General features: G+C 42.6%; 49 protein-coding genes and 1 riboswitch. Of the genes, 43 read left to right on the forward strand and 6 right to left on the reverse strand.

What is annotated here, in order from left to right:
- Positions 1–1107: alpha/beta hydrolase family protein (locus tag AC4J95_RS15190; RefSeq protein WP_494550593.1), on the reverse strand; the 1107-nt coding region annotated here is incomplete at its 3' end.
- Between the two features lie 145 nt (positions 1108–1252).
- Between AC4J95_RS15190 and AC4J95_RS15195 the strand changes: the two genes are divergently transcribed.
- Complete coding sequence (locus AC4J95_RS15195) at positions 1253–1825, forward strand: TetR/AcrR family transcriptional regulator (protein ID WP_494550594.1); 573 nt, start codon at positions 1253–1255, stop codon at positions 1823–1825.
- Positions 1826–1881: 56 nt separating this feature from the next.
- On the opposite strand, the gene AC4J95_RS15200 is transcribed toward AC4J95_RS15195, so the two are convergent.
- Positions 1882–2838 carry a DUF975 family protein gene (locus AC4J95_RS15200; protein ID WP_494550595.1) on the reverse strand — a complete coding sequence of 319 codons (957 nt, stop codon included), beginning with the start codon at positions 2836–2838 and terminating at the stop codon, positions 1882–1884.
- Positions 2839–3031: 193 nt separating this feature from the next.
- On the opposite strand from AC4J95_RS15200, the gene AC4J95_RS15205 reads away from it, so the two are divergent.
- The 3 genes from AC4J95_RS15205 (at position 3032) to AC4J95_RS15215 (ending at position 4220) form a co-directional block, all read left to right on the forward strand.
- On the forward strand, positions 3032–3238 hold the full coding sequence (locus AC4J95_RS15205) for a helix-turn-helix transcriptional regulator (protein ID WP_316402375.1): 207 nt from the start codon (positions 3032–3034) through the stop codon (positions 3236–3238).
- A gap of 3 nt (positions 3239–3241) precedes the next feature.
- Positions 3242–3598: a hypothetical protein gene (locus tag AC4J95_RS15210; RefSeq protein ID WP_494550596.1), complete on the forward strand. Its 357-nt coding sequence runs from the start codon at positions 3242–3244 to the stop codon at positions 3596–3598.
- An 88-nt stretch (positions 3599–3686) separates the two neighbouring features.
- Positions 3687–4220 (forward strand): helix-turn-helix domain-containing protein, encoded by a 534-nt coding sequence (locus AC4J95_RS15215; RefSeq protein ID WP_494550597.1) that lies wholly within the window; start codon positions 3687–3689, stop codon positions 4218–4220.
- Between the two features lie 64 nt (positions 4221–4284).
- On the opposite strand, the gene AC4J95_RS15220 is transcribed toward AC4J95_RS15215, so the two are convergent.
- On the reverse strand, positions 4285–4530 hold the full coding sequence (locus tag AC4J95_RS15220; RefSeq protein WP_494550598.1) for a hypothetical protein: 246 nt from the start codon (positions 4528–4530) through the stop codon (positions 4285–4287).
- 127 nt (positions 4531–4657) lie between these two features.
- The gene (gene rpsD, locus AC4J95_RS15225; RefSeq protein ID WP_316402372.1) at positions 4658–5269 is read right to left on the reverse strand and encodes a 30S ribosomal protein S4; all 612 of its coding nucleotides are present in this window, start codon (positions 5267–5269) and stop codon (positions 4658–4660) included.
- A gap of 362 nt (positions 5270–5631) precedes the next feature.
- Here rpsD and AC4J95_RS15230 point away from each other — a divergent pair, with 362 nt between their 5' ends.
- The 16 genes from AC4J95_RS15230 to AC4J95_RS15305 all read left to right on the forward strand — a co-directional run bounded on the left by AC4J95_RS15230 (position 5632) and on the right by AC4J95_RS15305 (position 22122).
- Positions 5632–6282: a DNA alkylation repair protein gene (locus AC4J95_RS15230; protein WP_494550599.1), complete on the forward strand. Its 651-nt coding sequence runs from the start codon at positions 5632–5634 to the stop codon at positions 6280–6282.
- A gap of 3 nt (positions 6283–6285) precedes the next feature.
- Entirely contained in the window at positions 6286–7065 is a 780-nt protein-coding gene (locus AC4J95_RS15235) for a Cof-type HAD-IIB family hydrolase (protein ID WP_494550600.1), read from the forward strand.
- Positions 7066–7462: 397 nt separating this feature from the next.
- Positions 7463–8581, forward strand: a complete 1119-nt coding sequence (locus AC4J95_RS15240; protein WP_494550601.1) for a DUF4352 domain-containing protein — start codon at positions 7463–7465, stop codon at positions 8579–8581.
- Complete coding sequence (locus AC4J95_RS15245) at positions 8574–9650, forward strand: zinc ribbon domain-containing protein (RefSeq protein WP_494550602.1); 1077 nt, start codon at positions 8574–8576, stop codon at positions 9648–9650. The genes AC4J95_RS15240 and AC4J95_RS15245 overlap by 8 nt, the downstream gene beginning before the upstream one ends.
- A 248-nt stretch (positions 9651–9898) precedes the next feature.
- Positions 9899–10693: a TIGR00282 family metallophosphoesterase gene (locus AC4J95_RS15250; RefSeq protein ID WP_316402364.1), complete on the forward strand. Its 795-nt coding sequence runs from the start codon at positions 9899–9901 to the stop codon at positions 10691–10693.
- Positions 10694–10708: 15 nt separating this feature from the next.
- Complete coding sequence (locus AC4J95_RS15255) at positions 10709–11095, forward strand: YlbF family regulator (RefSeq protein WP_494550603.1); 387 nt, start codon at positions 10709–10711, stop codon at positions 11093–11095.
- Positions 11095–13650 carry a DNA mismatch repair protein MutS gene (mutS, locus tag AC4J95_RS15260; RefSeq protein WP_494550604.1) on the forward strand — a complete coding sequence of 852 codons (2556 nt, stop codon included), beginning with the start codon at positions 11095–11097 and terminating at the stop codon, positions 13648–13650. Before AC4J95_RS15255 ends, mutS begins: the two co-directional genes overlap by 1 nt.
- 21 nt (positions 13651–13671) lie before the next feature.
- Positions 13672–15672, forward strand: coding sequence for a DNA mismatch repair endonuclease MutL (gene mutL, locus AC4J95_RS15265; protein WP_494550605.1), 2001 nt, complete (start codon positions 13672–13674; stop codon positions 15670–15672).
- Between the two features lie 169 nt (positions 15673–15841).
- Positions 15842–16399 (forward strand): Maf family protein, encoded by a 558-nt coding sequence (locus AC4J95_RS15270; protein ID WP_494550606.1) that lies wholly within the window; start codon positions 15842–15844, stop codon positions 16397–16399.
- A gap of 150 nt (positions 16400–16549) precedes the next feature.
- Positions 16550–16978: a peptide-methionine (R)-S-oxide reductase MsrB gene (gene msrB / locus AC4J95_RS15275; RefSeq protein WP_316402359.1), complete on the forward strand. Its 429-nt coding sequence runs from the start codon at positions 16550–16552 to the stop codon at positions 16976–16978.
- A 193-nt stretch (positions 16979–17171) separates the two neighbouring features.
- Positions 17172–17600, forward strand: coding sequence for a CidA/LrgA family protein (locus AC4J95_RS15280; RefSeq protein WP_494550607.1), 429 nt, complete (start codon positions 17172–17174; stop codon positions 17598–17600).
- Positions 17581–18279, forward strand: coding sequence for an LrgB family protein (locus tag AC4J95_RS15285; protein ID WP_494550630.1), 699 nt, complete (start codon positions 17581–17583; stop codon positions 18277–18279). Before AC4J95_RS15280 ends, AC4J95_RS15285 begins: the two co-directional genes overlap by 20 nt.
- A 51-nt stretch (positions 18280–18330) precedes the next feature.
- On the forward strand, positions 18331–19791 hold the full coding sequence (locus AC4J95_RS15290) for a helix-turn-helix domain-containing protein (protein WP_494550608.1): 1461 nt from the start codon (positions 18331–18333) through the stop codon (positions 19789–19791).
- A 135-nt stretch (positions 19792–19926) separates the two neighbouring features.
- On the forward strand, positions 19927–20520 hold the full coding sequence (gene ruvA, locus AC4J95_RS15295) for a Holliday junction branch migration protein RuvA (RefSeq protein WP_316402355.1): 594 nt from the start codon (positions 19927–19929) through the stop codon (positions 20518–20520).
- Positions 20521–20533: 13 nt separating this feature from the next.
- Positions 20534–21535, forward strand: coding sequence for a Holliday junction branch migration DNA helicase RuvB (gene ruvB / locus AC4J95_RS15300; RefSeq protein ID WP_494550609.1), 1002 nt, complete (start codon positions 20534–20536; stop codon positions 21533–21535).
- A gap of 11 nt (positions 21536–21546) precedes the next feature.
- The gene (locus AC4J95_RS15305) at positions 21547–22122 is read left to right on the forward strand and encodes a TetR/AcrR family transcriptional regulator (protein ID WP_494550610.1); all 576 of its coding nucleotides are present in this window, start codon (positions 21547–21549) and stop codon (positions 22120–22122) included.
- A gap of 2 nt (positions 22123–22124) precedes the next feature.
- Here the strand turns inward: AC4J95_RS15305 and AC4J95_RS15310 are convergent, their stop codons facing one another.
- The gene (locus AC4J95_RS15310) at positions 22125–23093 is read right to left on the reverse strand and encodes a 2-hydroxyacid dehydrogenase family protein (RefSeq protein WP_494550611.1); all 969 of its coding nucleotides are present in this window, start codon (positions 23091–23093) and stop codon (positions 22125–22127) included.
- 53 nt (positions 23094–23146) lie between these two features.
- On the opposite strand from AC4J95_RS15310, the gene AC4J95_RS15315 reads away from it, so the two are divergent.
- The 3 genes from AC4J95_RS15315 to thiT all read left to right on the forward strand — a co-directional run bounded on the left by AC4J95_RS15315 (position 23147) and on the right by thiT (position 24845).
- On the forward strand, positions 23147–23605 hold the full coding sequence (locus AC4J95_RS15315; protein WP_494550612.1) for a low molecular weight protein-tyrosine-phosphatase: 459 nt from the start codon (positions 23147–23149) through the stop codon (positions 23603–23605).
- Between the two features lie 72 nt (positions 23606–23677).
- Positions 23678–24040 (forward strand): hypothetical protein, encoded by a 363-nt coding sequence (locus AC4J95_RS15320; protein ID WP_316402350.1) that lies wholly within the window; start codon positions 23678–23680, stop codon positions 24038–24040.
- Positions 24041–24109: 69 nt separating this feature from the next.
- Positions 24110–24208: riboswitch (TPP riboswitch) on the forward strand.
- A gap of 49 nt (positions 24209–24257) precedes the next feature.
- Positions 24258–24845, forward strand: a complete 588-nt coding sequence (gene thiT / locus AC4J95_RS15325) for an energy-coupled thiamine transporter ThiT (protein WP_316402349.1) — start codon at positions 24258–24260, stop codon at positions 24843–24845.
- 43 nt (positions 24846–24888) lie between these two features.
- Here the strand turns inward: thiT and AC4J95_RS15330 are convergent, their stop codons facing one another.
- On the reverse strand, positions 24889–25659 hold the full coding sequence (locus AC4J95_RS15330) for a hypothetical protein (RefSeq protein WP_494550613.1): 771 nt from the start codon (positions 25657–25659) through the stop codon (positions 24889–24891).
- Between the two features lie 277 nt (positions 25660–25936).
- On the opposite strand from AC4J95_RS15330, the gene AC4J95_RS15335 reads away from it, so the two are divergent.
- From AC4J95_RS15335 to AC4J95_RS15430, 20 genes are all read left to right on the forward strand, one after another.
- Entirely contained in the window at positions 25937–26641 is a 705-nt protein-coding gene (locus tag AC4J95_RS15335) for a class A sortase (RefSeq protein ID WP_316402347.1), read from the forward strand.
- Between the two features lie 272 nt (positions 26642–26913).
- The gene (locus AC4J95_RS15340) at positions 26914–28554 is read left to right on the forward strand and encodes a patatin-like phospholipase family protein (protein WP_494550614.1); all 1641 of its coding nucleotides are present in this window, start codon (positions 26914–26916) and stop codon (positions 28552–28554) included.
- 31 nt (positions 28555–28585) lie between these two features.
- Entirely contained in the window at positions 28586–28801 is a 216-nt protein-coding gene (locus tag AC4J95_RS15345) for a YdbC family protein (RefSeq protein WP_010745307.1), read from the forward strand.
- Between the two features lie 18 nt (positions 28802–28819).
- Entirely contained in the window at positions 28820–29704 is an 885-nt protein-coding gene (locus AC4J95_RS15350) for a YicC/YloC family endoribonuclease (RefSeq protein ID WP_494550615.1), read from the forward strand.
- Positions 29705–29815: 111 nt separating this feature from the next.
- Positions 29816–30430 (forward strand): guanylate kinase, encoded by a 615-nt coding sequence (gene gmk, locus AC4J95_RS15355; protein WP_316402344.1) that lies wholly within the window; start codon positions 29816–29818, stop codon positions 30428–30430.
- A 4-nt stretch (positions 30431–30434) separates the two neighbouring features.
- Positions 30435–30737, forward strand: coding sequence for a DNA-directed RNA polymerase subunit omega (rpoZ, locus tag AC4J95_RS15360; RefSeq protein ID WP_316402343.1), 303 nt, complete (start codon positions 30435–30437; stop codon positions 30735–30737).
- A gap of 159 nt (positions 30738–30896) precedes the next feature.
- Positions 30897–33299, forward strand: coding sequence for a primosomal protein N' (priA, locus tag AC4J95_RS15365; RefSeq protein ID WP_494550616.1), 2403 nt, complete (start codon positions 30897–30899; stop codon positions 33297–33299).
- Positions 33300–33313: 14 nt separating this feature from the next.
- Complete coding sequence (gene def / locus AC4J95_RS15370) at positions 33314–33805, forward strand: peptide deformylase (protein WP_494550617.1); 492 nt, start codon at positions 33314–33316, stop codon at positions 33803–33805.
- Entirely contained in the window at positions 33798–34739 is a 942-nt protein-coding gene (gene fmt / locus AC4J95_RS15375) for a methionyl-tRNA formyltransferase (protein ID WP_494550618.1), read from the forward strand. Before def ends, fmt begins: the two co-directional genes overlap by 8 nt.
- Positions 34740–36092, forward strand: a complete 1353-nt coding sequence (gene rsmB, locus AC4J95_RS15380) for a 16S rRNA (cytosine(967)-C(5))-methyltransferase RsmB (RefSeq protein ID WP_494550619.1) — start codon at positions 34740–34742, stop codon at positions 36090–36092.
- 21 nt (positions 36093–36113) lie between these two features.
- Complete coding sequence (locus AC4J95_RS15385; RefSeq protein WP_494550620.1) at positions 36114–36857, forward strand: Stp1/IreP family PP2C-type Ser/Thr phosphatase; 744 nt, start codon at positions 36114–36116, stop codon at positions 36855–36857.
- Complete coding sequence (gene pknB / locus AC4J95_RS15390) at positions 36854–39010, forward strand: Stk1 family PASTA domain-containing Ser/Thr kinase (RefSeq protein ID WP_494550621.1); 2157 nt, start codon at positions 36854–36856, stop codon at positions 39008–39010. The genes AC4J95_RS15385 and pknB overlap by 4 nt, the downstream gene beginning before the upstream one ends.
- A 185-nt stretch (positions 39011–39195) precedes the next feature.
- Positions 39196–40077: a ribosome small subunit-dependent GTPase A gene (gene rsgA, locus AC4J95_RS15395; protein ID WP_494550622.1), complete on the forward strand. Its 882-nt coding sequence runs from the start codon at positions 39196–39198 to the stop codon at positions 40075–40077.
- Between the two features lie 260 nt (positions 40078–40337).
- A complete protein-coding gene (rpe, locus tag AC4J95_RS15400; RefSeq protein WP_494550623.1) occupies positions 40338–40988 on the forward strand; it encodes a ribulose-phosphate 3-epimerase in 651 nt (216 codons plus the stop codon).
- Entirely contained in the window at positions 40988–41626 is a 639-nt protein-coding gene (locus AC4J95_RS15405) for a thiamine diphosphokinase (RefSeq protein ID WP_494550624.1), read from the forward strand. Before rpe ends, AC4J95_RS15405 begins: the two co-directional genes overlap by 1 nt.
- Before the next feature lie 158 nt (positions 41627–41784).
- Positions 41785–42645 (forward strand): rod shape-determining protein MreC, encoded by an 861-nt coding sequence (gene mreC, locus AC4J95_RS15410; protein WP_494550625.1) that lies wholly within the window; start codon positions 41785–41787, stop codon positions 42643–42645.
- Entirely contained in the window at positions 42642–43172 is a 531-nt protein-coding gene (mreD, locus tag AC4J95_RS15415) for a rod shape-determining protein MreD (protein WP_494550626.1), read from the forward strand. Before mreC ends, mreD begins: the two co-directional genes overlap by 4 nt.
- Before the next feature lie 216 nt (positions 43173–43388).
- A complete protein-coding gene (locus AC4J95_RS15420; protein ID WP_494550627.1) occupies positions 43389–44840 on the forward strand; it encodes a C40 family peptidase in 1452 nt (483 codons plus the stop codon).
- 63 nt (positions 44841–44903) lie between these two features.
- Entirely contained in the window at positions 44904–45407 is a 504-nt protein-coding gene (locus AC4J95_RS15425) for a VanZ family protein (RefSeq protein ID WP_494550628.1), read from the forward strand.
- Between the two features lie 75 nt (positions 45408–45482).
- Positions 45483–46205 carry a YebC/PmpR family DNA-binding transcriptional regulator gene (locus AC4J95_RS15430; protein WP_494550629.1) on the forward strand — a complete coding sequence of 241 codons (723 nt, stop codon included), beginning with the start codon at positions 45483–45485 and terminating at the stop codon, positions 46203–46205.
- Positions 46206–46239 lie beyond the last annotated feature (34 nt).

Consider the following 46239-nt stretch of genomic DNA (forward strand, 5'->3'; position numbering starts at 1 on the left):
ATCTAAAAGCCAATCAATCCCATACGTACACGTTTTTTGTGCTTCATTATTGCCGCAATGAACCGCACCGGGAATTTCATAGTATTCCTTATCCTTGCTGGAGCAGTTTTGATAGATTGTTTTGGCTCCCACTGTGCCGATCACCGGGTCCTCTGTAGTGTGCTGAACTAAAACGGGGCAGGTAATATTACTAAGAACGTCATCAAGGTTCAGCTTATGAGAAATCTCTTCTGCCTCCTCCAAGCTTTCCACATTGAATTTATTCAGGAAATTGTACAGATAAAATTTGTCGATGCCGGCAAAGCTGTGCATCGTCAACTGGTCAAGCTGTGAACAGCCGCCTCTGACAACTAAACCCGAAAATTCTTCTGGGTAACGACAAGCTGCGCTGGTTGCTAGATAACCGCCAAAACTTACCCCGGCAAGTCCGATTTTATCGCCTAAATCGGGATGATTTTTTATATAGTCGACGATTGCTAAAACGGCGTCATCATAATTACTTTCAGTCAAATATAAATCACGATTCAAATTGCATTCACCTTGTCCCGGTCCATCGAAAATGATCGCTGCCGCTCCACGGTTCAATACGGTCTCGGCGATAATGAAATTTTCTTCCTTAAAGCCAGTTGCTCCAACGACACAGATCACGACCGGAACATCCTTCGGCGCATTCTCAGGCAGCAATAGGTACGCAGGCATTTTTTTGTCTTCGAAGGGCACTTCGATATATTGAACTTCCTTCTTTTTCAGCAAATGCTTGCTGCGCTTGAAGCTGTCAACTAGCTTTCCATAGATACGATACTTTTCTTCATCGACTCCTTTGATCCCATAGTCCCCTAAACGATATAAGGCATTTGCATTGAAGTAGTATTCGCTGGCAGTTTCCAAGTGGCCGGCTTGTTCATTTTTTTCAGCATAGGCATAAGCTTCATCACCTAATCGCTCGCAAACGGTTACAAAATCTTCCGCCTCATTCTCAGCAATTTTTTCTAAGGTATCACAATTGAGTTCAGTCGCGTTCATCATCTTAATGAAATCCTCTGGCGCCATTTTACCGCCTAAAATCCGGCCGATATCTTGTGCGGGTGGTCTTCTTCTAATTGTCATTTCGTTCTCTCCTTTAGCAAACTATTTTTCCAGTACAATGTACTATACATTGATAGTACATTGTACTGGAGACGTTGTCAATTTCTTTTTTACTTTTTTCCAGGATTCGATTATGATAAATGAAATAGAACAATCGAGGGTGCTTATGACGGATAAGAAAACGGCTATTTATGAAAGTGCAAAGGAATTATTTATACAAGAGGGCTATAAAAACGTATCGTTGCGAGATATAGCGGAGGCTGCTGGGACAACGATCGGGAATTTGACCTACCATTTTCCCAAAAAAGAGGACCTGCTGTTAAGAATTCAAAAGGAGCTTTACGAAGAGTTCTTTTCTGTCTTCGATAGCGAGATCACGCAAGAAAATGCCATGAACGTATTGCTGAATTCTTTTCGTGAGGTTCAGGAAATTCGCGAAAAGAATCGCTTTTATTACGAATACATTATCAATATCCATGAAGAATTTCCCAGCATGAAGGAAGAATTGTTGAGTTTTAGGAAGCGGCTGACAAACTTTTATCAAACGATTTTTCGGGTATTGGTTGAGGCGGGGAGCATGAGGAGTGATCTGTCAGCTTTAGATTATCAGCATTTAGTGACGACGATATCTTATCTTACTTACACGTGGTACCAAGTAACGACGCCCTATTACGATGATCGGGAGAATTTGTCTTTATCAGAAACCTTAACCTCATTAATTCAACCCTATTTGACCTAACAACCACAAAAAAGCCTTGGAATCTCGTAAGCGAGTTTTCAAGGCTTTTCGACTATTTAGTTTGAGAATTGCAGGGATTCTTTATTTTGTTCAATGTAATGTTCATAAAGCATATCTAAGAATTGGATCTCGGTCACATTTTGATAGGGCATTACGTAAAAATTTGTAACCTGAAAGATCGCAGTGAGGTTCCAGAAAAAGAAGGAGCAGCGCAGGATCAAAAATTCCAGCTTGTAGCCGTGCATGATTTGGCGACTCAATAGGATCGCATCCGAAGCACTTAAGCTGTCATCCTTTTCCAATAGGTAATTTGTCATGGCATAAGAAGCCATCTTGACGATACCCGGAATGACGAAAAGCAGCGACCAAAAGAATGTATAGATCGCAATCAAGACGTTGGCCTTCAAGACACGATTTTTTTGTGCTTTGATGAAATAAGCAAAAATCTGCAGGCCGTCCGCGCGATTTCCTCTAAGCGTATGGATCGCACACCATTGCAAGACGGCAGTAGTTAATGCAGCAATCAAAAAGATCAGGATCAACGCAGCGATCATCACTAAGAACCATAAAAAGAGTGAAATGCCGGAATACGGTCTGCTGTAGCCATAGCCATAATCATAGTATCCTCCGTAATAACCATATGGGTTGATTAAACTGGACATCCCCAATATCCCATTAGTAAAAAAGCGAACATAAGCAATTTGAAAAATAAAGCTGGCGACAAAATTGGCAACAATCAATAAAATGATCGTTTTGCACCATTCGCCGTATCTGCCGGATAATTTTTCTTGTGCCTGTTTTTTGATTTCAGCACGGGTGATGTTCAAGCCTTCTGCTTTTTCCAATTCCAGCTTCAAAGGTTCTTCTGGTTTTGGTTGATAGATAGGTTCGTTGTTTTGCGAATCCGTTTGAGGACCAACCGCTGGACCTTCTTGCTCTAGATTATACCCGCAGGACGGACAAAACTTTGCTTCTGGGCGTATTTCTGCCCCGCAATTTGGACAATAGTTCATTCTTACACCTTTTTCCTATTAGTTTGAAATGATCAATTCATTTTCATTTAACAATTATCATCGATAAAATATGGTTCGTCAACAATTCCTCGGAAAAAGAGCTCACCGGAGATTGAACCAGCAAATACTTCTTTACACTGCCTGAGCAATGGCTTATCATCTAGTAAAGATATCTTTACTGGGAGCGAACAAATTGAGCGTTGTTAATCATATTCGAAAAATAAGAGAAGAAAAAAAGATTCCGCAAAAGGAAATGGCACAGGCATTAGATGTCTCGCGCCAGACGATGACTGCGATCGAAAAGGGAAAGTATAATCCTAGTTTGGAGCTTTCGTTAAAAATAGCGGCCTATTTTGATATGCCCTTTGATGAAATATTTTATTTAGAAGGGAAGAAATAATTTATGGCATTTTTCCGTGTAACAGGGGTGAGTAGTTTTGTGTCTGGGGCTTTGTTGGTATTCGCCCTGTTGCCTATGTATGCTTTTTTCTCATCTATCTTCTTTTTAGGAAAAGAGCTTTTAAAAAAGAATGATGAGTTAGTCAGGAAAATCGCTTTTGATGCTATGGCGATGAGCTGTGTGCTGATCGTGCTTTTGCATCTTATTCAAATGATCGTCCGCGTCGTGTATTTCGAGAAGACCGGAGAGGACATCAATTTAGTAGTCATGCCAGGTTTACTCATTTACAAGCTGGAGGAGCTTCATCTGCATTTGGAATCCTTTGGTGTGGATCTGGGAATTTTGCGATCTGTCTTTTGATCAATCGATTACGCTATCGGCTTTAATAGAAATGTGAACCAATAAATGGATGCTGTTGGATTTTTTTGAACAAGAAGGAGCGGATGTTGTGAAAAATGTGTTGGATATTTACTTGCAAGAGAAGGGCAGCACCAGAGAAGATCTTTTGAAAAATGAAGCATTCTCCGAACACAAGTTAGCCAAAGTCAGCAAAAGCGATCCAGAAAACTATTCTGAGGAAACATTGAATAGCTTGAGCGAAGAGCTAAATGTTGCTAGTGATGTGCTTTTGACGGATTTAAAAAGAATCCGAGACAGCGATGAACTGTTTGAAGTCACAACTGCGGATGAATTGAAGCAAAAGGTCAAAGAGCAGGAAGATGAGTTTCTGGTCAAAGGAGATTTCCGTGAATTAATGAAGGAGATCAAGCGAAGTCAAGTCTCTGAAACAGCGGAGCTAGGTTTTGAATTGGGATCAGGCGGATCAGGTACGATCGTAGCACGAGGAATCTTACGTGTGTTGAACTTATTTGAAAACGATCGGAAACTGGAAAATCTAAAGCAGAATATCGGACATCTGTACACGATCGACTTCATCAATGAAGACGAAGCCAAGTTAAGATTGAAGCAGTTGGATTATTAAACAGATACAAAAGAGCGCACCCGCATTCTTGAGGACAAGAATACGGGCGCGTTTTTTTAATCAATTATACGAAGCGTGGTGAAATTCGCTTGAACTTCGTGGGATCATTTTTCTCATATCTGATTTTTACGGTATCGCCAACTTGAAAAAATATAGGCGCAGTAATGCTTTTCTTGGCGATGTATTTGTACCCATCAACGACATATGAGACAATGGCAAATTTTGCGTTGCGGATCATCATTTGTTCTGGTCCAACAGTATTCACATCTTCAATAGTGGCGATCGTCTCAACAGTTTCAGATTTTGTCATTTTAATCCCCCGTAAATAATTATATTCCTAACTAATATTCTTTTATGCGTTGATTCCAATTTATCTGCATAAACAAAAAAAACACCCAAATCCTCGTTTCCAAGGATTTGAGTGTCTGTAAGAAGTCTTACATTAATTTGTTGTAGTATTCAACGACTAGTGATTCGTCGATTTCTGGGTTGATTTCATCACGTTCTGGTAAACGAGTGAATGAACCTTCTAATTTTTCATCGTCGAAGCTTACGAAAGCAGGACGACCAACAGCTGATTCAACTGCTTCTTTCACAGTAACCATGTTTTTAGATTTTTCACGGATACCGATTACTTGGCCAACTTCCACTTCGTATGAAGGGATGTCAACACGTTTGCCATCGACAGTTACGTGACCGTGGTTTACTAATTGACGAGCTTGGCGACGAGTTGAAGCCAAACCTAAACGGTAAACGACGTTATCTAAACGGCGTTCTAGTAAGATCATGAAGTTAACACCGTGTTTACCTTCTTTGATTTTGCTAGCGCTCAAGAATAAGTTACGGAATTGACGTTCGTTTAATCCGTAGATGAAACGTAATTTTTGTTTTTCTGCTAATTGCAAGCCGTATTCAGATTTCTTTCCACGGCTGTTTGGTCCGTGTTGACCTGGTGCGTATGGACGACGTGCTAATTCTTTGCCTGTTCCTGATAATGAGATACCAAGACGACGAGATTGTTTCCATGATGGTCCTGTATAACGTGACATTAAAAATTCCTCCAATAAATTGTTTTGGAGTAAAATAATCCGTTGAAAAATTCATATCCGTGTAGTTCGTTCTTCAATCTTCACCTTCGCAGCCGCGGTTACACAATTGAACCAATACTGGCAACGAACTGGGGACGGGCTATTATTCCTCTGCTGCATTATTTTACACAAATGTCAGTATAACTGAAAAGAGCAAGCCGAGTCAAGTTCAGGTGTTGCTTTTTTGAAAAAAATGTGTTAATTGTTGAGTGCTGTCGAAAAACGATTACTTTTTTTCAAAGACAGCAAAAATATTGAGTGGAAATTACGGAAGAAGTTTTTGCAAATTCTCTGAAATTTCTCTACAATGAAGGTGGTTAAGGATGGATTCTCTAATTTTTCCGAATCAGCCGGAACTTGCGGAACCAATGGCGCGCTATATGAAGGATCATTTTCCTTTTTGCGGAGTCAAAAAGCCGCAGCGAGCGTTGTTGGAACGTCCTTTTTTAAAGGAAAGTTTATCCTTGCCAATGCCGGAATTGATTCAGGAGATTTTCCGCAACTATCGCAAAGAAGAGCGGGAATATCAGTATTACGCGATCGATTTGGCGCAAAAAAATATCAAGCGTTTTTCATTAGAGGATCTGGCAGCATTGCTTTCTTTATTAGGTGAGAAGACTTGGTGGGACAGTATTGATGCGTGGCGCAAAGTTTTTTCTACTTGGGTCTTAGTGCATCCGACAAAGATCGAACAGGTTTATGGTTTTTTCTATCAGCATGAGAATTTTTGGTATCGGCGTGTGGCGATCAACCTACAGTTGATGTTCAAGGAACAGACCGATACAGCGTTATTGGCGCAGGCGATCTTAGCAGATCTGACGACGGATGAATTCTTTATCCAGAAGGCGATCGGCTGGTCATTGCGTGATTATAGTAAAGTGAATCCTGATTGGGTAATAGCGTTTATGCAGCAGTATTACTTAAGTAAGTTAGCCCTACGTGAGGGCAGCAAATACATAAAAATGGAGAGATAAATTTTGGAAAGAAAATTAATCGCACTAGACATTGATGGAACCTTGTTGAGCAGCCAAAGACAACCTTTGGAGAGCACGATGAAGGCGTTGAAGGCATTGCGTGAGGCTGGACACTTAGTGACTATTGCGACGGGACGTTCCCGCTTGTTGGCTGGTGATGTGATTCATCAACTAGGCTGTAGCAATTACATCATTTGTAATGGTTCGGCTGGTTTCCTAGATCATGAGCAGGTGTATAAACGCACCCTTGATCGTGAAGCCTTGACTCGAATGATTGATTTTGCCAGTGAACGAAAGATCGACATTACGCTTTTTGGGTTAGATTCAATTGCTCGTGTTACCGATTTTGATGGTGCAAAAGTAAGTGATGCGATGGCTTCTTTCGGACAACAGGCACCAGAGTATGAAGCAGATTATTTATCTCAACATGAAGTTTACCAGGGCTGTGCCTTTTATGATCAGTCGATGGATGCAGAATTTGAAGCGGCCTTTCCAGAATTTCGTTTGGTTCGTTGGCATGAAAACAGTGTCGACATCATTCCGAATCATGGTTCGAAAGCCCAAACGATTTTAGCGTTAGCGAAAAAAGTCGGGATTAAACCGGAGAATATTATTTCCTTTGGTGACGGCAACAACGATATTGAAATGCTGAACTTGGCGGGTACAGGTGTAGCGATGGGCAATGCGGCGAGCCATGTTAAAGAAGCAGCAAATATTGTGACGGATACGAATGATCAAGATGGCATTTACAAGGCATTGCGCCAGTTAGAATTGGTTCATTAATTAAATAGTAAGAATCAGTGAAATTCTTTATAACTCTCAGACTGTAGACAACGTTCATTTTTTGAATCGCGTCTATAGTCTTTTTTTATTAAAAAACACTATTTTTGAAAGGGGTCTCGTTTTGTTTGTCCAATCAATGAATAAATAAGAAGATGAAGCATGATTGTTTATTTGTGGCTCAAAATTAAAAAAAGAAAATGACAAATTATATAGATATAAAGATTATAAAATCTTTATTTAACATTTCGTTTTATTAATTTTATTTGTTTTTTTAAAATGTATGGATTGGTTGTTAATTTCGTCAACCGTGTTGACGAGAGTGATTGCTAACGTATATCATATAGATAATAAGTGTTTTTTTATTAAGTTACAAATAGGATATAAAGGAGGAAAAAACATGAAAAAATTTAGGGTGTTTAGCGGGTTAGTTTTACTGAGCAGTTTGTTATTGACAATGACTGCCTGCTCAGGCGGCAGTGAGACGAAAAAGGCGGAGAAAAAAGAAAGTACGGCCCAAACCTCAAAGGTTGAGTTGAGTGTTGAAGGGGGGAGCTACATCATCCCTGATGGGGAAAAGGTTGATGATGAGACGGGCTTTTTGGCGTTGGATATCAAGGTCAAAAACAAATCGAAGGACAAGCTGGATGTCTCATCCAATGATTTTGCGTTGTATGATGAGGACGGGAAAAAGGTTTCTTCGGAGCATGTCTATGATTCCAACGATAATTTCAAGGTAATGAGCAGTGAAAGCTTATCGGAGGACAAGAGCTTTACCGAGCCGTTGGTCTTTGAGGTCACGAAGGATGCGAAGTATGAGTTGCATTATAAACCCATGTATTATTCAGAGGATGAAAAAGACGAAGGCGTGGAATTGAAGCTTAACACCAAGGACTACACCGATGAATCCAAAGCGGTACAAGCCTTGACCAGCCAATATGTAACGAAGGTCTTTTACGGCTCTGACGAAGTGAAGGATGAGGACAAGCAGGCGGCTGGAAAGCTTGAGTTAGCCAATGATATAGAGACAGAACGCAAGGCCTATAAAGAAGAAAGCGTCAATTGCCTGAAGGATGAATTCTCAAATTATGAACCTTCAACAGCCGAACTGGAAAAGGTTGTGACACAGATCCAGCAGACCAATGCGGAAAAAGGCAAAGTGACCTACACGTTTAAGGAATTTTTCCCAGAATCAGCGGTGATCTATGTGCGTCCGGAGATGGTCTTTTTAGATGATGTGGACACAAAATCGATCACGGACAAATTTGTTGAAGAAAACAAAGGCAAATACACCGATTACACGAGTGTTCGTCGCGATGCTGAGAAATATTTATTACAGGAGTTGCCGACGAAAATCAATGAAGCGCCGATCAACACCGATGACAATATGAACGGTGAGGGCTATCAAGTGAAGCTGGAGAAAAAGGACGGCAAATGGGAGCTGAATTCAGCCAACGAAAGCCGCAATTACTATTTCAAATCAATGAAAGCAGCCTTCCGAGGCGGGTTGGATGACTAGGAAAACTGGAACGCTGGCAATCATTGGCTTTATTATGCTGGCTGTTTTCGGATTTGTCGGTTATTCCAGTTATAAAAATAGTGAGGACGCAACCGTGAGTCGTCTCGCCAGCGCTTTGCTGGAAAACGATGAGGCAGCAATTAAGCGATTCATGCCGAACTATTCCAACAAGAAAAAGATCACAAACGAAGCACGAACTGTTTTTTACAAGCAATTGAAGCAGTTGAAGAAGGAGCAGGTCATCGAACGATTGCTGGATGAAGAGAATTTTTCAATCGAAAAAAGCTCTTCCCTGTTTAAACCGGCACAAGTCTATCCCAAAGCCCGTTTTCTCGTGATAGAACTGCCGAAGGGAACCGATCTTCGGGCAGCGATTCAAGCGCAGGAAATGTCTGGCGAATATGTGGAGGACTGGAACAAGTACACCTTTGGTCCTTTTCTGCCGGGAAAATACCAAGTGACCTATGAAATGGCTCACCCAAAATTCGGCTCAAAGAAGAACAAAGAAACGGTCGACCTTGAGGCGGCGGATCAGCGGGTAACAGTGAAAGAGAACAGTCTGTATGAAGGCAATCAAAAATTTCAGAAGCATTTGCTGGCCTCAACAGTCAACTATTTCGATACCTTCAATAAGGGCATTCGTGAGAATCTGAATGTTTCTTCGATGACCGCCTCAAAGCAGCACAAAGAAAAGCTTCAATTGAGCTTTGACAAGCTGAAGCCTTATTTAAAAAGCTTTGATCAGCAATTTCAGACAATTAAGATCAATTGCGATTCAATCTCGGTGAATGCCGGACAAAGCAAGGTTCAATTTGATTTATACATTGATCTAAAGCGTTCGATGCAGCTGGCTGAGGAAGTCGGAATTGACGAAGCGTTGGTCTCAGACAAGCAAAATGCCATCGCCAGCCTGATTTATGATGAAGAGCAGAAAAAGTGGCTGGTGGATGAACTGGATTTTGACACCTATCAGCAGGACCCCGAAAAGTGGGAGCACGTTCAAAGCTATCGTGCAGAAAGTGAAAAGGAGGCTCATTGGGATAAGGATACTAGCGATAATATCGTATAAAAAACTGCGGAGCGATCCGCAGTTTTTTTTCATCCGAATGATTAAGAGCAGCTGGCAAGGTTGTTATCAATGTAGGAAAAAGCTATTTCCTTCGACGATATCTGTGATGAAAATGAAATCACTCAAGCGAATGTGGCCGCAATGTCGCTAATTGTTTTTTTACCTAAACGAACATTAAGGAATCTTTTATTTTCAAGCAAAAACAACTATAATAAGACAAGATGCTTAACTAGAGAAGGGGAAAAAAAGTGCGCTTATTATTCATAGGAGATGTTGTTGGTTCATTAGGTCGGCAGATGTTGAGTGATTACTTACCGCGATTAAAGAAGAAATACCATCCACAGTTGACGATCGTCAATGGAGAAAATGCGGCGGCAGGTCGCGGAATCACCGAGAAAATCTATAAGAAATTTTTGCAAGATGGGGTCGACGTTGTTACAATGGGGAACCACACGTGGGATAATAAGGCGATTTTCGATTTTATTCCCGACGCGAAGAAAATGATCCGCCCAGCGAATTTTCCAGCGGGAACACCTGGAATGGGTCATTTATACGTCAAAGTGAACGATCTGGAATTGGCGATCATCAATTTGCAGGGACGTTCCTTCATGGCGGATATCGATGATCCTTTCCGCATAGGCGATCAATTGATTTCAGAAGCGGAAAAACGCACCCCTTACATCTTTGTGGATTTCCACGGAGAAACCACTAGTGAGAAGCAAGCGATGGGCTGGTTTGCGGATGGACGTGTCTCAGCGGTCGTTGGCACACACACCCATGTCCAAACCAATGACGCCCGAATTTTGCCTAAGGGCACAGCCTATTTAACGGATGTCGGCATGACCGGCCCTTATGACGGGATTTTGGGAATGAAGAAGGAAGCTATCATTGAAAAATTCATAACGGCGCTGCCCAATCGTTTTGAAGTCATTGAAGAAGGGCGCACGGTGCTTTCAGCCTGCGTGATTGACATTGATAAAAATGGTCGCGGACAAAAAATCGAAACGGTCTTGATCAATGAAGATCGGCCATTCAGAGAATAGAAGCAGAGGGATAAAATGAATCTAGCAAATGAAGCCGCCGTCGAAGCGGCTTTATCTCATTTAACAGCATTATTAGGGGAAAATGAAGTGATCACACGTTACCAGCAGCTCCAAAAGCGCGTGGAGGAAAACGACACACTTCAGCAATTAGAAGAAGCCATCAAAGCCGCACAAAAAGATGCGGTCCAATATGCTCATTATGGCAAACCAGAAGCGGAACGGGAAGCATTGAAGGAAGCGGATCGCCTAACCAAAGAGTTCGATCAGCATCCCTTAGTGGAGGCCTACCGCAAACAGCTATATGAAGCCAACGATCTCTTACAGCATTTGACGAATATGATCCAAAAAGAAGTCAATGCAGCAATCGAAGTAAATGAAGTGACAGAGGAGGGAGAGCACTAATGCCTCAAAAAACGAAAAATACGCCAATGATGGAACAATACTTGGCGATTAAAGAACAATATAAAGATGCGTTTCTGTTTTATCGTCTAGGAGACTTTTATGAGCTCTTCAACGAAGACGCCATCAAGGTTTCTCAATTATTGGAATTGACATTGACCAGTCGTAATCGGAATGCCGATGATCCGATCCCGATGTGCGGCGTGCCACATCATTCAGCCCAAGGCTACATCGATACCTTAGTCGAGCAAGGATACAAGGTCGCGATCTGTGAACAAATGGAAGATCCAAAACAAGCCAAAGGCATGGTCAAACGGGAAGTTGTCCAATTGATCACTCCGGGAACTTTAATGGAAGGCAAGGGCATTGAAGCCAAAGCGAATAACTTCTTGACTGCTGTTACCCAAGTCAAAGACAAATTCGGTTTTGCTTATGTCGACCTTTCAACCGGGGAACTAAAAACAGCCTTATTACACGATGAAGAAGCCGTGATGAACGAAGCAACAGCGCTGCAAACAAAAGAAATCGTTCTTGGCAGCGAGATCCCAGAGGGGCTGCAGAAAAATCTAGCGGAACGACTTGGCTTGGTCTTTTCTCATCAAGAAACGATCGAAGACAACGCGGAATTCAGCTTCTTAACAGCCGATATTACCGATGAACTGGAAAAAGAGGCTACAGGTAAGCTGTTGACCTATTTATCGGTTACGCAAAAACGCAGCTTGGGTCATATTCAAAAGGCCGAAGAATATATGCCGGAGCATTTTTTGAAGCTGGATTATTTCTCGAAGACCAACTTGGAATTAACCCGTTCGATCCGGACAGGCAAAAAACAAGGAACATTATTATGGCTCTTAGATGAAACGAAAACCGCGATGGGCGGACGCTTATTGAAGCAATGGATCGACCGTCCGCTGATCCAAAAACGGCAGATCAATGCCCGTCAAGCGATGGTTTCATCATTATTGAATGCTTATTTTGAACGAATGGATTTAAATGAATCGTTGACAAAGGTTTATGACCTAGAGCGCTTAGCTGGTCGTGTGGCATTCGGCAACGTTAATGGGCGTGATTTGATCCAATTGAAGACTTCCTTAATGCAGGTACCGCAGATTCGTCAGTTACTGACAGGTATCAACCAAGGCGAGTGGAACGACTTGCTGGTAGATATGGAACCAATGGATGATTTGGTCAACTTGATCGAAAAAGCAATCAACGACGAAGCGCCGCTGCAAATCACCGAAGGAAATGTCATCAAAGATGGCTACAATGAACAGTTAGACCAATACCGCGAAGCTATGAAAAACGGTAAGACCTGGTTAGCCGAGTTGGAAGCGCGGGAACGGGCAGACACAGGAATCAAAACCTTGAAAGTCGGCTATAACCGCGTGTTCGGCTACTATATCGAAATTACGAAGTCAAACCTTGCCAATCTAGAAGAAGGCAAGTACGAGCGGAAACAAACATTAGCCAACGCGGAACGCTTTATCACGCCAGAGTTGAAAAAATTAGAGACCTTGATTCTAGAAGCGGAAGAAAAATCCGTGGCGCTGGAATACAATCTCTTCTTAGAAGTTCGCAACGAAGTCAAAAAAGCCATTACCCGTCTACAAAAACTTGCGAAAAGCTTGAGTGCAACGGATGTGCTGCAAAGCTTCGCGACGGTCAGCGAACGTTATCAATATGTGCAGCCGTCAATGGAAGTCGGCACCCACAATTTACAAATCAAAGAAGGTCGTCATCCGGTCGTGGAAAAGGTTCTTGGGCATCAGGAGTACATTCCCAACAGTGTTCATATGAGCCCAGATGAAATGCTGCTGCTGATCACTGGACCGAATATGTCTGGTAAAAGTACCTACATGCGTCAGCTTGCACTGACGGTCATCATGGCACAAATGGGCTGCTTTGTCCCAGCGGAAAGTGCGGAGCTGCCAATTTTTGATCAGATCTTTACCCGCATCGGAGCCAGTGATGACTTGATCGCCGGTCAGTCAACCTTCATGGTGGAAATGATGGAAGCCAATCAGGCCTTGCGTCACGCAACACCAAACAGTTTGATTCTCTTTGATGAATTAGGACGCGGAACAGCGACTTATGATGGAATGGCTCTCGCACAAGCGATCATTGAGTACATTCATAAAAATGTCAAAGCCAAAACACTCTTCTCGACCCACTATCATGAGTTGACCGTTTTAGAAGAAAGCTTGCCGCAGCTAAAAAATGTCCACGTTGGCGCCGTCGAACAAAATGGCGAAGTGGTCTTTCTGCATAAATTGATGGATGGACCAGCCGATAAAAGCTACGGGATTCATGTGGCGAAGATCGCGGGCATGCCAACGGATTTGCTTTCACGAGCAGCAACGATTTTATCTGCTTTGGAAGCCGATACACCGGTCCAGAAGAATGTTGAAGTCGCCGAAGAAACCGAGCAACTCTCGTTATTCAGCGAAGTTTCCACTGCCGAACTAGGGGTCGTCGACAGCATCAAGAAAGCCAATTTGCTTGAAATGAACCCAATGGAAGCATTAAACTTCCTGTACGAATTACAAAAACGGATTTAACTTTAGGAAAGGACGGATACGATGGGAAAAATCCAAGAACTATCCGAACGCTTAGCCAATCAGATTGCTGCCGGGGAAGTTGTTGAACGCCCCGCCTCGGTCGTCAAAGAATTAGTTGAGAACGCCATTGACGCCAAGGCGAGTCAAATTGATATTTTGATCGAAGAAGCCGGTCTAAAAAAAATCCAGATCGTTGATAACGGCGAAGGCATCAGCCAAGACGATGTCGAGAATGCCTTCAAACGACATGCTACGAGTAAGATTCACAATCGGGATGACCTGTTTCGCATTCGGACGCTGGGCTTCCGTGGTGAAGCTTTGCCTTCGATCGCTTCTGTTTCGGAGATGACCTTGGAAACTGCAACAGCCGATGAAACGCAAGGTTCGTACCTGTTCTTAAAAGGCGGCAAGATCGAAGAACATCGCCCCGCTTCATTACGAGTAGGAACGAAAATCACGGTAGAGAACCTCTTTTTCAACACACCGGCGCGATTGAAATATGTAAAATCGCTGCAAACAGAATTGTCCAACATTGGCGATATCGTCAATCGGATGGCACTAAGCCATCCCAATATCGCCTTTCGTTTGGTTCATGATGGTCATAAAATGTTAAGCACCAGCGGTACGGGTGATTTAAAACAGACCCTCGCTGGTATTTACGGCGTAGCGACGGCAAAGAAAATGTTAAAAGTCGAAGCGGAAGATTTGGACTTTAAGCTAAACGGCTATGTGTCATTGCCAGAAGTGACGCGGGCGAGCCGTAACTATTTGTCTGTGATTATCAATGGTCGCTACATCAAAAACTATATGCTAAACAAAGCGATCATCAACGGCTATCAATCAAAATTAATGGTAGGACGTTATCCAATCGCGGTGCTTGAAATTACGATGGACCCGCTATTAGTCGATGTCAATGTCCATCCAACCAAGCAGGAAGTTCGCTTGTCAAAGGAAAAAGAATTGATGGAGCTGATCAGCCGCGGAATAGCCGAAAGTCTGCGCCAGATCAATTTGATTCCCGATGTGGGTGAAAATCCTAGCTTTAAGCGCAAGGTCGAAAAAATCCATACGGAGCAATTAGATCTGCCGTTAGAAGAACAGCCAAAGAAAAAAAGTGATTTGAACTATGATCCGAAGACAGGAATTTTCTACGTTGAACCGAAAGCATCAGAACCAGTCGAAACGCCAGTTCCGTTGAAGGAAGAAATCGTCGAAAAAACGATGACTGTTCCGTTAGAAACCGATCAGGAAAAAGCCTCAATCGTGGAAGAAACTCCTGAACCGCTAATGGAAGAAGCAGCACCAGTTGAAGATGAAGCCTATGAAGAAGCGGCTAATGCGGATCACCCAGAGTTTGATCTCAGCACTCAATCCGGTGAAAAAGTAATTGAACAGGCCATTACGAAGCTGGAGCAGGAGCAGCCGAAGGAACGTTTCCCGATGCTGGAATACTTTGGTCAAATGCACGGAACGTATCTCTTTGCCCAAAGCAAAGATGGCTTATACATCATCGACCAGCACGCAGCACAGGAACGGATCAAATACGAATACTTCCGTGAAAAAATCGGGGACGTTTCTGATGATTTACAGGAATTACTGGTGCCCTTTGTACTGGATTATCCTAACAATGATGCTATCAAGCTAAAGGAACAGGCCGAGTTGCTGCAGGAAGTCGGTATTTATTTAGAAGAGTTTGGTCCAAACAGCTTCATCGTGCGGGCACATCCGACTTGGTATCCGGCGGGGCAAGAGGAAAGTATCATTCGTGAAATGATTGATATGCTGCTGATTACCGGCTCTGTGAGCGTGAAAAAATTCCGCGAAGCAACAGCGATTATGATGAGCTGCAAAGGCTCCATCAAAGCCAATCATCATTTGAATGAAGCGCAGGCCCGGGTCTTATTAACGGATCTGGCGCAATGCGAGAATCCTTTTAACTGCCCGCATGGTCGTCCTGTATTGATCCATTTCAGTAACAGCGACATGGAGCATATGTTTAAACGCATCCAAGATCCACATTAGTGAAGGATGTCAGTTCTGCTTTTTGCAGATTTACAAGAGCGAGTATCTCTTTCTTCCTATAACGAAAAACAGTACGAAAATTTTAGCAGAATGATATACGTGGTGAAAAACAAACTCATTTTTCGCATTTTGAAAAATGAATCCATTAATATGAACTAGGAGCAAATTTATGACCGTTATTTTAGCTTCACAATCACCAAGACGCCAAGAATTGTTGCATTGGCTGATGGCTGATTTTGCCGTTCAGCCAGCCGATATCGATGAAGAAGTCAAAGATCAATATACACCGACCGATTACGTGATGGAGATGGCTCGCCAAAAAGCAGCGGTGGTTGCAGCGGAGCATCCGGAAGCTTTGGTGATCGCCAGTGATACCGTTGTGGTGTTGGAGGAACAAATCCTCGGCAAGCCCAAGAGCCGTGAAGAAGCCTTCAATATGCTGAAAAGCATGAGCGGCGGCAGTCACTTGGTTTATACTTCTGTGGTTATTCGCCAAAAGGACCAGCTAGAAGAAAAACTAACCTCTGCCAAAGTGACCTTTTATCCTTTGACCGATGAAGAAATCAATCGCTACCTCGACAGCGACGATTACAAAGACAAGGCTGGGGCATACGGCATCCAAAATGGCGCTGGTGTATTTGTTGAGAAGATCGAAGGCGATTATTACAGCATCGTTGGATTCCCTGTTGGTGCGGTGAATCAGATGCTGAAGCACTTTAACTATTAGTATAGAAGAATTAAGAACGCCGGATAATGATTCGGCGTTCTTTACCTTTTCGCAGTAATTCAAAGGAGCTATGAGCATATTTTTCGTATCTTTTTCTGTTCGGGTGTATGCTCAGCGTGTTCCAAGTAAGCTTGAAAGAGGGGAAGAACGATGGAGCAAGAAGAATTGAAAAAGAAACTCTCACCAATGGAATACGCAGTGACGCAGGAGAATGCGACAGAGCGGCCCTTTTCCGGTAAATACGATGATTTCTATCAAAAAGGCATCTATGTGGATGTCGTTAGTGGGGAACCACTATTTTCTTCCAGTGACAAATACGATGCTGGCTGTGGCTGGCCTGCTTTTAGCCGTCCAATCGAAAAACGAGGCGTCGCAGAGAAGGCTGATTTTTCTCATGGTATGCATCGGGTCGAAGTCCGCAGCAAAGAAGCCGATTCCCACTTAGGACATGTATTCAATGATGGTCCGCAAGATCAAGGTGGTTTGCGTTATTGTATCAACTCTGCAGCATTACGCTTTATTCCCGTCGAAGAGATGGAAGAAGCCGGCTATGGTGACTATAAAGAGCTTGTTAAATAAGTTTTATTTACAATACTATATGAACTGGAAACGGACGATCCTTTTGTGATCGTTTGTTTTTTTTGGTGAAATAGCAATTCTTAGAACAACACATCTTTTCAGAAAATGCATGAAATTTCAACATAAGTTGGTGAATCCGCTGATCCTTTTTCGCTATACTAGAACTATCCTATTTTAAGAAAAGGCGATATTTTTGAAACTATTTAAAGAACTAAGCTTATTATTACTTTATTCCATTATCGGAGAAGGACTGCGGATGTTTCTCCATTTGCCGGTACCGGGAAGCATTATCGGTATTTTACTCTTGTTCATTTCCTTCCAAAGCAAGCTTTTAAAGCCCTCCGCGATTGAAGATACAGCCAATTTTCTCCTGAATCATTTGACGATTTTATTTGTACCGGCTGGTGTCGGTTTGATGCAATATTATGGAGCGATCAAATACACGTGGCCGATCCTGCTGGGGGCAGTGGTTGTCTGCTCGTTAGTATCCCTTGTAGCTGTTGGGAAAACAGCCGAATTTGTTGAAAAAATCAGCATGAAGGGCAATGCGGAAAAAGCCCGTTTGGTTGAAAAAGTCGAAAAAATGCGAGGTGAAGCGGATGATCTCAGCGCTGGCGAGTAACCCGCTTTTTGGTTTAGCCCTGACCCTGCTAATCTATGTAGCAATGGAAAAGCTGTTGACCAAGGTCAGCATTCCCTTCATCAATCCCTTGATCGCAAGTGTCGTTATTATCATCGTTCTATTGAAAATCAGCGGAATCAGTTATAAAGCCTACAATATGGGCGGCAGCTTATTTACGATGATGATTACACCAGCGACGGTAGCCTTGGCTTTGCCGCTGTATCAAAATTTCGATAAGCTCAAAAAATACTTTTTACCTGTGATTTTCGGAACGCTGGTAGGTGTCGTCCTTAATTGCTTGATAAGTGTTGGGATTGGTCATTTATTCTCCTTGAAGCAGGGAATCATCGTTTCCTTATTGCCAAAATCCGTGACGACTGCGATTTCGGTTGATCTTTCAAGCCAGATGGGCGGCATTTCACCAGTCACGCTGGCGATCGTGGTTTCGACCGGGATCTTTGGCGCTTTAGTGGGAACAAAAGTCTTTCAACTGTTCAAGATCAAAAGTCCGATCGCGCAAGGAATTGCGTTAGGCAGTACTTCTCATGCGATCGGTACTGGTCGGGCGATCGAGATCGGTGAGCTGGAAGGTATTCTGGCTGGGTTATGTATTTGTGTCAACGGCATAACGACGGTGGCACTCCTGCCGTTGCTATTTCGCTTGTTCGAAGGACTTTAGTAGTAACTCCTTGCGCTCTTTTGCTAAAATGAGGCGTGAAGGAGTTTTTTTATGTATATTAAAGCGCTGGAAGTACAAAATTACGAAAAAGAGATTTATTTTAGTGTTCGCTTATTGGAATTGATGGATGACGGACAATTATATAAGAAAAGTGATTTGGCGGAAGCACTGGGGTTGGACGCTCGCAGCGTACAGCGCCTATTGGAGGAAATGAGCAAGCGATATCGCCGTTTCACGGAGACGGAGCTGCCTTTGTTTGAAAAAAAAGGCAACAATTATCGTCTGATGATCGCCAAACAAACGATGGAGCAGAATCAATTTTTGGTGGATCTGATTCGCCATTCTTTAGCCTGCCGGCTGCTGGATCTAGTAATCAATGGGAAGGCTCGGACAATCAAAGAGTTGAGTGAAAAACTATTTCGCAGCGAGTCGACCATCCGCCGCAAATTGAAAGAGTTGCAGAAAGAGTTTGCGCCTTTGGAATTAACGATTCAACAGGGACAAGTTCTTTTTTGCGCACCGGAGCCGACTGTACGGATGTACCTGTCCGTCTATTATTGGCGCTTGTTTCGGGGGAAAGTTTGGCCGTTTTCTCTGCTTCAGCATGAGCTAGTCAAAGAAATCAGTCAAGGAATCCAAGGTTTTTTCCAGATTACGCTGAATCCGATCAAGGAGCAGCGACTGGAATATTTGGTAGCCGCGCATTTGCTGCGAGAGGCTCAATCCTATCCGCTAGAAAAAAATTCAGACAGCCAAAACACCTTGAGTAATGATCCACTCTTCAATGATTTTTATCGTCAGTTAAAACCAATCATGCCAGCCTATTTTCACAGACAAGTTTCGCTGGGAAATTTATTTTTAAATCTGTTGACGCGGGAAGAGTATTATCAGGTGCCGACTATGGCCAAGCGAATCCGGCACTTATTGGCAAAGTCGCCTTTTTCGGTAATAGCTGAGGTAGAGGCGATGTATCGGCTGCTGGAAAAGAAGATTAATGCTCCGTCGACATGGCAAAGCTTTCAAGCTCTGCATGCGGAGAACTATTTGATCAGCGGACATTTGTACCATCGTCTGTTTCCTGTGATTCGCTATAATATTAATGGGAAAGCCTTTTGGACGATGGTCACTCAGCAGCAGCCCAAGCTTGTGGCATTTGTATCAGAGATTTTAGCGGATCAAGGTGGAAGCGAATCGATTCTATTCGGTCGTTATCTATCTGTTTTGCGTCGTTTGCCTGAATTAACGGACCAGCCTGTGCTGAAGCTCTTTTTACAGACAGATCTGCCAGAGTTCGAAGAGCTGATTTTAAAAGAAGACCTGCGGCGTTTTCTCGCCAATGACTTTCAGGTCGTTTTTGTGGAAGCATTAATCAACAGTGATCTCTGTCTGACGACCAGTCTGCTTTACGAGGATGAGGAAGTTCCGACTTTAACAATCACACAGGAATTACGGATGGCAGATTATTTCGCCTTATTAAGGTTATTACAAGGATTCGGCGGTAAGAGTTTTTAACCGTCGATTTTTGTGCTAGAATAATGAGAACATATGTGCAGTTTGTCATTGGTTTTAGGAACGAAAAACGAATGGAAATGAGCCGTATATTACCTGTTTAGAATTTCATTTTCTTTACACAAGAAAGGAACAATTATGTACGAATATATTACAGGTCGTTTGACCTTCATCAGTCCTGGCTATGTGGTGCTGGATGTAAATGGGATCGGCTATCAAATCGCGATGGGCAATCCGTATCGTTACAGCAGCAAAATGGAGCAGTCCATCACAATCTATGTGCAGCAGATCATTCGTGAGGACGCCCATTTACTATATGGTTTTGAAACACTCGCCGAAAAAGAGTTGTTTTTACGTCTGCTGTCTGTTTCAGGGATCGGACCGAAAAGCGGATTAGCGATCATGGCAAATGAAGATCATCAAGGACTGATTCAAGCAATCGAAGCCGGCGATGTGACCTATTTGACGAAGTTCCCCGGTGTCGGCAAAAAGACTGCTCAGCAAATGGTCTTGGATCTGAAGGGTAAGCTGACCGAATTAGTCGAAGATCCGATGTCGCTATTTTATGAGGGCAACGATGATACGGCACTGGCGGAAGCGATGGAAGCCTTGCAGGCCTTGGGCTACAGTCCGAAAGAGATCAAGAAGGTCGAAAAGGTGCTGGAAAAGGAAACACTGCAAAACACCGACGATTACTTGCGGGCAGCACTAAAATTAATGATGAAGAAATAGGAGGACGACTTAGATGGATGAAGAACGTTTGCTTTCACCGGATGCGGATGAGAGTGATAAGAGTTTAGAAAAATCATTGCGTCCTCGTTATCTTGCACAATACATCGGGCAGGATAAGGTTAAGCAAGAGCTGTCGATCTATATCGAAGCGGCGAAAAACCGGCAAGAAGCGCTGGATCATGTCTTGCTTTACGGTCCGCCCGGACTAGGGAAAACGACGATGGCGATGGTGATTGCTAATGAAATGGATGTCCAGATTCGTTCGACCAGCGGACCGGCGATTGAACGACCGGGTGATCTAGTGGCGATTCTGAATGAATTAGAACCTGGTGATGTCTTGTTTATCGATGAAATACATCGCTTGCCGCGGGTAGCGGAGGAAACCTTGTATTCAGCGATGGAGGATTATTATGTCGATATCATGGTAGGACAAGGCCCGACCGCACACCCCGTGCATTTTCCATTGCCGCCGTTTACCTTAGTCGGCGCGACGACCAGGGCAGGAATGCTTTCAGCACCTTTACGAGATCGATTTGGGATCATTTCCCATATGGAATATTATGAGGAGGAGGATTTACGGGAGATCGTCCTGCGTTCAGCCGATATTTTTCAAACCGAGATTGTGGAAGAAGGCGCAGTCGAGATTGCCCGTCGTTCACGTGGCACTCCGCGGATCGCCAACCGTTTGCTGAAGCGTATCCGGGATTTCGCACAAGTTCAGTCGGATGGGGTGATTGACCGCATTGTCGCAGATCAGGCACTTGGGCTATTACAAGTTGATGAAGCCGGCTTGGATTATGTCGATCAAAAGCTGTTAAAGACGATGATCGAGCTCTATCATGGCGGTCCAATCGGACTTAGCACACTCGCTGTCAACATCGGCGAGGAACGGGAAACGGTGGAAGATATGTACGAACCTTATTTGATCCAAAAAGGCTTTATCAAACGAACACCACGGGGCCGCATGGCGACACCGTTAGCTTATGAACATTTCAATTATCCTTATCAAGCATAGAAGGTGAAAAAATGGCGGAAGGAAAAGCGACCAAAGAAACATTTGTCCAAGCACTAGTCGCAGCGTGCCAAGAAAAGAATTACGACAAGATCACTGTTCAAGATATCAGTCAAAAGGCCAGCTTGAACCGCCAAACATTTTATTATCACTTTAAGGGCAAGAATGACCTGCTCCATTACGCCTATTATCAGCGAGGACTGCAATATCTAGTCTCCGATGATTTAGCGTTGACCAACTGGGAAGAATCCGTTCTGAAAATGTTGAAGGAAATGCAGGTCTGCCATCAGTTCTATTTGAATACAGTGAAGGCGAAGCCAGAAGTATTGACGAAAGAGTTCAATGAATTGGCACAGCACTTATTTGTTCGCTTATTTGATGAAGTTGATCAGGAGGGCGAGCTTTCGCCAACCGATAAAGAGTTTTATGCCCGCTTCTTAGCCCATGGCTGCGGCGGAATTTTGATCGACTGGCTGTTAGCAGGTGCAGATCAACCGCCCATCACGATCGCAGCACAGTTATTTCGTTTTGCTAAAGACATTGAATTTTTTGCTTATCGACTATACGAAAAAGACTGGAACGAGCGTTAAGCTCAGTCCAGTCCGTTGACGATATGTTTGATCGGCTGCTGATTTACTAGCGCGATCGCATTTTTTGCCACGATCTCAGCCATCTGATCCCGCGCTTCTACACTGGCGTTACCGATATGCGGGGTGAGGATGACGTTGGATAGCTCCTTCAATCCTTCGGTGACTTGCGGTTCAAATTCATAAACATCTAATGCAGCCCCGGCGATTTGCTGGTTCTTTATAGCTTGCAGCAAGGCAGCTTCGTCAATTAATGGACCGCGGGCGGCATTAATCAGCAAGGCACTGTCTTTCATTTGTTCAAATGTTTCGCTTGTGAATAGATGATGCGTATCTTCCGTTAAAGGAGCATGCAAGGTCAAAACATCGGCCTGCTGAATCACTTCAGCTTGAGAACAATAGGTTGCCTGCAATTTTTCTTCTAAATCGGCATTCAATGGATGTCGCTGATGGTAGATAATCTTCATACCAAAAGCATTCATCATTTGGGCCAAGGCTTGACCAATTTGTCCCATGCCGATGATTCCTAAGGTTTTATCTTTAAGCTCATGCCCTAAGAAAAAGAGCGGTGCCCAGCCGTCAAAGCCTTGATCGTGCATTAAACGATCACCTTCGACGATTCGGCGTGACAGGCTGATAATTAATCCAGCCGTCAACTCTGCAGTGGCATTCGTAGAGACGACCGGTGTATTCGTTACATAGATTTTTTGCTCTTTCGCATAGGCGCTGTCGATATTGTTAAAGCCGGCACCGAAATTGGCGATCAATTTCAGCTTAGGTGCGGCATCAATGACCTCGCGATCGACCTGTGTAGAGAGCGGACAAATCAATACTTGGCAGTCAGCGACATTTTCGATCAATTCCCTTTTCGAAATCAGTCCGCTGCCTTCATAAACCTGATAATCAAGTCCAGCTTCTTTTAATAAGTTTGTGCCAAGCTCGGGCAGTTTGGCGGAAAGATAAATTTTACTCATTTACAATCCCTCGTTTCATTTCGATAAATTGACTATAGCACAGGAGGAATGACATGAAAAAGATTCTATTTGTATGTATGGGAAATATTTGCCGTTCACCGATGGCCGAAGCGATTTTTCGCGATGCGCTGGAAAAAGAGCGGAAGGATAATTATCAAGTCGATTCAGCAGCCACCAGCCGCTGGGAGGTCGGAAACCCGCCCCATCGCGGAACCCAGAAGCTGTTGTCGCAGCATCATATTTCTACTAAAGGAATGCGCGCTCGCCAAGTTACTACTGAGGATTTCTATGAGGCAGATTACATCATCGGGATGGATCAGGAAAATGTCTACGATTTGGAATCAATGGCTCCAGCGGGTACGGAAGATAAGATTTATTTGTATCTGGATCGCGTGCCGGGTCATGAGGGAGAAAGCATTCCAGACCCTTGGTACACAGGGAATTTTGAAGAAACCTATGAATTAATTGAAAAAGGTTTAAACGAATGGTTAACTTTTTTTGAATTGGACTAGATTCCTTGTTTTTTCTTGTGAATTTAAGTAAAATCAAACTACGCAACCGTGCTCTTGATAGGAGGAAGCTGAATGACTAAAAACGAGAAGCCAAAAAAGAATTTAATCAAGCTGTTTTCAAATTCATCGTATCGTTTCATCTCGGATTTTTTGAATGATTCTGCTGAAAAACGTGCCCAAGAGCAGGCCAACGAGAATATTTTTCTCAAACTGAAGATGGCAGCTCTACAGAATAGTTTAGTGGTCATTCAAGTTCAAGATGAGAAAAACGAAGAAAAGTTTCATACGATCTCAGGCTGGCTGCCTAAAGTTGTCGCTAATGAATCTATCGTTATTCGCACTCAAGACAACCAATTAGTGATGCTGACGATTGATCGGATCAAAAAGGTAACGACCCTATCACCAAGCGGAGATCAGGAAAGTATTTCACGATAAAAGTATTTTATACATTTACGAGCAATCAGACATCTGTTATACTCTAGATGTACTAGAAAATAGAATAATACTGTCGCAAAGGGGAGCCCTCGGGCTGAGATTGAGATTACTCTAAACCCTAGTACCTGTTTCGGTTATTCGAGCGTAGGAATTGTGATGAAGTAAAGATATTTACTTCTCCTTTGTGGACTGTATGTTCAAAAGGAGGAGTTTTTTTATGCACAAAACAAGAATCATGATCGAAGGGACGATCGTGGCGGCATTAGCCTTCATGCTGTCACTGATTCCGACAACGATCGGCAGCAGCTTTACCGTTTCACTAGGGATGATTCCAATGACTTTGTTCGCATTGCGCCGTGGTGTGAAACCCGCGTTGCTTTCAGCGTTCATCTGGGGGATCTTGCATTTTCCAGCGGGGGATGTTTACTTTTTAAGTGTCATTCAAGTACTGATCGAATACCCGATTGCATTTACCTTTGCAGGATTCGCCGGGCTGTATGCTAAGAAAGTTCAACAGGCACTAGTTGATGAAGACTTGCGAGGCGCTCGTAAAAATATTATTTACGGGACGATTATGGGGACCGGAGCAAGATTCTTCTGGCATTTTATCGCGGGTGTGGTTTTCTGGGGCAGTTATGCTTTATGGGGCTTGAATCCGTGGATCTTCTCACTGATTATGAACGGAGTCAGCGGCTTGGCGACAGCCGTCGTGACAGCGATCGTTGCGGTCATCGTTGCTGAAAAAGTCCCGCAGCTATTTTTGCCGAAAGACGGAAACTTGATCCAGAAACAAAGCCATCAATAAACAGTAAAAAAAGCATTTGTCCTTAGCAGACAAATGCTTTTTATTAGCGGAATGAGAAGACCGGATCATCATTTTCGACTTCCAATGACCATAGCTGTTTGGTGGTATCGTAAGTAATCTCTGCGATCTGCTGTTCTTTTTTATAGTTCTTAGGACTGCGACGCCAGCCTTTTTCATCAGATAGGAAAATCGGGATACTGTAGACCCGATTTTTTAGTTCGGACTCACTGAGACAAAAAATTGCACCTTCCTGTAAGATCGGATATAATTCCTTCAATAATTCGCCATCCAATGGTGCGACAGAAGAACCTCTACGGAAAAACGACCGCCGATCATTGACCCTTTCCAACACGACACGGGTCAATTTGCTAGCAAGGATACGATAGAACTCATCTAAATAGCGATAATATACTCGCATTGTTCCATTGCCCAAATTGAAGTACACGAAATTATTCTGTAACTTGTAAAAAAAAGGCGAGTGCAGGTGTGTCCGCATATGACCAAAATAAAGCAGTTCTGAAATTTCTAATGGAGTTAGTTCTTTTAGCATCGCTAAATCATTAAAATCAATCCACTTGATTCCTTTGGATTGAGTAAAGACTTTGTTGTTGAAGAATTGTTGGACTTGTTCAGGACTATTAACGATCTTCAACCCTGTATGAGGCTCGTATTCTCCAGCCTCTGCGACAGGATCTAGCAATAACAAATGTTTAGGTTGATGGACGATTCCATCAACAAAATCGTTGGGTGAAAAACCTTTTGAAAGCACAGCATTACTTGTGGAATCGATGTAAGCAAATAACGTATCTGGCACAAATTTTCACCCTTTCTAATAGTCGTCACAATCATTTTAACTCAATAATAAAAAAAAAGCTCGTATCTTTTATTTTAAAATTAGATTACAAATGCCTTAAAAACTGCAACATTGAAGCACTTTGTTAACATTTAAAATCATTTTAATAAATAACAACTTTCTAATGCATTTATTTCTTTTTTTAATTTTTTTTCTATTAAGTGAAAGTAGTATCACGGGAATGAATAGAGTATGATATGATTAGCGGGAGAAAGCGGGAGAAAGCGGGAGGCTTGAGATGAAGAAAAAAAGAAATTGGTTAATAAATATTTTTCTTTTCTTATTATTGTTAGTAGGTTTGGCTTTGATTTTCAACAATCAAATCAAATATTTCTTGATGCAATATAATGGCGAGCGCTATGCAGTAGCGAAAATAGACCGAGCCGAGATCGATAAAAATATGGAAAAAGAAGCATCCTTTGATTTCGATGCGGTGCAGCCAGCCAGTACAGAAGCAGTACTACAGGCACAGCTAAGCAATAAACGGCTGCCTGTGATCGGCGGGATTGCGATTCCATCGGTAGAGATCAATTTGCCGATTTTCAAGGGCTTATCCAACGAAGTATTGCTCTATGGGGCAGGGACATTGTCGCCAGATCAGAAATTAGGCGAGGGAAATTACGCATTGGCGAGTCACCGTGCGGATCGCCCAGGCCTTTTATTTACACCGCTTGAGAGTGTCAAAGAAGGCGATTTGATTTATTTGACGGATCTGCATAATATCTACACCTATAAAACGACGCTGAAGGTTCGCGTTCAGCCGACTGAAGTAAAATATTTGGATGTGCAGCCGGACAAACAGCAGGTGACGTTGATTACCTGTGGTGAGATTGAAGGTGTGACGCGGATCATCGTACAAGGAGATCTTGTGGCTATGACGCCAGTCAACAATGCAACAGATACAATGCGCAAGGCATTTGAGATGGAACAAAAAACCTATTAGAAGTTGTCGAGACAGGGAAATCACTTTTCTGTCTCGCTTTTTGTTTGTCCAGCTTTTCGCGATACCAATAAGTTGGAGAGTATAGACTAAACGATTCAGTCTATATCAATTGACGAAATGTTGTTAGAAGGTATAGAAAATGAAAATTTATTAACCATTTGTCAGAAAACTTCAAAGTGCGCTTTGAAGTTTTTTGTTGGAGGAATATTTCTGATATACTAAAACAAATATGCTGAGTTGATTTGACAGACGGCAAATCAGGGGAGGAAGCGATGGAGCTAAAAAGAATTTATGTATCGGATCTGTTAGCGGTTTGGGAAGAGTTCCAACAAACACATCTGCTTTTTCCTTTCTATGCGTCTCACGGACAGGCACGGACAGAATTTTTGGCGGCGGTCAAGCGCGGGGAAGGCTATTGGGTGCAAAAAAAATCCCAATGGCTGCTTGTAGACAAGACAGATAAAAGGGATGCTTGGCAGATCAATAATTTGCTCATCTCAGCGAATCTGGGCTGGCAGACAGCTTTTGTGCTGCTGGAAAATGCTGCCCGGCAAAAGTTTAAACAGGCGCTCCACTTCAGGCTGGATGCCAATTTGATTTTGCAGCAATGGCTAACCACAAACGGCTATCAGCTGTCTAATGGGTTGTGGCAAAAAGAATTAGTCTATCACACGGGATTGGTGCTGGGGGGTGGCGGTGCGCGAGGCTCCTATCAAATCGGTGTCTGGAAGGCCCTCCTAGAAAAAAATATTCAATTTGAAGTGATCACCGGAACATCCGTCGGCGGCTTGAATGGGGCGTTGATCACACAGGGAGATTACAATCAAGCCTTAGCACTTTGGGAAGAGATTGAGACGGATAAGGTTCTGGACATCACCTTCAAAGAAGTGGAGGAGCTGGACTTTTCAGCCCAAGTCGACCAATTGCGTACGTTTATTCGAACGTCTTTGCGGCAACGCGGGGTTTCCTCCGAACCGCTCAGACGCTTATTGGAGGAACGTTTGGATGCCCAAAAAATTCAATCGGGCTGTCCTTTTTATGTCGTCGCGACAAAGGTCCCAGCTTTCCAAGAAGTTGTTGTGCCAATCCACCAGTGTCCGAAAACAGAGATCATTGATTGGTTATTGGCTTCTTCGGCCTTCTTTCCTATGATGGCAATGGCGAAAATTAAGAACGAGCGCTATGTAGATGGCGGCTATCGTAATAATCTGCCTGTCGATATCGCTATGGAAAAACCAATAACGGAATTGATTGTCGTGGATGTTCATGGTCCCGGACTGGACAAAAAATATCGCTTACCGGATGAGATTGCCGAACTGGCTTTGGCAAGTCCGTGGAGTTTAGGCGATTTATTGTTGTTCCAAAGTGCACGTTCATCAGAAAATATTGATCTTGGTTATTTGGAGGCTAAGCGAGCGTTGGGGGAACTGCAGGGCTATCGCTACTTTTTTGGTCGTTCTGTTGATTTTGAAACGATCACAAAGAAATTTTTGCGTTATCTAAAAAACAAAATCAAGGTCAATTTGAGTTCGCTATATACCGAGCTGCAAAAATATTTCCATCAAAGTGTTCCAATCGAGCTACTTAGTTTAGCGTTTATGGAGTTTTTTGCCTATTGGGTAAAGGTTTCGCCGGTAAAGGTATATACGCCGCAAGAGTTTGTCGAAACGATTTTGCAGCAATTCGAGATGCCAATCAAATTGAGTGCGAATTATTCGGTACAGGAGCAAATTGAAGATTTTCTTGAGAATCACAATGTTTTTTCAGATTATTATCAAGTGTTGCAGATCTATCAGCAGGATGGAACGCTAGAGGCTGCGTATCGTCGTTGGCCGATTCCTACCATGCTTGCGCTCTTTTTCAAGTATCTGCGAGACGGCAATTTTATGAATGATCTGTTTGATGAGAAATAACCTTATTTATAGATAAGTAGGAGGAATTATGATGGCTGAATTTAATTATGAAATCGTTGAAGAAATCGCAGTTCTATCGGAGAATCCGAAGGGCTGGCGTAAGGAATTGAACCTGGTGAGCTGGAATGAACGTCCGCCAAAATTTGATTTGCGGGATTGGGCACCCGGTCATGAGAAGATGGGCAAGGGTGTGACCCTGAGCAATGAAGAATTTGCAGTGTTAAAAGAGACCTTGAGCAAGATGTAGAAGAGAGGATCAGAACAAATGAAAAGTATGACTGGTTACGGACAGGCGGCACAAACCAATGATGTCTATGAGTTGAATATCGAATTGAAAAGCGTCAACAATCGATTCTTGGATTTGCAGATCCGGATGCCGAAGGAACTAAATCCTTTTGAAGCGCTGATTCGCAAAATCGCGAAGGAAAAAATCCAACGCGGAAGGGTCGATGTATTCATTAATTTGACGCCGTTGAAAAGTGGCAACAAGCAGGTTTCGGTGGATTGGACATTGCTGCAGCAATTAGTCGCTGAACTGCAAAATGGCGGAAAAGAACATTTTGGTATTGTGGACTTTCCAGTCGATCAGGTTTTAGTCAAAGCAATGGAACAGTCTGATTTTGTCACCTTAGTCGATCAGCCGACCGAAGAAGACACGCTAGAAGAATTGGTCCAGGCTGTTGCTGATAAAGCCTTCACCCAATTGGCGACCAGCCGTGAGCATGAAGGCGCTGGTATTCAAAAAGTTTTGGTTGAGTATGGCGGCAAGGTCCAAACCCTAGTCGCTGAGTTGAATGGATTCGTGACAGAATACGAAGCAGACTTCCAACAACGGTATCAAGCGAAGCTGGAAGAATATCTGGGCAATACCGTGGATCAAGATCGTTTATTGACAGAATTGGCGATTTTACTGGAACGCGGCGACATCCATGAAGAGCTGGACCGTTTGAGCATCCATTTAGAAAAGCTGGCGAAACTTTTGCAGACAACGGAGCCAGTCGGTCGCGAACTGGATTTCTTATTGCAGGAAATGAACCGTGAAGTCAATACGATCGGCTCAAAATCAAGTCCAATCCAAATCAAAGATATCGTTGTCCAATTGAAAACGATCCTAGAAAAAATTCGGGAACAAATCCAAAATGTCGAGTAGTTCTGTGAAATTTTATAAGAATTCAGAAGCTGCTTAGCGATGCCTCTTGAAATTCTCACAAAAAAAGTGCACAATAGGCGTTAGCGAAAAAGAGCATGAAAGGGCGTTAGTATGTCTGAACGAGGACTGTTGATTGTATTGTCGGGACCTTCCGGAGTTGGAAAAGGAACGGTCAGAAAAGCCATTTTTGAAAGAGATGATAATGAGTTCCAATACTCTGTCTCAATGACCACCCGTCCTATGCGGGAAGGGGAAGTTGACGGCGTCGATTATTATTTCCGTACCAAGGAAGAATTTGAGGCGATGATCGAAGCAGGCGAGATGCTGGAGTATGCTGAGTATGTCGGAAATTATTATGGCACACCGCTAACTTATGTAAACCAAACATTGGATGAAGGCAAGGATGTCTTTCTAGAGATCGAAGTCCAAGGAGCCCAACAGGTGAAAGAAAAAGTGCCAGACGGCGTCTTTATTTTTCTAACGCCGCCAGATCTTGCGGAATTAAAAGCCCGCATTGTTGGCCGAGGCACTGACAGCCCTGAAGTAATCGAAGAACGGATGCGCGTTGCGCGTCAAGAGATCGAAATGATGGCTCTTTATGATTACGCAGTTGTTAATGACCAAGTACCAAAAGCTGTTGATCGAATCAAAGATATCATCATCAGTGAACACTACCGAGTTGACCGAGTAATTGGTAAATATATTAAAATGTTAAAGGAGATATAAGCTTATGATGTTAAAACCTTCGATTGATACGTTGTTAGACCATGTAAATTCAAAATATTCTTTAGTAATCTTAGCCAGTAAACGCGCACATGAATTAGATGCAGGTGCACAGCCTACTTTGGATTCATTTGAATCTGTTAAAAGTGTGGGCCAAGCCTTAGAAGAAATCGATGCAGGTGCTGTGATCAATGATCCGCATCCAGAAATCAAACGTGAACGTTTGAAAATGGAAGAAGAAGAGCGCCACTTGCAGCGTGAACGTGATCAACGCGATCTGGAAGCGCGCATCCGCAACGAACAAAACTAGGCATAGATTTTTCTTGCCGAAGAAGCGTAAATGGGATTGTACCAAATACTTTTGGCGCAGTCCCTTCTTTTTTGTGTCAAAGTTTTCCCTACATAGTTTCATAAACTTAGACGTACATAGTTGAAATCGAGTACAATATTCAAGAATGGAGGCGGAAAAATGAAATTAGCACAAGTGATTGTAGATGTGCCGGCAATGCAGACGGATCAACCGTTTAGTTACTTGATCCCGCCTCAATTAGCAGTAGAAGTCGGCATGCGGGTGGAGGTTGGCTTTGGCCCAAGACATGTTCAAGGTTTCGTTGTTGGTTTTGAGACTGCGCCAGAACCGCTGCCGGATAATTTAAAACCGATTATTCGTGTGTTGGACTTAACGCCAGTTTTGAATCAGGAATTATTGGCGTTGGCGGATTACATGAAAGAAACGACCTTTGCCTTTAAAGTGACTTGTTTGCAAACCATGCTACCCAGTGTGATGAAGGCAGATTATCAAAAACGACTGTTTCTTGTTGAGGAAAATGCAGCCGTCCAAGCGAAATACTTTGGCGATTCAGATTCACTCACGTGGGAGGAGGCAGAAGCCCAAGGCTGGTTGAAAGAACTAGCAATACTACGTGAACAAGGCATTGTTGAGCTGCGCTATGAAGTTCACACCAAAAACAAGGTGAAGACAGAGCGGTATATTAAACGAACCTTTGCACCAGAAAATAAAGATAAATTAAAAGCCGATTTACGTAAAAATTCCTATAAGCAAGAACAGCTACTAGACTATCTAGCGGAGCTTTCTGAAGAAGAACTGATTGCTGTCAAACAAATGAAGGCAGAAGATTTTTCCTTGGCCAATTTGAATCAAGCAGAAAAAAAGGGCTGGCTGGAATTTGTGGCAGTAGAAAAATATCGCGATCCTTACGCTGAAAGAGAAATTGAACAAACTTCAGCACTGGATTTGAATACCGAGCAAAGAACGGCTTATGAAGCCATCAGTCAAAAGAGCGCTTCAAATGAACATCAGGTTTTTCTGTTAGAAGGTGTGACTGGCAGTGGCAAGACCGAAGTTTATTTGCAGGTGATTCAAGATGTATTGGCAAATGGGCAAACGGCGATGATGCTGGTACCGGAAATTTCTTTGACGCCGCAGATGGCGACGCGCTTCAAAGCCCGCTTCGGCAGTGAAGTAGCCGTTTTACACAGCGGCCTATCGCAGGGAGAGAAATACGATGAATGGCGTAAGCTAGAACGTGGAGAAGCGCATGTAGTAGTAGGAGCCCGTTCAGCGATTTTCGCTCCGTTAGAAAATCTTGGCGTGATCATCGTAGACGAAGAACATGAGACCAGCTATAAACAAGATGAGTCTCCACGATACCACGCTCGTGATCTTGCGATTTGGCGTGGGAAATACCATCATTGTCCGGTCGTTCTTGGTAGTGCGACCCCTTCGCTAGAATCCCGTGCGCGAGGACAAAAAGGGGTCTATCAATTATTGAAGCTGACAGAGCGAGCGAACGCCCAGGCAAAACTACCGATGGTTGAGATCGTTGATATGCGGGAAGAAATGCAGCGTCGCTTAAACTCTTCTTTTTCTGAAAGTTTGGAAGAGAAGCTGCGTGATCGCTTAGCTAGAGGCGAACAGAGTGTTCTTTTGTTGAACAGACGGGGATACTCCTCCTTTGTGATGTGCCGAGATTGCGGCTTTGTGTTACCTTGCCCCAATTGCGACATCTCTTTAACGCTACATATGGACACGAAGACAATGCGCTGCCATTACTGTGGTCACGAAGAAGGAATTCCCCATCGTTGTCCGAACTGCGGCAAGGACAAAATTCGCTACTTCGGAACCGGAACAGAAAAAGTGCAGGAAGAATTAGAAGAACTAATCCCTGAAGCTCGGGTTTTGCGAATGGATGTTGACACGACTCGTCGCAAAGGTGCTCATGAGAAGATATTGACAGCTTTTGGAGAGCGTGAAGCGGATATCCTGTTAGGTACGCAAATGATTGCCAAAGGTCTGGATTTTCCGAATGTGACGCTAGTCGGGGTACTAAATGCGGACACTGCTTTGAACCTGCCGGATTTCCGTTCCAGTGAACGAACGTTCCAATTGTTGACGCAGGTTAGCGGTCGTGCGGGTCGCGGTGAAAAAGCCGGTGAAGTGATCATTCAGACCTTCAATCCAGAACACTACACGATTAAGCTGGCTCAGCGTCATGATTACGAAAGCTTTTTCCAACAGGAGATGCGGATTCGTCATCAAACAGATTATCCACCTTATTATTACACGGTGAAGGTGACCGTTTCCCATCAGGAAGAAATGCGAGCCGCCCAAAAAGCGTTCCAATTAGCGGAACAATTACGGAAACAGCTTAGTCCGCAAAGTATTTTATTAGGACCGACACCTGGAGCGATCTTACGCATTAAAAATCGCTACTACTACCAACTGATTATCAAATACAAAAACGAGCCCAAATTACAGGCTACTTTAGAAGATATTTTACAGGTGAGTCAAAAGGATCAGCGCCAAGGGTTATTGATCGCGATTGATAATGAACCCATGTACTTTATTTAGAGAGAAGGGATACAATGCGTTACCCAATTATTATTCATCCTGACAAACGATTATACAAAAAAGCGGAGCCGATCAAATATATTACGGATGAGATCGTCACTTTATTAGACGACATGTATGAAACGATGGTGGCACACGATGGTATTGGCTTAGCTGCACCCCAGATCGGAAAAAATCTACGTATTGCAGTGATAGAAGTGGAAGAAGGAGATCGTTTTGATTTTATCAATCCCGAGATCATTGATCGTAAAGGGAAGAATATTGATGTTGAAGGCTGTCTTTCGATTCCAGAAACCTATGGAACGGTTGAACGCGCAGATGAAGTGACTGTGCGTTACTATGACCGTGAAGGTACAGAAATGGAAGTCACAGCTTATGGCTATTTGGCCCGTGCCTTTCAGCATGAGATTGATCATTTAGATGGTAAGCTGTTCATTGATCAAGTGATCGAAATGATTACACCAGAAGATTTAGAAAGATATATGGAGGAACATGCCGATGACTAAAATTGTATTTATGGGAACCCCCGCCTTTTCAGTACCGATCCTTGAAAGCTTGATTGAGGCAGGCTATGATATTGCTGCTGTTGTCACACAGCCAGATCGTCCAGTTGGTCGGAAAAAGATCATCACACCGACGCCAGTAAAGGAAGCAGCATTGAAGCATGGCTTATTAGTTTTGCAGCCAGAAAAAATCAGTGGTTCTCCTGAGATGGAGAAGATCAAAGAATTAGCGCCTGATTTATTAATCACAGCGGCTTTCGGACAATTTTTACCGGAGAAGCTATTACAAGTTCCTAGACTAGGAGCAATTAATGTTCATGCGTCATTGCTACCTAAATATCGCGGCGGTGCCCCTGTACATTATGCGATCATGGAAGGCGAAGCTGAAACAGGCGTGACGATCATGGAGATGATCAAAAAAATGGACGCTGGCGGTATCTTCAGTCAACAAAAAATCGCCATCACGAAACAAGATGATGTCGGTACGATGTTTGAAAAACTTAGCCAAGTAGGAAAAGAACTACTGCTAAAAACATTGCCAAAGATCATCTCTGGCGAACTGAAGCCAACGCCACAAAACGAAGAGGAAGCCACGTTTTCACCAAACATCAGTCGTGAACAAGAAGCGATCGATTGGCAGAAGACAGCGGAAGAAGTCGATAATCAGGTTCGAGGAATGCATCCATGGCCTGTGGCGTTTACAACTTATGAAGGTGCACGATGGAAAATTTTCCACACAACTCCGCTAGAAGAAACAACATCAGCAGCTCCGGGTACAATTATTAAACGTACAAAAAAAGAATTACACATAGCCTGCGGAAATGGCAGTGTTTTGGCCATTGACGAACTGCAGCCAGCCGGCAAAGCCAAGCAAGCGATCCAAGCCTTTCTAAACGGCAGTGGTCAAGCAGTTGCTGAAGGGCAGCAGGTGGGCTAGATGGCAAAAATTCCCAAAAAATTATTACGCTCAGTCCGTTTTACCGCACTTGAAGCGATCGAACGGATCAATCGTGGCGGCGCTTATTCCAATTTACTGTTGAACGAATTGATTCAAAAGAACCAAGTCGACGGAAAAGACACCGCCCTATTAACCGAGCTTGTTTATGGCACACTCAGCCGCCAGCTTTTATTAGCGTATGATATTGAACCTTTTATCAAAAAGGCGAAGAAAGTTAATCCGTGGGTCAAAAGCTTATTGCAGCTATCGATTTACCAAATGCTCTATTTAGATCGAGTCCCAGACCATGCGATTATTAATGAAGCGGTGGAAATCGCTAAAGCGAAAGGGAATCCTGGCACGGGAAAATTTGTCAATGGTGTCCTGCGCTCATTTCAACGTGAAGGTGCACCATCGTTGGAGCTGATTCAAGACCCAATTGAACGTTTGGCAACAGAGATTAGCCTGCCGAGATTTCTCACAGAAAAATTTGTGGCAGAAATTGGTGAAGAAGAGACACGTAAATTGGGCTTGTCCTTATTGGAACCTAGTCGGGTCAGTGCTCGGATTGATCCGCGGTTCTTAACGCGTGCAGAGGCGATCGAAGCTTTGGAAGAAGACGGAATTGAAGCGCGGCTCAGCGAACTTTCGCCTTATGGTATTGTTGCCGATAAGGGTTTTCTAGCCGGTAGTGAATTATTCCAAAATGGCTGGCTGACGATTCAAGATGAGAGCTCGATGCTGGTTGCTCAAGCGATGCAGATCAAACCAGGTCAAAAAGTTTTGGACGCCTGTGCAGCACCAGGCGGGAAAACAACACATATCGCGGCTTTGCTGCAGGATGAAGGTTCAGTGACCGCACTGGACATTCATGATCATAAGCTGAAATTAGTTCAGGAGAATGCGGAACGTCTGCGAGTAGCAGATATGGTTGTGACGAAGAAAATGGATGCCCGTGAAGCGGCAGAAAATTTTGAACCAGAAAGTTTTGACCGTATCTTGGTAGATGCGCCATGTTCAGGTTTAGGCTTGATGCGTCGAAAACCGGATATCAAGTATCAGAAAAAACCACAAGATTTTGTTCAATTGCCCAAAATTCAACTAGAAATTTTAAAGAATTGCGCTCCCACATTGAAATCAGGTGGAATTATGGTATACAGTACATGTACAATTGCAAAAGAAGAGAATCAAAAAGTGGTGGCTGAGTTTTTAGCAACTCACCCTGAATTTGAAAAAATTGAACTAGATTTAGAAATGAAACTACAGCCGGCGATTCAAGATCAAATGTTGGTTTTATATCCAGAAATGTTTATGACGGATGGCTTTTTTATTTGTGCAATGCGAAAAAAATAGAAAAATGAGGTGGACAAAAGGATGGAGATCCAATTTCAATCAGACATTGGCAAGCGGCGCAATATGAATCAAGACTATGCAAATGTATTTACTAATCAAGCAGGAATGTATTTGGCGATATTAGCTGATGGCATGGGCGGTCATTTAGCTGGCGATGTTGCTAGTAAAATGGCGGTAGACGGTTTAGGCGCTGCTTGGTCAACCTCGACTATCGCACAGCCGGAAGAAGCCGCTAAATGGTTTTCAACTGAAATCCAAAATGTCAATGAAGCAATCTATCAAGAAGGAATTGCTAATCCAGAAATGCAGGGAATGGGGACAACGATTGTCAGCACGGCGTTGTTAGATGAAAAATTTGTGTTGGCTCACGTTGGTGATAGCCGGGCATACTTAATCCAAAATAATCAATTACAACAGTTGACAGATGATCATTCCTTGGTCAATGAACTGCTGAAGTCTGGGGAAATTACTGAAGAAATGGCAGCAATCCACCCGCAAAAAAATGTGTTGACTCGTTCAGTGGGTATCGCAGGGACGATTAAGACAGATATTTCAGAGCATCAGTGTCATCAGAACGATTATTTGTTATTGTGTTCAGACGGATTGACCAATATGGTGAGTGAAGAAAATATTTTAGCAATCGTGGAAAGTGATCAAACATTGGAAGCGAAGACCAAGCAGCTGATTAATGCAGCCAATGATGCTGGCGGTGCGGACAATATCACCGTTTTGCTGATCCATTTTGAAGGGGAGGCTCGTCCATGATTGAAATAGGCAAATTGGTCAATGGACGTTACAAAGTTATCGCCAATATCGGCAGCGGCGGTATGGCAAACGTCTTTTTGGCCCACGATTTGATTTTGGATCGTGATGTTGCCATCAAAATATTACGCTTTGACTTTCAAAATGATCAAACTGCAATTCGCCGTTTTCAACGTGAAGCTTTAGCGGCAACCGAGATGGTCCACCTGAATATCGTAGGAGTATACGATGTGGATGAAGAAGACGGTATGCAGTACTTGGTCATGGAATATGTAAAAGGGATGGACCTGAAACGCTATATTCAAATGCATCAGCATATTCCTTACGGCAAGATTGTAGATATCATGGAACAAATTCTATCTGCAGTGAGCCTGGCTCATGCTCATGGTATTATTCACCGTGACTTGAAGCCGCAAAATATTTTGATGGATCAGGCAGGCGTGGTGAAAATCGCAGACTTCGGTATCGCGATCGCCTTATCTGAAACTTCTCTGACCCAAACGAACTCCATGCTGGGCTCGGTGCATTATTTATCACCAGAACAAGCCCGCGGCAGCATGGCAACGAAGCAATCAGATATTTATGCATTAGGGATTATTTTGTATGAAATGATCACGGGCAGTGTACCATTCGATGGCGAATCTGCTGTAACGATCGCATTGAAGCATTTCCAAGATGAGATGCCTTCAGTCAAAGGCTTTGACCCAGAAGTTCCGCAAGCTTTGGAAAATATCGTGATGCATGCCACTGCGAAGGAACCGGCTGATCGGTATAAAACGGCAGAAGAAATGGCAGCAGACCTTTCAACAGCGTTAACTCCAGCGCGGGCAAACGAATTGCCGTGGCGACCAACAGTGATGCTAGATGAAACGAAAGTGCTGACACCGATTCAACCGGAAGATATTCCAGCTGAAAAGCCCAAAGAGGAAACTCCGGAGCCAGAAGAAAAACCAAAAAAGAAAAAAGGCAGAAAACGCCTGATTATCATTTTTTTATTGCTGATGTTGGGAATTGGCGGAGTGGTCGGCTACCTGCTGACGAGCTCAGCCGAGATATCGGTTCCGCAGGTTGAGAATATGACTGAGGCGGAAGCCCGTGCAGCTATAAAAAAAGCGAACTTGTCGGTGGATAGTAAGACGTCAGAAGTCTCAAGTGATACAGTCCAAAAAGGCCGCGTCGTTAAAACTAATCCAGCAGCTGGAACAATGATCAAAAAGAGTCGACCCGTGCGACTATTCATCAGTTCAGGTACGCAAGAAGTGTCTATCAAAGACTATGAGGGTGAATCAATCGAAGATGCACAAGAAGATTTGATTGATATTGGATTTGCCGAGAAAAACATCCGCATCAAGAAAATAAATGATGACAACGTCGCTGTCGATCAGATTATCAGTCAAAGTCCTAGAGAAGGAACAAAGTTAAATCCGAAAACAGATGAAATTACCTTTGAAGTATCTAAGGGGCCAAAAACCTTTAAGATTGGAAAGTATTCAGGCATGACTTATGTGCAAGCGAGAGAAAACCTATTGGAGCTAGGGATTGCAGAAAGACAAATTATTGTGAACTATGAATCGAGTGAGACTGTCGCAGCGGAAGTAGTTCTTAGTCAGGATCCTGTAAGTGGAACAGCGCTTAAATCGACCGACACAATTACTCTGACGGTTAGTTCCGGAACTGCTTATGTTGAGCTAGAAGATTTAGCTGGTCAGGACAAAGGAGCTGCAGAGGCGACACTAACTAATAGTGGTCTGAAGTATACAGAGGTGGAAGAGTTTTCCGATGATGTGGAAGCTGGAAAAGTTACGCGGACAGATCCTGGAGCAGGCTCTAGCTCGCTTAAAAAGGGTGACACTGTGACACTCTATATCTCCAAGGGACCGGAGGAAAAGGAGAATACGTTTGACGTGACGATTTCTGCTAAGTACACTAATAAAGATGAAAATACACAAGACACGATCACTGTACTTTTAAAGGACAAGAACAAAACAACCTTAACTCAAGTTTTGAAATTTAATTTAGATAAGAACTTGTCGTCAACTGAACAAAAATTTTCTGTGACGACCGAAGAAGGCGGCAGCGCGACTGTGGAAGTTCGACGTAATGGAAATAGTGTAACTAAAGAAGTCAGTGGGCCAGAAACTATTACTGTACCTTAGAAAAAACCTTTCCTATTTTTTAGGAAAGGTTTTTTTAGGTCGTTTGTACTGAAATAGGTTTTGAAGTATGCTACAATAAAAAGGAAATTGAAGGATGGTATCCAGTTTTGAAATCGAATTGGTTTTCATCGGGAAATTATTTTTTTAGTGTGAAAAAGCCGTCGTTTTTCAGTTAGATAAAGGAGATGAGACGAATCAAAGGACAGATTCGTAAGGCCCTAAGTGGTTTTTATTACGTTGCCAGTGAAGGAAAGATTCATCAAACGCGTGCCCGCGGAAATTTTCGAAAAAAAAAATTAACACCTTTGGTTGGAGATGAAGTGGTTTTTAGCAGTGAAGAGAATAGTGAAGGCTACATTCTCGAGTTGCTGCCGCGCAAGAATGAGTTAGTGCGTCCGCCAGTTGCTAATGTCGATCAAGGGGTCATTGTGACTAGTTTAGTGGAACCGAATTTCTCATACAATCTATTAGATCGTTTCTTAGTGACGTTGGAAAATGAATACATTCATCCAATCATCTATTTATCCAAAACAGATTTAGTTGCTGACCAAGTCTTGGTGGATGAAATTCGATCAGTCTATGAACCGCTTGGTTATCCCGTAATTGATGGCGAACAAGACAAACAAAAACTGACAGATCTGTTTGCCGATAATTTGACTGTCTTTATGGGGCAATCAGGAGCCGGCAAGTCCACCTTATTGAATGATGTTTCGCCCGATTTGAATTTGGAAACAGGTGAGATTTCTGATGCGCTAGGACGAGGCCGTCATACGACACGGCATGTAGAACTCTTAGATTTGTTTAACGGTTTGGTCGCCGACACTCCGGGATTCAGCTCGATTGATTTCTTAGAAATATCTGCTGAAGAACTGCCCAAAGAGTTTCCTGAATTCCGCGAAGCCGCACCAGAATGTCGTTTTCGGGAATGCCGCCATGTAAAAGAGCCTGGCTGTGAAGTGAAACACCGAGTAGAAGAAGGTAAAATCGCCCAGACGCGTTATGATAATTATTTACAGTTTCTGCAGGAAATCGAAAAGCGCCGCCCTATTTATAAAAAGAATAAATAGTAATTGGATATTATATATAATACGTATGTAACTAATACGGCTTTGAACTTAGATTTTTTCTATAAGGAAAAATAAATACATTAAAATGAAAAAGGATGTCAGTCCAACTATTCGCAGTTCAGCTGTGATGAGAAGTAGATGAAATGTGTAGAAAACTCAAGGTAAGAGAAACCTAGTTGGATGATATACGGCTTGAAACTCAGACTTATTTTTTCTGTAAGGAAAAATAAATACATTAAAATGAAAAAGGAGTAAACATTATGAAAATTGCCCCATCGATTTTGAGTGCGGATTTCGCCCGTCTAGGCGAAGAGGTAAAAATGGTAGAAGATGCAGGTGTCGATTACATTCATATTGATGTGATGGATGGGAATTTCGTACCAAATATTTCTTTTGGTCAAGTTGTCGTGAGTGCCTTACGTCCTGTTACTAAATTACCACTAGATGTTCATTTGATGATTGCTAATCCAGAAAATTATATCAACGATTTTGCTAAAGCGGGTGCCGACATCATCATGGCTCATGTGGAAGCTACAACGCATATTCATCGTGTGATTCAAATGATAAAAGCAGCAGGTGTTAAGCCAGGTGTTGTATTGAATCCAGGAACACCAGTTGAATCGATCAAATATGTTTTAGGTGATGTCGATCAAATCTTAGTGATGACGGTCAATCCAGGATTTGGGGGACAATCGTTCATCGAGAGCCAAGTTGAAAAGATCGCGGAACTGAATCGTTTACGTAAAGAAAATGGCTATCATTATGAAATAGAAGTTGACGGTGGAATCCAACCTGAATCAGCCAGAAAATGTGCAGAAGCGGGTGCGGATGTGTTTGTCGCTGGCTCATACATCTATGACGCAGAAAACTCACAAGAAAAAATCAACGCGCTGCGAGCAGCCATCGACTAATGAAAATTTTACTTGTTGCAGGCGGTGATCCCAATCACTGGCCTGCTTTTTCAAATGACTTTGATAAGGTCATCGGAATCGATCGCGGCAATTTATTCCTTTTGCGTCAAGGAATCGTGCCAGATTTAGCGATCGGCGATTTTGATTCATTGAACGAAGCTGAAAAAGATGAAGTATTCAGTCAAGTTGCAGAAGTACAGACCTCTCCCGCAGAAAAGGATGATACAGACACCCAATTAGCGTTGACGACTGCTTTTGAGCGTTACCCTAATGCGGAAGTAACGTTGATCGGGGCAACAGGTGGACGTTTAGATCACTTATTAGCGAATCTTTGGCTGGGTGTTGAGCCGCGGTTTTTACCTTTTTTGAGCCAGATAAAAATATCGGATCAGGGAAATGATGTTAGCTATATTGCTTCAGGAATTCATCAAATTGCTAAAAATCCGGAAATGAAGTATGTTGCGTTTTGCTGTTTGACTCCTGTAAAGAAACTGACATTAAAAAAACTGAAGTATGAACTATCAGCAGTTGATTTTTTACAACCAACTAGTTTGGCTAGTAATGAGTTCATGACAGGTGATGCTGAAGTAAGCTTTTTGGCTGGGGTGATTGCTGTAATCCAGAGTCGTGACATTTAAGAGCGGAGTTGAGAATCGTTTTTTTTGAAACGAATTCGCTGCTCTTTTTTTTATTTGTGAGAGATACTAAAATTCTCTAAAATCAACCGCCTCTGCTTTTTAATCCCTTCATTTAGTGGTAAAATTCAATCTATATTATAGCGTTCAGAGGTGCCTAAGTGAGAAAGTTTAATCCAAATAAAAATATTATTATCATGTTAATTGTTGTTATTATTGTCGTGGCAACTGTCTCGATCACCGCAGCAAATCGCGCGAAGGACAGCGATACGAATATTGTTCAATCGACTATCAATGACACGATCAGTGTTGTTGACAAAGTAATTACTGCACCAGGACGTTGGTTAAACAGCGGAGTCGAATCTGTTTCTAACCTGATCAATACGTATGAAGAAAACCAAAAATTGAAAAATGAAGTTGATAAATATGATGAAGTGAAGCAGCAAACGAAGAATCAAGCGCAAGAAATTGAAAGATTGAAAGACGAGCTCGAACTAAATCAAACATTGACCAGTTATGAAAAAGTTACCGCAAACGTTATTACTCGTTCGCCAGATACATGGCAAGATATGCTGATTGTTGATAAAGGCAGCAGTGATGGTGTTGAGGGAAATATGGCGGTTATGTCAAATAAGGGATTAATTGGTCGAGTGATGGAAGTGAATGCCCATTCATCTAAGATTCAATTACTAACTTCTGATAATAAAAGTAGTAATTATTTTCCAGTGAAAATAAGTTCAAATAAAGGAAATTCTTTTGGAATCTTAAATAAATATGATGCAAAAGCACAGCAATTGATCGCGTCGGAAGTTCCTGAGGATCAAGAAATTAAAGAAGGCGATGTTGTTCAGACTTCTGGTCTGGGTGGAAACTCACCAGCTGATCTGCCTATCGGGACAGTCGCTAAAGTTAAACCGAACAGCACTGGGATAAATCAAGAAGTTTACATCAAACCTTATGCACAAATGTATGATATTTCAGTCGTAACAATCGTTCAAAGAATGGCGGGAGTAACTGAATGATTAAACGTACAACATTGAAATATATTTCGCCCTTTTTGTTATTTTTCTTGTTTCTATTAGATGCCCATGTGACCCAGTTGATCACCTCTTGGACAAATAACGTCTATGTCGCAAATGCGCATTTGGCACTTTTAGTCCTGCTGATTATCTCGCGGGTCGTTGATGAACGGTTTTTGTTAGGAACTTCTCTAATTTTAGGGATTTTGTATGATCTATACTATATTGGGGTTATTGGGATTTATGCTGTGATTTTTCCGGTGCTAGTGATGTTGCTCTATTTCTTTAAGAAAACTATTCAGCAAAATATTCTGACCCTTTTTTTTACGATCGTAATAAGCGTCACGCTTTTTGAACTGATCAGTTTATTATTGCAAACTATTTTCGGTCTGACAGGAGTCAGCGGTAACTTTTTTGTCCCCCGTTATCTAGGTCCGACATTGCTTTTTAATATTCTGACTTTTGTAATTTTAATTTTCCCATTAGAGAAAATTTTGATTGGACCTTCCGATCAAGAGCTTGATGTATAAAGGAAAATCTAAACATGCTAATGAATATAAAAAAACAGGAGAAATTTTCTTCTGTTTTTTTGTCGACTCAATTTGTAACTAAAAAATAGCGAATTGAAATGTTTTTGTAACAAAGCTATTATCTGCATGACATACTGCTATGGTAAACTCATCAATGTGTTAGAAAAAAGTCTAATAAAATTCAAAAATAAATTTGAGTAGTCGGAGGACATTAGAGTGAAAAAAAGTTTGTTATCAGCATTAATGGTATGTTCAGTGACATTAAGCGCATTAGCAGCTCCAGCCGCAGCTTCTGCCGATGAATTTGATAGTAAAATTGCTGATCAAGATGCAAAAATTTCAAGTTTACAAAATCAACAAACCGATGCACAATCACAAATCAGTGCATTAGAAGGTGAAGTTGCTTCAATTAACGATAAAGCCCAAGGGTTATTAAACGAACAAGCATCATTGAGAGAAAAATCTCAAGAATTACAAAAGCAAATCGAAACATTAGAAAAACGTATCGAAAAACGTTCCGCTGCAATTAAAGAGCAAGCGCGTGATACACAAGTCAAACAATCATCAGGCACGAATGTTATTGATGTAGTATTAAATGCTGAATCATTTACTGATGCTGTCAGCCGTGTTCAAGCTATGACGACGATTGTCAAAGCAAACAACGACCTTGTTGAACAACAAAAAGCAGATAAAGCAGAAGTTGAACAAAAACAAGCTGAAAATCAAAAACAACAAGAGCAAATCACAGCAAACCAAGCTGCTTTGGAAAGCCAAAAAGGTGATTTGATTGCGAAACAAGCAGATCTTAATGTTCAAACAACGACTTTAGCAGCTGAACAAGCTACTGCTGAAGATGAAAAAGCAAGCTTGAAAGAAAAACAAGAAGCTGCAATCAAAGAACAACAACGTGTTCAAGAAGAAGCGCGCCAAGCTGCAGAAGCACAAGAAGCTGCTAAAAAAGCTGAAGCGGACGCTAAAGCAAAAGCTGATGCAGATGCAAAAGCAGAAGCTGACCGTAAGGCACAAGAGGAAGCTGCTGCTAGCACGACGACGACTGAAAGTTCAACTGTTGAGTCTTCATCTACAGTAGAATCTTCAACAACCGAACAAACTCAATCAAGTACAGTAGAATCATCAGCAACTGAATCTTCAAGTGACGATAATTTCCAAGGTGGCGGTGCGACACCTACGACACCTTCTAATACTGAAAATTCAAGCTCGAATGATCAAGGTTCAACTTCTTCATCAACAAATAATCAAACGCCATCAACACCGGCACCAGCTCCTACACCAAGTCCAGCTCCAGCACCATCTGGAAATGGCTCAGGCGTAGTTGCTGAAGCAATGAAATATATTGGGACACCGTATGTATGGGGTGGAAAAACACCTGCAGGATTTGACTGTTCTGGTTTTACTTCATATGTATTCCGTCAAGCTACTGGACGCGAAATTGGTGGCTGGACAGTGCCTCAAGAATCAGCTGGAACTCGTATCTCAGTTGGTGAAGCTCAAGCAGGAGATTTATACTTCTGGGGAAGCCCTGGTGGTTCATACCACGTAGCTATTGCAATGGGTGGCGGACAATATATCCACGCCCCTCAACCTGGCGAAACAGTTACAGTAAGTTCTGTAAGCTATTATGCACCAAGCTTTGCAGTTCGTATGTAATCTAATTTAATCAATCGTGACCGGTACGAATTTCGTACCGGTTTTTTTAATGGAGGAAAAACAATGCAGAAACAATTGAAAAATGGTAATTTTTATTTAGGTCTTGCTATTTTAATGATGGCTATTTTATTTATTAGTTCTTCGATGACTTATCAACAGCAAAGCCAGGTATCCTTGATTCAAAGATTATTAGCAAATGAGCCATTAAAAGGCTTTTTCAGCCAGATTTCTTTTGATTACGCGGGCAGCGAAGTGAGTATTTCAGCAAAAGGCTATGTTAAATTTGTTGAATTCTTTATTCGAAAAGGCGCGCATTTTATGACGTACTTTGTTTTAGGTGGAAGTCTATACTTAGGATTATTACCTAAATTGAAGCAAAAATCATCGGTCTTAGGTCTGCTTTTCGCTTGGTTGGCTGCGACAGGTTATGCAGCAACGGACGAATTTCATCAGATGTTGACTGGTGGGCGTACACCGTTGTTTCAAGATGTCATGCTTGATTCTTGCGGCGCGCTAACTGCCTGCTTGATCATCATTGTTTTTCGAACCATTCGCAAAAAGCGTTAATAAGGATTTTTCTTGACGAAAGTGGCTTTCAGGCAGACAATGATAGAGATGACAAAATAATTGGAGGTATGTATCATGTCAGGACATAGTAAATGGAACAATATTCAAGGGCGGAAAAATGCTCAAGATGCGAAAAGAGGAAAAATCTTCCAAAAGATTTCACGGGAAATTTATATGGCAGCAAAAGCCGGCGGTCCTGACCCGAGTACGAATGCAGCGTTACGATTAGTGATAGATAAAGCCAAGTCAGCAAACATGCCTAATGATAATGTTGATCGGGCAATCAAAAAGGCTACATCAGCTGGCGAGGGTGAACATTACGATGAAATTACTTACGAAGGCTATGGTCCAGGCGGTGTCGCTATTCTGGTCCATGCACTGACAGATAACCGCAACCGGACAGCGACGAATGTACGCGTTGCTTTTTCAAGAAACGGCGGTAATTTAGGTGAGACTGGTTCTGTTAATTACATGTTTGATCGGAAAGGATATATTGCTATCGAACGTGATAATCTATCAGTAGATGAAGATACGATGTTTGAAAAGGTGCTTGAAGCTGGTGCGGAAGACATGGAGATTCAGCCGGAAGTTTTTGAAATCTACACTGCAGCTGAAGACTTTACTAGTGTACGTGATCAATTGGAAGCTGATGGTTTTACTCTAGCCCAAGCAGAGTTGACTATGATACCGCAAACGACTGTTAGTTTGGATGAAGAGCAACAGGCAAAGCTGGATCATTTGGTTGAGAAATTAGAGGACGATGATGATGTTTCAGAGGTATTTACTTCTGCAGAATAAGGGTAATCCTTCTAAAATAATATAGAAAAAAACC

Source organism: Enterococcus sp. GPZ-007 (genome assembly GCF_059374735.1).

Coding starts and splice junctions, on each gene's coding strand:
- AC4J95_RS15195 (WP_494550594.1), top strand. CDS start 1,253: ATGACGGATAAGAAAACGGCTATTTATGAAAGTGCAAAGGAATTATTT.
- AC4J95_RS15200 (WP_494550595.1), bottom strand. CDS start 2,838: ATGAACTATTGTCCAAATTGCGGGGCAGAAATACGCCCAGAAGCAAAG.
- AC4J95_RS15210 (WP_494550596.1), top strand. CDS start 3,242: ATGGCATTTTTCCGTGTAACAGGGGTGAGTAGTTTTGTGTCTGGGGCT.
- AC4J95_RS15220 (WP_494550598.1), bottom strand. CDS start 4,530: ATGACAAAATCTGAAACTGTTGAGACGATCGCCACTATTGAAGATGTG.
- rpsD (WP_316402372.1), bottom strand. CDS start 5,269: ATGTCACGTTATACAGGACCATCATGGAAACAATCTCGTCGTCTTGGT.
- AC4J95_RS15230 (WP_494550599.1), top strand. CDS start 5,632: ATGGATTCTCTAATTTTTCCGAATCAGCCGGAACTTGCGGAACCAATG.
- AC4J95_RS15240 (WP_494550601.1), top strand. CDS start 7,463: ATGAAAAAATTTAGGGTGTTTAGCGGGTTAGTTTTACTGAGCAGTTTG.
- AC4J95_RS15245 (WP_494550602.1), top strand. CDS start 8,574: ATGACTAGGAAAACTGGAACGCTGGCAATCATTGGCTTTATTATGCTG.
- AC4J95_RS15255 (WP_494550603.1), top strand. CDS start 10,709: ATGAATCTAGCAAATGAAGCCGCCGTCGAAGCGGCTTTATCTCATTTA.
- mutS (WP_494550604.1), top strand. CDS start 11,095: ATGCCTCAAAAAACGAAAAATACGCCAATGATGGAACAATACTTGGCG.
- mutL (WP_494550605.1), top strand. CDS start 13,672: ATGGGAAAAATCCAAGAACTATCCGAACGCTTAGCCAATCAGATTGCT.
- AC4J95_RS15270 (WP_494550606.1), top strand. CDS start 15,842: ATGACCGTTATTTTAGCTTCACAATCACCAAGACGCCAAGAATTGTTG.
- msrB (WP_316402359.1), top strand. CDS start 16,550: ATGGAGCAAGAAGAATTGAAAAAGAAACTCTCACCAATGGAATACGCA.
- AC4J95_RS15290 (WP_494550608.1), top strand. CDS start 18,331: ATGTATATTAAAGCGCTGGAAGTACAAAATTACGAAAAAGAGATTTAT.
- ruvA (WP_316402355.1), top strand. CDS start 19,927: ATGTACGAATATATTACAGGTCGTTTGACCTTCATCAGTCCTGGCTAT.
- ruvB (WP_494550609.1), top strand. CDS start 20,534: ATGGATGAAGAACGTTTGCTTTCACCGGATGCGGATGAGAGTGATAAG.
- AC4J95_RS15305 (WP_494550610.1), top strand. CDS start 21,547: ATGGCGGAAGGAAAAGCGACCAAAGAAACATTTGTCCAAGCACTAGTC.
- AC4J95_RS15310 (WP_494550611.1), bottom strand. CDS start 23,093: ATGAGTAAAATTTATCTTTCCGCCAAACTGCCCGAGCTTGGCACAAAC.
- AC4J95_RS15315 (WP_494550612.1), top strand. CDS start 23,147: ATGAAAAAGATTCTATTTGTATGTATGGGAAATATTTGCCGTTCACCG.
- AC4J95_RS15320 (WP_316402350.1), top strand. CDS start 23,678: ATGACTAAAAACGAGAAGCCAAAAAAGAATTTAATCAAGCTGTTTTCA.
- thiT (WP_316402349.1), top strand. CDS start 24,258: ATGCACAAAACAAGAATCATGATCGAAGGGACGATCGTGGCGGCATTA.
- AC4J95_RS15335 (WP_316402347.1), top strand. CDS start 25,937: ATGAAGAAAAAAAGAAATTGGTTAATAAATATTTTTCTTTTCTTATTA.
- AC4J95_RS15340 (WP_494550614.1), top strand. CDS start 26,914: ATGGAGCTAAAAAGAATTTATGTATCGGATCTGTTAGCGGTTTGGGAA.
- AC4J95_RS15345 (WP_010745307.1), top strand. CDS start 28,586: ATGGCTGAATTTAATTATGAAATCGTTGAAGAAATCGCAGTTCTATCG.
- AC4J95_RS15350 (WP_494550615.1), top strand. CDS start 28,820: ATGAAAAGTATGACTGGTTACGGACAGGCGGCACAAACCAATGATGTC.
- gmk (WP_316402344.1), top strand. CDS start 29,816: ATGTCTGAACGAGGACTGTTGATTGTATTGTCGGGACCTTCCGGAGTT.
- rpoZ (WP_316402343.1), top strand. CDS start 30,435: ATGATGTTAAAACCTTCGATTGATACGTTGTTAGACCATGTAAATTCA.
- priA (WP_494550616.1), top strand. CDS start 30,897: ATGAAATTAGCACAAGTGATTGTAGATGTGCCGGCAATGCAGACGGAT.
- def (WP_494550617.1), top strand. CDS start 33,314: ATGCGTTACCCAATTATTATTCATCCTGACAAACGATTATACAAAAAA.
- fmt (WP_494550618.1), top strand. CDS start 33,798: ATGACTAAAATTGTATTTATGGGAACCCCCGCCTTTTCAGTACCGATC.
- rsmB (WP_494550619.1), top strand. CDS start 34,740: ATGGCAAAAATTCCCAAAAAATTATTACGCTCAGTCCGTTTTACCGCA.
- AC4J95_RS15385 (WP_494550620.1), top strand. CDS start 36,114: ATGGAGATCCAATTTCAATCAGACATTGGCAAGCGGCGCAATATGAAT.
- pknB (WP_494550621.1), top strand. CDS start 36,854: ATGATTGAAATAGGCAAATTGGTCAATGGACGTTACAAAGTTATCGCC.
- rsgA (WP_494550622.1), top strand. CDS start 39,196: ATGAGACGAATCAAAGGACAGATTCGTAAGGCCCTAAGTGGTTTTTAT.
- rpe (WP_494550623.1), top strand. CDS start 40,338: ATGAAAATTGCCCCATCGATTTTGAGTGCGGATTTCGCCCGTCTAGGC.
- AC4J95_RS15405 (WP_494550624.1), top strand. CDS start 40,988: ATGAAAATTTTACTTGTTGCAGGCGGTGATCCCAATCACTGGCCTGCT.
- mreD (WP_494550626.1), top strand. CDS start 42,642: ATGATTAAACGTACAACATTGAAATATATTTCGCCCTTTTTGTTATTT.
- AC4J95_RS15425 (WP_494550628.1), top strand. CDS start 44,904: ATGCAGAAACAATTGAAAAATGGTAATTTTTATTTAGGTCTTGCTATT.
- AC4J95_RS15430 (WP_494550629.1), top strand. CDS start 45,483: ATGTCAGGACATAGTAAATGGAACAATATTCAAGGGCGGAAAAATGCT.